We start from the raw sequence: 54,418 nt of genomic DNA, 5'->3' as shown, positions 1-54,418 counted from the left end.
CCACGAAGTACACGAAGGCGCACGAAATGTCTGAACTGTGATTGCCGAGCGGCGAGCCTCTTCGAGGGTTCGTCGGATTTTTGTGATTGCCTTGATTTTGTTGCTGGGTGGATGACCTTGGCACGCTGCTGCGAGGTCAGTGGTGGTAGTCGTTGGGATCGAAGTCCAGTTGGCGTCTTCGGGAGCCAGCTCTTCACGGAAACCTTGGAGACATGCCTCAGCGCACGCGATGGCGAGAAGATCCGTGAGGCGCTGGAGGAAGTGTATTCAAACGAGCCTTCGGATTTTGACGGCGCCTTAGTCCAGCTTCAGTCGGCTACGATGCCAAACAAAGATTGGTAATGCCCGGTCCCGCCACCTCGTACTTGATACAATTCCACCTACTGAACTTTGTACAAGCCATCTGAACTCGATATCTATCACTACTTTGAGGGCGTGACAAATGACTACCCTTAGCGAACGACGGCAACGAGATGTCGAGCGAATCACTAATCTTGCCAAGGCACCTGCGGATCGTCTGTTTGGAGGCGACCTTGCCAAAGGGTTCCTATTCTGGGCCGCAGATGTACACCTTGACCAGAGTGACAGCCCGCCGACAGAAGAAGAACTACTCGAGAGTATTACGGATGGGAAGGACGATCTGGAACTAGATGCATACTACATTGATGAGTCGTCTCAGACTGTGTACTTGTTCCAGTCGAAATATCGCTCGAGTCCTGCAAACGTGAGAATGAACGATTTGGCCAGCTTCCTTGATGTCCCCAAGAAGCTGACCACACCTCAGATTCTGGCCGGTATCTCAAATGAGGGTGTTCTCGAACTCGCTCCGAGATTTCGCCGTTGCATCCTTGATGGATACGAAGTCCACCTCGTCTATCTGACAACGCTCCGAGCAACTAAGCCGGTGCAAGACAGAGTGAATTCGTGGGCAGATGATTCGCTATCTCTTTCGGTTGCAGGTTCCCACCATGATGTTCAGCATTCTGCGACGATGCTTGACGTCAGCAACCTGTTGCAGATTATCGAGTCTGTCAGTGACCAACAGGAAATTGAGTTGACTTTGTCCGTGCGGGCTGACGAGTATCATCAAACTTTGTCTGGAGACTTCAAGTGTCTCATTGCGACGCTCTCGCTCCATGAGATTGCCGTCACGTTCGACAAGTTCAGATATGCCATGTTTAGACACAATCCACGTGGCCCTTTGGGATCCGTTGCGGTCAACAAGGAAATCAAGAATACGTTGGCTGACCCTGCCAAACGTGGCTGGTTCCAACTGATGAACAATGGGCTCTCAGCGGTGTGTGCCTCTTTTACTGACCCGGTTGTCGGATCTGGTGCCACGACAGTCAGAATCAGAGACTTCCAAATTGTCAATGGTTGTCAGACAACTTACACAGTATGGGACCACTGGCGGCGAGGCGGTGACCTTGGGGATGCCAGCGTGACCCTAAAACTTGTAGAAGACCCTTCGTCATCGTTGAGGCACATCATTAGTTCCGCAAGTAACAAGCAGTCGCAGATGAAGGATTGGGACTTCCTGTTCGACGAACCGGAACAGGAACGACTTCAGAAGGAGTTCGCCACTCTATCTCCTCCAATGTTCTACGAACTTCGGTGAGCCAACAGGTAGGGTCACAATTAAAGATATTGCACAAGCAAATTGGGCATTTCTTGGCAAGCCTGGAGAGGCTAAGGATAGATTGAGAGAAATTCCTCGGTCCAAGCAGCAGCTCTCAGGGGCTTATCGTGAAGTGTTTGCACCCAATATTGAGGCCGAGCGGCTTAGGTTGCCTTGGATTACCTACAAGAGGGTGCAGGATGAATGGAATGTACATGTGGATCAGACGGGTGAACGTGGAGATTTCAGAGAGCACGGCCGCCTCCACATTTTATGGCTGGTTGCCCGAGGGTTGGTGAAGTCGGAGCGCTTGTCGGACTATAGTTCAATGTCACTGAGCCGAGTGAAACAGCTAACGTACGACTTGGACAACTGGTTCCCGGACTTACACAGCATAGCGGTTGAGACGATTAGCTATGTTGTTGACGTTGAACGAGCACTGTCGGAGGAGAGCAATCGGCCTCTGTCACTGAGGCAGTTATTCAGATCAGCATCAAAGTATGAACGTTTCACTAAACGGCACGATGAACTTCTCCAAAGAGGCGGTGCGTTGAAGGGAGGGTCATCGACGGCAGCGTGAGCTGGAGGGAGTGCGGTGGATTGAATTCCCTTTTCCTGACCTAGGTCATGTGAAGGGCTGTAACGTAGGAGCCGCCCCCTCACCACCCCAAATGCAGCATGACTACCTGACCCTGCCATGGCAGACCCCTGACCCACCGCATCACCTGGTGGGCCTCAGTCGAAGATAGGCTCTTCGACTCTATGTACTCCATCGCGTGATTGGCCATCGTCGTGTACGTCAGCTCTATGAAGACCTGTCCCCCATCCGACACCTTCCAGCAGTCCCCCTCCAGGTCATCGTAGGCCATTAGCTCCCACGCGTACTGATAGGCTGCGCCAGATGGCCGAGCCTGCGAATAGTCGATCTGCACGACTCCAACATCCAGTGCCATGACATGCCTCCCTGTCTGAATTCGAGGACCGACATTCTATCGGACCAGAACGAGTTTGTGAGGACCTGCCCAGATCTCATCCCGAACACCGTCACTGGCCAAAGCCCGGCAAGTCACCTGACCGCCCATCGATGTACCTATCCAACGCCAACAGCCGCCACCAGACCATTACTGCTGTCTTCTAAATCAGAGAAATCCCCTAATCAGACGAATCAGAGTTCAGACATTTCCCGTCGCCCCACTGGACTCCCGCTCCCCGCTTCCACTGGGACAAGCTTCGCGGGAGTGACGGGTGAGGGGCGGTTCGCGAACCGCCCCTGCAGTGTTGCTGTATCGGGTAGGGGGTAGGCGTGGTTTTCACCCTCACCCCAGCCCTCTCCCCCGTATCAAGTACGGGACAGGCTCTGAGGGAGAGGGGGTGGGTAAACTGGCAATTCGTTCGTCACCGGATCAAGTCCGGCGCAGGCTATGAGCTTGTCGAAGGACACCCCCATCCCCTGGATTCCGGCCTTCGCCGGAATGACGAACTGCGGATACCTACCCTTGTTAGCCCGGAGGGAGAGGGGGTTATGCAAAGGTCTCCTTTCACGGGAGTGACGGGGTTACACGATGGGACCAGGGGTGGGATTGAGAATTTGCACACAGGGTTGAATCGGAGCACCGCTGCCGCTCGGCTCCTAACCACCCCCAACGCCTGCTACCATAGTCGAACCGCACCTAAGCCAAATCCAACCTTCCCGAAGGCCCCGAAATCCTAGCCAACCTAGCCAGAATCCTGTCGGCATGGCCGATGGTTGCCAGACGCAGTCTCGCCAACTGGCGACTGCTGTCGTCAGTCGTCATCGGAGTCGTGCTTGCATCGACCATCATGGCGGGCACCGTCATCTACTTCGACTCGCTGCGTGACCTCGCGCTCGAGTCCGCGCTTGAGCAGCACGACCCGATCGACCTGGACATAGTCGTCAAGACTTCCAAGGGCCCGACCAGCCCCAAGGAGTCCGCAGCGGTCCGCGGCTTCATGGAGAACGAGTACAACACCAGGCTCGGCTGGCTGCTCGAAGGCTCCGTACGCGGCGCCCGCACCGCGACCTTCTTCATGACTCCTCCCGGCGAGGAAGAAGTCGCCGGCGACGACAACGCTCGCAGCTACTTCCACTTCCTGCACGGCATAGAGGACCACATCGAGATCCTGCCGGGCGGTCGTATGCCCGCCGAGCTGCTCGACGTTTCTCCGGACGGCAGCCCGATCACCATTGAGGCAGCAGTCCCGTACGGTGTTGCGAACGAGATCGGTCTGACGGTTGGCTCCACGCTGTCGGTGGTGCCGCACTGGATGGACGCAACGCCGTACGCCTCTGTGGTGGTGTCGGGAATCTTCCGCAGGACCGATCCCGATCACCCGCTCTGGCGTCTCGACGATGAGGTATTCCACACCTTCTCGTCGGGCAGCTTCGTCGCCGTTCCGCTGCTCGTGTCCGAGGACACGCTCCTGCGCGGGGTGGGCGGCGCGTTCACGGACATGGACACCACCTACGGCTGGATGCTCCTGACCGACCACGAGCGGCTGCAGGCGACCAACGCCACGGACGCTCTGTTTGCGGTAATTTCAATGCGCCGGAACATGTCGCGGACGTTCCTATCCTACCGGCAGGTGACCGACCTGGACGACGCGCTTGCCGACTACGATGAGCGCCTGCTGTTCACCAAGCTCCAGATGTTCGTGGTGCTGATCCTCATCGCCGTCGTGGTGCTGTACTACGTCATCACCCTGTCGTCCCTGATTGCCGAGCAGCGCAAGAACGAGATCAGCCTGCTCCAGGGAAGAGGTGCGACAGAGCGACAGGTGCTCACCGTGTTCGTGCTGGAGGGGCTGACGATTGCCGGACTCGCCATCGTCATCGCGCCATTCCTGGCCGCTGCCTCGATCAGCGTCCTCGGACTCACGCCCGCGTTTTCCGACCTCTCCGGCGGCGCGCTGCTTCCCGTCACGCTGACGCGCGGCGCGTTCATAATGAGCGCACTCGGAGGCGTTCTGAGCTTTGGTGCGCTGATGATTCCGGCGTTCGAGGCGTCAAGGTCGTCGATGTCCAGGGACAGGCAGGAGATGGCACGACCGTCCCGTCTGTCGTTCGTGCAGCGCTACTACCTCGACGTGCTGCTGCTCGTCGTGAGCATCGTGCTGTTCCGGCAGCTCACCGAGCAGGGATCGCTCGCCGCCACCAACCTGCTCGGACAGGTTGCGGTCAACCAGCTTCTGCTGGCGGTGCCCGCAATCACCCTGGTCGCCTCCGCAATGGTGCTGATACGGCTCTTCCCGCTGGTGATGAGCCTGGCAAGCCGGCTCCTGGCCGCACGGCTTCCTCCGGGACTCGTGATGGGCCTGTGGCAGATGGCGCGCAACCCGACTCACTACGCGAGACTCGCGCTGCTGCTCATCCTGATGGCCGGACTCGGCATATTCGCGGCCAGCTTTGGCGGTACGCTGCAGCGCAGCTTCACCGAGCGGGTGCTCTACTCAGCGGGCTCCGACATCCGCCTCGTCAACGTGTCGATCAACATCCGGGGAGGCTCCAGGCCTATTGACAAGCCCTACGAGGACATGGACGAGGTCCTGAACGCGGCGCCGGTGCTGCGGGCGATCGGCTCGCACCTTGGAACGTTTGGAGGCGACTCCACTTTCGACGTTCTCGCCGTCGACACAGAAAAGTTCGAGGACGTCGCGTGGTTCAGGGACGACTTCTCCGACAACCCGCTTCCTGACGTCATGTCACAGCTCAACGGGCATGAGATCCCTCTCGGCATCCCGATGCCTGACAACGCCCGCGCGATACAGGTGCTCATGAAGGCCGACCGCCCGTCCCCAACTGTGAGCCTCGGTGCGAGACTCAGGGATTCCAATGGGCGCTACTTCACGTACAGGCTCGGCTTCCTGGAGTCCAGCAACTGGCGACTCTACAGTGCAGAGCTGTTCGAGGGTGGCAGTCCCAGGTCCAGGCTGTTCCCCTCCCGACCGTTCACCCTGGTGTCCATAGCAGTCGGCGAGACCGACCTCGAAAGAGGTCTCAGGCCAGGCTCGATACTGATCGACACCGTCCGGGTCCGAAAGTCCAACGGCGAGATAGAGGTCCTTGACGACTTCAGGAACCTTGCCCAGGACACCAACGCGGAGGTCGACGGCTGGAACGTGCTCCAGGATTCCAGCGTCGCCAACCAGGACAGGATTCGCGCCTCGGAGGTATCGGCCAGGGGCGATGGCTCCCTGATGTTCGCGTGGTCTGCAGGACGCGCCCTCGTGGCCAGGGGCATCTCGCCTGGTGGTGAGCCTCAGCCGGTGCCGGTGGTCGCCAGCGAGTCCTTCCTGAAGCACTTCGGGCACTCCATCGGTGACGAGGTGAAGGTCTCCGTTAGCGGACGGCGGCTGACCGCTGTGCTTGTCGACACGGTCGACTTCTTCCCGACGATGGACAGCTACAACGACAGGTTCCTGGTGGCCGATCTAGAAACCGTTCGCGCACACACGAACCTGGGCATGGCGCGCGCCGAGATCACCGCCAACGAGATGTGGCTGCGCACCGACGTCGAGGGCGAAGAGCGGGAGGAGTTCATCGAAGAGCTCAGGGAGGGACGGCCGTTCCAGATAGGCAGGGCGATAGACACCGTCGAAGATCTCGCTGTTGCCCAGATCGACCCGCTGGTGCTTGCAGGCTGGAGGGCGCTCCTGCTGATTGCGTTCGGCGCGATACTCGTACTCAGCAGCCTCGGCTTCCTCGTCCACGCCTACATATCGTTCCGCAACCGCGAGCTGCAGTTCGCCCTGATGCGAACGATGGGTTTCTCGACGCGCCAGCTGGTGTCGCTCATGTGGCTCGAGCAGGCTCTCGTCATACTGGTCGGCATGGCGCTCGGCACCTGGATGGGAGGCCGACTGGGCGCGACGATCATGCCGTTCCTCGGCCACGATGACCGTGGAGGCCAGGTGCTGCCGCCGTTCGTAATCGAGGTCGGCTGGCAGAACCTGCTGGTAACGTATGTCGCAATGGGCCTGATCTTCACCGCCATAATCATAGGCGTGATTCTGTTCATCCGACGAATGTCATTGTCCCAGGTCCTCCGCGTGGGGGACGGCTGACGACAAGCAAAAGGGGCGCCCCGAAACGGGAACGCCCCTTGCACAGAGTCGATAGTCTTCGAGGCTAGACCTCTCTGAACTCGCCTTCGACGGTGTTGTCGTCGTCTGGGCCGGAGCCGCCGTCTGGGCCTGGCCCGGCGTCTGCTCCTGGAGGAGGGGGATCGCCCGGTCCGGCCCCCGCTCCTGCGCCTGCCTGGCTGTACACTGCCTGGCCGACCTTCTGGAGCGTCTCCTGCAGCTCGTTGAGGGTCGTCTCGACGCGCGCTATGTCGTCGTTCTGCAGCGCCGACCGCACAGCGGCGACCTTGCCCTCGACCTCGCTCTTGAGTTCCTCAGGGATGCTCTCAGCGTTTTCCTGGAGCATCTTCTCGGCGGCGTAGGCCGCGTTCTCGGCGGTGTTTCGAGTCTGGACCTCCTGGCGCCTGCGCTCGTCTTCTTCGGCGAAGCGCTCGGCGTCAGAGACCATCGAGTCGATCTCTTCCTGTGCCAGACCTGAGCTAGCGGTGATCGTGATCCGCTGCTCCTTGCCGGTGCCCTTGTCCTTGGCCGAGACGTTCAGTATACCGTTGGCGTCGATGTCGAATGCGACCTCGATCTGGGGCATCCCGCGAGGAGCGGGCAGTATGCCGTCCAGCACGAACTTGCCGATCGACTTGTTCTCGGCAGCCATCGACCTCTCGCCCTGGACCACGTGGACCTCCACGCTGGTCTGGTTGTCGGCCGCGGTGGTGAACACCTCGCTCTTGGAGGTGGGGATCGTGGTGTTGCGCGTGATGAGCCCGGTCGACACGCCTCCGAGCGTCTCGATGCCCAGTGTCAGCGGCGTGACGTCGAGCAGCAGGATGTCCTGCACGTCGCCCTGGAGTACTCCGGCCTGGATGGCCGCGCCAATCGCGACGACCTCGTCCGGGTTAACTCCCTGGTGCGGCTCCTTGCCGAACAGGCTGACCACGGCTTCCCTGACTGCGGGCATACGGGTCATGCCGCCGACGAGCACCACCTCGTCGATCTGCGTCGCCGAGACGCCGGCGTCGGCCATGGCCTTGCGGCACGGGTCGATGGTGCCCTGTACGAGGTCGGCTACCAACTGCTCCAGCTTCGAGCGGGTCAGGGGCATGACAAGGTGCTTGGGGCCGGACGCGTCTGCAGTGATGAACGGCAGGTTGATCTCCGTCTGCAACTGGGTTGAGAGCTCGATCTTTGCGGCCTCAGCGGCCTCACGAAGCCTCTGGAGAGCCATCCGGTCCTGCTTGAGGTCTATACCCTGCTCCCTGCGGAACTCCTCTGCGATCCAGTCGATGATCTTCTGGTCGAAGTCGTCGCCGCCAAGGTGCGTGTCGCCATTGGTGGCCTTCACCTCGAAGACGCCTTCGCCGATCTGCAGGATGGTGATGTCGAACGTGCCGCCGCCGAGGTCGTAGACCGCGATCGTCTCCTCAGACTTGTTGTCGAGGCCGTAGGCGAGCGAGGCTGCCGTAGGCTCGTTGATGATGCGCAGCACCTCGAGCCCGGCGATCCGTCCGGCGTCCTTGGTAGCGTTGCGCTGGCTGTCGTCGAAGTACGCCGGCACCGTGATGACGGCCTGCGTAATCGGCTCACCCAAGTTCGCCTCGGCGTCCTGCTTCATCTTCTGGAGGACCATGGCCGCTATCTCGGGCGGAGCGTGAGTCTGACCCGCCATCTCCACGTGTGCGTCGTTGTTGGAGTGCCGCACTATCTTGTACGGCATGAGCTCTACGTCTCTCTGCACGCTCGCGTCGTCGATCCTGCGGCCCATGAAGCGTTTGATCGAGAAGACGGTGTTCTCCGGGTTGGTAACCGCCTGGCGCTTCGCGGTGGTGCCGACGTAACGTTCGTTGGATCGCGGGTTTATCGCGACCATCGACGGCGTGGTCCGGCCGCCTTCAGCGTTCTCCCTTCAATGACGGCCATGCAAGAGTTGGTCGTACCGAGGTCAATTCCGAGTATTTTGGCCATTTACTGATTCTCCTGTTAGCAGGGCTCGCCCTGCACCCGTAAGTGTTGACATTCGCAGGACTATTGGTCTTCGGTCATATTGTTCAGTCATCCGTCGGGGCCTGTGCGACACTTACCTGCGCCGCCCTGAGCACCCTGCTGTGGAGCCTGTATCCGTCTCTGACGATTCGGACCACGGCGCCCTCGCTTACTTCGTTAGTCGGCTCGAAGAATACGGCCTCGTGCTGAGACACGTCGAACGGCTGGCCGATGGTCGCCTCGATGCGGGACAGCCCCTCGGACTGGAGCATGTTCTCCAGGCTCCGCTGGACGAGCTGCACGCCCTCGTACCAGCTAACGTCGACTGCGTCTTCAGGCAGGAAGTTGACCGCCCGGTTGAAGTCGTCTGCCACTACGATCAGCTTCAGAAGGAGCTGCGCGTTGGCGCGCTCCCTGGTATCGGCAAGTTCCTGTGTAGCTCGCTTCTTGTAGTTCTCCAGGTCGGCCCTGTATCTCAGCGCCATGGACCTGAACTGGTCTTTCTCGCGCTCGGCCTCGTCGAGGCGAGCCTGGAGTTCCGAAACCTCGTCCAGTTCGGCGTCCATCTGCTCTTCTAGAGTCTGACTCTCGTCGGACTGCCCATCTTCTGTCATAACTGTCGATCCTTTAACGTCATTCCCGTTTTCACGGGACGCACTTGCATCAGCCGGCGAGAATCTTGAACATCTCGTCCAGGCTTTCGTTGAGAGCTTCCCTGAGTTGCTGTCCTTCCAACTGGGCCATTTGCGACCGCATCCGTATCATCCTGTTGAACAGCTGCATCGCCAACTTCACTCCGGCCAGATTGAGGCCCAGGTTTTCGACGAGATGCTTGATGAGCTGCAGACGCGCGATATCTTCGTCAGAGTAGAGCCTGGACATGCCCCCGGTGCGCGAGGGCAGCACAAGACCCACTCTTTCATATTTTCGTAAAGTTTGGGGATGCATGTCCAGAATGCGCGCGGCGACGCTTATGACGTATACACCTTCCTGCATGGGACCTGTTCCCTCCATGTTTCGAGAATTGCGGCCCTCAGCCCAAAACCAGGGCTAACCCGCGAGCCTTTCCGGCGTTACAGTCTCTGAACGGCTCGTAATCAATGGTAATTATTGATACGGGGTGTGTCAAGTGATATAATGCCCATGAAGCAAATTAATTCATGTGAATTTCAAGGAACACCAGCGGAGGGAAATGATGCTTGAACTCAGAGCCTGCCCTCGGTGTGAGGGCGATCTGCACACCAACAGAGACATGTATGGGTCGTACAAGCAGTGCATTCAGTGCGGCTATATGCACGACATACCTAACAAGGACCTGATTCTCAGGTCACTGAACCTGGCCGACTTCAACAAGAAGAAGACGACGAAGAAAGTGGCCTGATCGGGCGCTGTCAGCGCCTTAAGATAGCTCCTCCTCAAGTAGGACGCCCCCTCAGATGAGGGGGCGTCCTTTACTTTCTGGTTTCGCCTCCGCCTGTTCGGCGTCGTCAGCGACGAGATAGCGAACTATCACGTTGGTGTCGATGGCAATCACTCTTCACAGGCACCTTCGGCTATGGCGCGTTCCATGTCCTCCAGAGTCGCTGCCGGACCGTCATGCCGAAGTATGCCGAAGAGCCGCCTCACGGAACGTATAGGCAGTATACGGACTTCTCCTTCCTGGATGACGTAGCGCACGTGGTCTCCTGCCTTCACCGACAGAGCTTCCCGTATGGCTTTGGGCAAAGTGGGTTGTCCTTTCGGGGTGATGCCGGACTCGATCATGAGGAGTGTCCATATGCCTTACTTGCAGAGCGTAGTGCTGGGGATGGCTATGCTGCAAGGCTTCAGCCGATCTTGAGCCTGAGTTAGCTTGGTAGGTGCTGCCTTTTACAACCGGTCATCTGGATTCCGGCACAGGCCGGAATGACTAAAGCCGCTAGCGAGCCTCACACCTACTAGATTGACACAGCTTCTCGGCCTGCTGGCTCCTAGTCAGGTTCGAGAGCCGACGTAATGCTCACTACCCAGGCGGGCAGCTCTTCGATCTTTCTCATGTCTTGGGGACGTTTTGTCAGCTTGTGGGTTACGCTCTGGCCTTCGGCCATGCGTACGAGCCTCCCGGCGACGCCTTCTGACACCTCGCCCTTTCGCCACCCGTTGAAGAGTATCTCCTCAGGGCGAATGCCGAGGCAGAGCAAATAGTCGTAATTCCGGTCTAGCCGGATGTGGTTGAACTGGAACGAGCCACCACGATCTTCTGATGCCGTCTTGACCTCGAACTTGAGACTGCCGATTTCAAGGTCCCACTCCTCGATACGTGAGGCTCCCTTGCCGACGGCAATACCTGAATGGACCAGGTATCGAAAGATGAAGCCTTCGCCGATGTCTCCACGGTTTGTGTTGGCTACCTGGCGAAATGGTGCAAGTGTCGACCCGGACCACTTGGACGTGGGCGTATGCTCATGGATCACTTCGAGCATGAGCTCAAGCGGATTCAAGCGGGCGGCTCCCAAGTGGGGCCTGTTGCGCCGCGCTTCCAGAAGACCAGGAAGTAGGAGTGGTTCTTTCGCGCGTGTACCTGTTTGGACATCCTGCTTACGCCGGGCCTGTTATTTCGCATGACCACAAACAGGTCTTCAGTGACGTACCCCAGAGCTTCGTATTCATGCATGATTTCAACATGCGTGAACCGTTGCCTGTTAGAGCAGACCTCGTCCTGACACTTAACGATCAGGGTTCCGCGGTCTCGGAGTACCCGGTATGCTTCCCGTCCGCCATCAACGTACAGGTCCAGGACGGCTTCGTGATACTTGCTCCTGGTCCTGTTGCCCGTGCTGTTGTTCTTGTAGTAGCTCTCGTATGGCTGGTGGCCGGTATGTGCAGTCCCGCCCGGAGAGTGCATGTATGGAGGGTCCAGGACGACGCAGTCTATTGAGCCATCTTCATATGGAAGATCGCGACAGTCGGTCCCCATAGCAATATCAGTCGGCAGGAGGTTGTATGTTTCGGGTCCTACCTTGTTCCAAAACACGCCCTTTCCGTATGTCACGTCAGCCACAGTGCTTCCCGGCGCGACGTACAGATCCAGGATCTTCGGAAAGACGTCTTCGTTCGCCGCCGCGTATGCACTAAGAACCAGATTGTTGCTTGGTGAACCGTTGCGAACGACGCGCTTTCCACCCCGAGAGACGTTATCGTCTTCGAGCGTTAGTTGTGTTCCCGTTTTGCTGTCGTAGGCCATGCGACGAATCCGGCAGGTGTTACTCCAGGCCTAGCTGGTAGTGTTTGCCCTCGGTCTTGATTGACGGGGCTACTACGACCTCAGCGACCTGGTGCATCTCGCGGATGTTCTCTGCGCCGACCATGCCGAGGCAGATGTTCAGTGCGCCGACGAGGTTCTGAGTGCCGTCGACGACCGAGCTGGGGCCGAACAGTATCTGCTCGAGGGTGCCCTTGACGCCGACCTTCACTCGGGTGCCGCGCGGCAGGTTGGGGTCAGGGTTGGCCATTCCCCAGTTGTAGCCCCTGCCGGGCGCCTCTTCGGACTGTGCAAGCGGAGTGCCAATCATGACAGCGTCGGCCCCTGAGGCCATCGCCTTGCACAGGTCGCCGCCGGTGCGGATGCCGCCGTCGGTGATGATGGGGACGTATCTTCCGGTGCGCTCGAAGTAGTCGTCGCGTGCCGCGGCGGTATCCATCGTGGCCGTGACCTGTGGGATACCCACCCCGGTCACCTCGCGAGTCGTGCATGCCGCGCCCGGTCCGACACCTACCAGCACGCCGTGAATGCCCGTCTCCATCAGCTCGAGCGCGACATCGTAGCTCACGCAGTTGCCGACGATCACGGGGACGTTCACCAACTCAAGCAGCTCCGGGAACCGCAGTCCGCGCTCGCTATTCGAGATGTGCCTGGCGGTGGTGACGGTGGACTGTACGACGATCATGTCCGCTCCCGCCTCGGCGGCGAGCGGTGCGAGATTCTTTGTCCTCGCGGGTGTAAACGAAACGGCACACTTTGCACCGCTTGCCTTGATCTCTTCGACTCGCTCGCCGACCAGATCTTCGCGGATCGGGGCGGAGTACACCTTCTGGAGCAGGGACGTCACCTTCGCCTGGGGTGTCTCGACGATCTCCTCGACGACGCTCAGCGGGTCGTCGTAGCGGCTGTGAACCCCTTCCATGTTGGTTACGGCCATTCCGCCGAGCCTGTCCATCTCCCCTGCAAAGCTGGGGGACGATACGGCGTCCATGGCCCCGCCGAGGACCGGCGTAGACAGGGTAATCCCGTCCACCGAGAACTCGGTGCTGGTCAGCTCGGGATTGATCGTTACGGAACCCGGCGCAATCGCCACCTCATCGAATCCATATACACGTCGTAGCTCTCTGAGGTGTGGGACCCCCATAGTGCGAAAACCTCCTGGAAAATATCGTTCCGGCGTGGGCCGGAGTCTTTGATCGTCGATTACCCCGGCTCTACGAAACTGTCATCACACTTCGGGTCGTGAGAGGAATTGGGAGCGCCGTGCTCTCTGGAGCTCAGATTCGTGTCAGAATCGCGGCCATCATATCCTGCAGGTCAGGGAACAGATGCGCGTCCGGCAAGTGCTGGTGAGATGCCACAAGCTCGTCGTCGACATAGATGTGGAACATACCATGAGTGCTTGGGTCGAGTCACCGTTGCGGCTGAGGGCTTCTCCCGCCATCCAGGCGGCGCGCAGCGCGTGGCCTCAGTGCTGGCAGTACTCTAACCGTATCCTGAGACCATCGTCCGCCATGTGCGCCCACCTCCTGCGACGGTATTACAACATGGTATGACTTGAGGCCGTGCCGGGTCAATGGCGTGGGGGCGCCATTACAGCGGTGTTCAAACCTGATTCCTCGCCGGTCGGCGGGGCACCCTGCGTACTGGGCCCGATATGCGGGTATCGCCTTCCGGACTCGCGAGCCTGCGTTCAAACACGGTGAACGCGTCGACCAGCTCATGCGCCTCGAAGGCCCGATTACGTCGCCCGATACTGACCTGTACAAGTACGCCGGCTTCCACCAGGCGGTCTATCGCAAGTCCTGCGGCCTGGAATGATCGCCCGACAAGCTCCGCTGCCGTTGACGTGGAAAGCACGGGAGCAGCGGGGAGAGCCTCGATGAGAAGGCTGACCGCCGAGTTGCGGCGGATGCGGCCGACACGACCCCGCCAGACAGACTGAAGGTCGCGCACCTGGTCCTCGAAGTGTCTGGCGTCCTCCACCGACCGGTTGCACGCCTCCGCTAAGAGTGAGATCCACCCGCTGATACCCTCATGCGCTTCGGGGGAGTTGGACGGACCCACGTAGCGTGTCCCGCTCAGTCCATCAATGTAGTCCTGGGCCCAGGTTGACAGGATGAGGGAGACCGGTGGCAATATCCGTAGTCCCAGCCCACGATGTCGCAGCACCATATGAATCAGCGCACGTCCGGCGCGTCCGTTGCCGTCGACGAAAGGATGAATGGTCTCGAACTGCGCATGTGCAACTGCAGCTTGTGCCAGAGCTGGGAGCGAGTCGTCGTTGCAGAAGCTTATGAGGTCGTCGAGCAGGTAGGGCACATCCTCCGGCGGTGGTGGCACGAACGATGCCGAGCAGGGATTGTAGTCGCTGCCCCCGATCCAGTTCTGCACCGTTCGGACGCTGCCGCCGTGGTCTTCGAGTCGTGTTCCGGCCAGAAGCCGCCGGTGTGTCTCCAGGAGGGCCTCCATGGTGATGTCCCCACCCGGGATCACTGAGTCCACAGCCCACGCCATTGCATCGATGTTGCCCAAGACCTCCCGTGCGGTCACGTCGCGTGGTTCCATACCTAGCCTTTGCGCCGCATCCGCGCGGAGCAGCCTCCTGCCCCCGACCTCGAGACCTTCAATCCTGGATGAGGCGACTGACTCGGCACGCAGAAGTAGCCTGGCAAGCGCCTCCGAGTTAGCGAGCGCGTTCCCGGTTGCATCGAGCCGGGCGAGCGCCGTCTCAGCCTCGGTGACTTCTGCGGCGATGTCACCATCGAGCGAGAACTGGCGGCCGTGCAGCCGATCAGGCATATATACGCTGTATGTGCAGGGTCGCCGGTCACGCCGGCTCAGACCGACGATATCGCCGCTCCAACGCCTCTCTTGCAGACTTGCCATTCCGACCTCACATATTCAAGAATAGTATATAACATTGAATATACGAGACTGTTATTCAAGTTTACAGGTATGAGCAGGTGATCGGGGTATCAGCTTGGCGAGCGTTGAAGACAGGGTAAAATCCCTTGCGCTTGAGATTGGGTTCGACCGCGTTGGCATAACGGGCGCGGAGCCGTTTGTGCGGGATGAGGCGGCTGCCGTCGAGCGGGTGCGCTCGGGGCTGATGGATGGACTTCCGTGGTACACGGAGGAGCGGGTGCGACGGATGAACCGGCCCACGGCGCTGCTCGAAGGCGCGCGGTCGGTCGTGTCGCTGGCGCTCAGCTACAACACTGGTGAGCCCTCGGACGAGGCGCCAAGCCCACGAGGCAAGGTCGCGAGGTACGCGTGGGGACGTGACTACCACAGCCTGATAAAGAGCAGGACAAGGCGATTCGTGCGTGAGCTGCCCGACGTCGTCGGAGGCCCTGTACGAGCCCGCTACTATGTCGACGACGGTCCGATGAACGACCGCGCCGCAGCGGAGCGATCCGGCGTGGGATGGTTCGGCAAGAATACAAACATCCTCACTCCGACACACGGCTCGTGGGTGTTCCTCGCTGAGGTGGTGACCGACCTCGACCTCAAGCCCGATCAGCCTCTGAAGAAGACCTGCGGGGAGTGCGTCCGCTGCATTCCGGCCTGTCCGACCGACGCGATCGTGGCTCCGTTCGTCATCGACAACCGCAGGTGCATCTCGTTCCTGACGATCGAGCTTCGCGGCGCGGTCCCGCGTGATCTGCGTCCGCTGATGGGCGACTGGGTGTTCGGCTGCGACATCTGCCAGGAGGTGTGCCCGGTCAACCGCAAGGCCGCTCCGAGCAGGGAGGTGGAGTTCAGGAAGCGGCACGACTTCGACGCGCCGGAGCTCATTCCGCTGCTCGATCTCGATGAAGACGGTTTCAGACTGTGTTTCAACGGCAGTCCGATCCGGCGCGCCAAGTTGGCGGGGCTTCAGAGGAACGTGTGCGTCGCGCTCGGCAACATCGGCGACCCTGTGGCGGTACCCGCGCTTGCGCAGGCCCTGAAATCGAGTGAGCCGCTGGTGCGGTCACATGCAGCCTGGGCTCTGGGTCAGATCGGCGGCGAGACTGCGCGTGACGCGCTCAGAGGGGCGATTTCCGGGGAGAATGACCCCGAGGTGGTGGTGGAGGTGCGCGACGCCCTTGGAATTTGGAATAGTGAATGAAGAATAGTAAACCCTGCCTATGCTCTTTCGCCATTCCTAATTCACTATTCACCATTTTCGTGAACTGCGTCTACTTCTCGAAGAAATCTAGGTCGATGGCGAACGCCGCTGTCAGCAGCAGGAGCCTGAACTCCTCCGACATATCCGGGTCGTCGAAGAGCACCTGGAACGTGTCGGCATCGGTGAAGACTTCTCTGCCGAACCCGGACCACTGCTTGGTCACGCGGCCGATCTCTTCGCCTTGCAGGTTGTTCACGAAGAACGTGTACGGCCTGAACAGGCTGCCGGTTATCTCTCCAAGGGGCTGATCGTCTCGGTCCGTCAGCGTAAGCCTGCGCTTGAATCCAAACTGCCTGTTCAGTGCACCCACATGGCGACCTGATTCATCACTCATGTTCAGATGGGAGAGGAACCAGAAGAACTCCCTGCTGGCAGTCAGGATTGGACTGCCGTTCGTGTCGACTACGTGGAGGTCGAGCGGCCGGTGCGACTTCAGAAAGAACCTGGAGAAGCCGCCGGACTCTTCGTAGGCGTACATTACCTGCTCGCCTTCCGGGGTCAGCACCTCGTAGCGGTTCTGGGTCTCGAATCCAGTTATCGCTTCGAGTCCCTCGACTATCTGGCGCACGATCAGTTCGTTGTGGCGTGTGATATCAATCAATTCAGATCATGCTCCAGGGTTGCTGAAAAGGCTTCCGAAAAGAGAGTATGGGAGTATTCCCGACTATCTCGGGGACACTCGGATCAGGGCGGCGATGTCGTAGCTGAACACCATGTCACCGTCGCCGCCGTCGAGAGTTATGACGCCCCGAGTCTTTGCGGTCTCCCTGACGTCCACCTCTCTGCCGGGTACCAGGTTCTGTTCTACGAAGTACGTGAGCAGCGCGTGGTCGTCCTCGGGCACCGAATCTATGACGAGCTCCTCGCCCTGTTTGGCCTGGTCAAGTGTCTTGGTGTCCTTGTTCGGCTTGTAGCCGCTTCCGGGGATAGGGTGTCCGAACGGGCATGTTGAGGGGTCGTTGAGCGCCTTTACGATCTTCTCCTCAAGGTATTCTGAGATCGCGTGCTCGAGGCGGTGGGCCTCTATGTGTGCAAGGTGGAGGTCTATACCGAGCAGGTCCACGACGAGACACTCGGCCAGACGGTGGCGCCGGACTATGCTCTCAGCCGGTTTCCGGCCCTTGGAGGTGAGGACCACCTCCTTGTTGGCGGTGGTCTCGACCAGTCCCTCACGGGTCAGACGCCGTATCATGCCGCCTACTGAAGGGAGAGATGTGCCAAGACCCTCGTCGGTTGGAAGCGTCTTGAGGTGGTCTGCGAGCACCGTGAGGGTGACGCGCACGTTCTGCTCTTCGAGCCGGTAGATGGACAGCAGGTAGTTCTCCGCGGCCATCGAGAGGCGCACGGCGGAGGCCTTGGATTTTCGGCTACGCGAACTGGAACGGGATGTCATCGCAGGTCACACACACTACAACCAGATGAGTGAAGTCCTGCTGCGATTATATCAGAAGGGTAAGGGCGGTTTGTTTACGCTCGCCTAACTACCGCTTTGTCCACTGCTTGGCCTTGCGTGCGCGTGCGAGACCGTACTTCTTGCGCTCTTTCTCGCGGGCGTCTCGTGTGAGAAGTCCTGCCCGCTTGAGTGGTGATCGCAGAGAGGGGTCGGCTATCTGAATCGCCCTTGCGATACCGTGACGCAGCGCACCAGCCTGGCTCACGACTCCGCCGCCGCGTATCTTGGCGACGATTCGGAACTGGCCGTGCGTGTTCGTTGCATCGAACGGCTGGTTGATGAGCTGCTGCCAGGAGTCCCAGGGAAAGACCTCTTCGAGGGGCCTCCCGTTCACCTGGTGGACGCCGGAGTCGGAGTACAGCCTGACCTGGGCTACCGATGTCTTCCGCTTGCCCATGGCGTAGTAGTAGTGTTGCTGCTCCTGGGCTACCATTTATGCCTCCGTTTGGCCTGATACCTGTGCGGCGTGCGGATGGTCCGGGCCGACGTACACTTTCAATCGTTTCAGCATCTTCCTTCCGAGCGAGTTCTTGGGCAGCATACCCTTGACGGCCTGCCGGATCACGCGGTCGGGGTGCTTCTCCAGCACGTCGGCGAGGGTCTGCTCGGTCAGCCCGCCATGGTACCCGCTGTGCCGGTAGTACATCTTCTGCTCGACCTTCCTGCCGGTTACGTGGATCTTCTCTGCGTTGGTGACGATCACGAAGTCCCCGGTGAGCAGGTGCGGGACGTACATGCCGTTGAGGATGGTCGCGATCCTGGTTGCCAGACGCCCGAGCGTCTCGCCCTCGGCATCGACGACGTGCCACTTGGGATTCAGGTCGGAAGCCTTGGTCTCGTAGGACTTTGACGTTGCTACCATTTCTCTCTGTTCCTGTTCCGGCCCTGTAGTCAGAATGGGCCGTCTTCGTATTTCACTCTTATCAGGCACAGGCCCTGAGGGGGGAGCGCCCGCGCCGGCGGTGCATCGCCGGCCATTGAAATCTGTTTCTCTACGTCGCTTACTGTCAGCCTGCCCGTTCCGACGTCCACGAGTGCGCCGGCCATTCTGCGTACCTGGTGGGGGAGAAACGCGCTTCCCTCCACGTCGATTGTGACCTGCCGTGGAGGGCCATCGCTCTCCAGGTCGATCCTATCGACTCTCCTGACCGTGCTCGCCTCCGGGTCTTCCAGGGCGCCGCCGAAGTTGGCGAAGTCGTTGGTGCCCTCCATATGGGCTGCCGCGGCTCTCATCGAATCCAGGTCCGGCGTAAGGTGGATTCTGTGGGCGTAGCGCCTCATCAGGGGAGACCTGGTGCCGGACACCAGCAGCGTGTACCTGTACAGTCTGCTGGTCGCGTCGCGACGGGGGTCGAACCCGGGCTTCGCCCGGTGGGCCGACCTCACGGCTATGTCATGCGGGAGCCTTGCGTTCAGCGCCCTCATGACTGTTCCGGGGTCATAGGTGGCCTCCGTGTCGAACGCCACGACCTGTCCCATCGCGTGGACTCCGGCGTCGGTGCGACCCGCCGCCTTGATCCTTACCGCTTCACCGGTGAGCGACTCTATTGCTTTTTCTATCTCCTCCTGGACCGTGCGGGCGTTCTTCTGGTACTGAAACCCGCTGTACTCCGTGCCGTCGTACTCGACGATCAATGCCAGGCGCATAGCCTATGGTCTGTCTGTTAGCTGACGAGCTCCACCATGGCCATGTCGGCGGCATCGCCCTTGCGCTTGCCCAGCTTGTACGAGCGGGTGTATCCGCCCTCGCGGTCAGCGTACCGGTCCGCAAGGTCGTCGAACACCTTTCGCACCGCTTCCTTGTCGGTAAGCAGCGCGGCCGCCTGCCTTCGATGGTGCAGCGTACCCTTCTTGCCGAGGGTGATCACCTTCTCGGTCATCCGGCGTGCTTCGAAAGCCTTGGCCTCGGTGGTCCTGAGTGTCTCATTGAGCACCAGGTTGGTCACCATGCCCCTCAGCATCAGCAGTCGGTGCTGAGTGGGTCGGTTCAGCTTCTTCCCCGATAATCGATGTCTCATTTCAGGCCGGCTCCTGTACCACCTGCTCCTCGGCGGATTCCTCTTCGACCTCTTCTCCGGCGTTTGCCATGTTGGGGTCGAGTTCCGGTGGGAGGAGTTCGTTCTCTCGTAGTTTGTCAAACAGTTCAGTGTAGGACTTCTCGCCGAAGTTCCTGATCTTGAGCAGCTCTTCCCGGGACATCTGGAGTACCTCGCCGACGCGGTCGATGCCGGCGCGCTTCAGGCAGTTCAGCGTGCGCGAGCTGAGGTACAGCCGCTCCACGGGGATGCCGAAGTGCTCGGGCGGGATGATCAGCGTGATGGCCTGACGTCCGTTCACGCCGTCCTCACCGATCTGGTCGGTGCTGGCGAACATGAAGAACTGGTTGACCAGTACGTTCGATGCCTTCTTGATAGCCTCGGCAGGCGTTATCGAGCCGTCGGTCCAGACCTCCATGATCAGCCGCTCGAAGTCGGTCCGCTGGCCGACACGGGTTCGTTCGACCGTGTAGTTGACCTTTCTCGTAGGGGTGAAAATCGCGTCGACTGGAAGGACTCCAATTGCCTGTCCTTCACCCTCTGACGATTCGCGGTATCCCTTGCCGCGCTCGACGTTGAGCTCGACAGATATCCTGGCGTCCGTGGAGTCGAGGGTTGCGATGTGGTGCTCAGGATTGACGACTTCGAAGTCTGCCGACGCCATGATGTCAGCGGCGCTGACTTGTCCCTCGCCGGCGACCTCCAGCCGCAGCTTTCCGGGCCTGTCCACCTCGGAGCGAAGCCTGACCGCCTTGACGTTCAGAAGGATCTCCGTGACCTGTTCCCTGACGTTAGGGATGGTCTGGTACTCATGCTGGACGCCCTCGATCTTGACGGAAGTTATCGCCGTCCCTTCGAGGCCGTTGTAAAGCACCCGTCTCATCGGGTTGCCGAGCGTTACTCCATACCCGGGCTCCAGTGGTTCAATTATGAACTTGCCGTATTCAGGTTCGTCTACCTCCACCGTGACGGAGGGGTCGGGAACGACTATCTCTTCCTCTTCGGGTACGTCGTACAGCAGGTATGTTGGATCGGTTGTCATGCACCACTCTCCTTGCTGAATTCTGCGGGCGGTTCGCGAACCGCTCCTACTTCGAGTAGAACTCGACCACCAGTCTCGCGTCGATGCCGGTCTCGATTTCAGTAGCATCAGGCAGGGATGCGACCTCACCTGTCAGGTTAGGAATGTCGAGCCGCAGCCACGTGGGTACCGGGCGCTTGGGCAGGCCGACAGTCAGGTCCTGAATGAACTGAGGAGTTGAGCCGTTTCTGCCCCCGCGCTTCCATGCGATAACGTCGCCCGGCTGTACAAGGTAGGAGGGAATGTCCATGCGACGGCCATTTACGGTGAAGTGGCCGTGGTTGACGAGCTGTCTTCCCTGCTGCCTCGAGTCGGACATCGACAGCCTGTAGACCACGTTGTCCAGACGCGTCTCGAGTACCTGGAGCAGGTTGTCGCCGGTGACGCCCGGCCGCACGCGTGCTATGTCGAAGTATTTCCTGAACTGTCGTTCGAGCACTCCGTACGTCAGGCGTGCCTTCTGCTTCTCCCTGAGCTGCAGTGCCCATTCCGACGGTCGCCTTCGCCTGGGGACCGAATCTCCCGGAGGACGGCGCCTGCGCTCTACAGCGCACCTGGGCGTGAAGCACCGTTCGCCCTTGAGAAACAGCTTTTCACCTATGCGCCTGCACTTGCGGCACTTGGCATCCTTATATCTGGCCATTAACTTTCCCTTCTCCAGGTTCAGGGCAGGCCCTTCGTCGGGCTCTGGACAGGCCCTGTCCTCTTTCCTCTCGTCTTTTCATTCTTCAGGAAGTCGCGAAACCCATCTCCTCGGATAGACGCGACACGTTGAATCCCTCTTTGCGCACTCTGAGATCGTAGTACAGCAGCGTCGCCGGTATGTAGGTGACGGGCAGCACGATTATGCTTCCGATAGTTGCTCCCACCGTGACTGCTATCTCGCCCAGGGTGGAAAACTCCTCGCTGCCTGCAGCTGTAACCGACGCCACGATCAGGAACGGCAGCATGATGACTATCAGCAGTCCCAGCGCGAGAAGCGAGTAGACCAGCAGGTTCAGGAATATCCTGAACTCACTCCTGCGGGCCAGCGCGAAGCCGCGGCTCAGTGCAGACAGTGAGCGATAGCCTTCCACGATTACCGCCGGCGCCGCCGTGGTCATGTAAATGGCGAACATCAGCAACAGTGCCAGCAACACCAGCGCTGCCGGGATGATCAGAAGCTGCTCGGTCTCCAGCAGGACTTCTGAGAGCGTCAGGAACGTGGCTCCGAGAGCCGCCTGTATTCCTCCAAGCATCAGGACCGATTTGCCTCGCCACAATACCCTCGTGTAGGACACGCCCACGTTGACCTGGCTGGCCACGTAGTGCTGACCTACCGCGAATATCGCTGCTCCATACGCGAACGTCAGAGCGATGAAATTGATAAGGTTCAAGATTATGTCGAATATACGATTGTCGATGGGGATTGCCGCTATCAGGGCGACCGGCAGTTGGATTACCGCGACCAGCACGATGAATTTCTTGAAGTGACTGCCGTAGATTACGAAAGTCTCGTTGAGTATCTCTCCAATGCCGCGCTGACCGAATCGCCGCTGCGACGACTGCTCTTCCACACCCGGTCCCGTTGTGCTAGACCCTGCGCCGTTTCGGCGGTCTGCATCCGTTGTGCGGAATTGGCGTTACGTCCCTGATGGATGTGACGAGAATGCCTGCGCCCTGAAGCGCCCGAATGGCAGCCTCGCGACCAGAGCCTGGCCCTCGCACGAACACTTCGACCTGCCTGACACCGTGTTCCATGCCTTTTCGGGCGGCGTCCTCACCGGCGCGCTGTGCGGCGAACGCCGTGGACTTACGCGAGCCTCTGAAGCCGACTGTGCCGGAACTGCCCCATGTGATGGGGTTGCCCTGCGGGTCTGTGATCGTGATGATCGTGTTGTTGAAGGTGGACTGGATGTAGGCCCTGCCCACCGGAACCGACTTGCGCTCTCTGCGCCGTGATCGTGGTCTTCTTGCCATGCTCTACTCTCAGCTCTACTTCTTGGTGGTGGTGCGTCCCCGTCCGGCGACGGCGACCCTCTTGCCTCGCTTGGTCCTGGCGTTGGTCTTGGTGCGCTGGCCCCTGACCGGCAGGCCGCGCCTGTGTCGCAGGCCGCGGTACGAGCCGATGTCCATCAGCCGGCGTACGTTCATGTTGACTTCGCGCCTGAGATCGCCTTCGACCACTTTCTCGCGGTCGACGATCTCGCGAATCCGGTTGAGCTGCGTGTCCGTCAGGTCCCTGACCTTCGGGTTGTCGAGCACCCCGGCCCTCTCGCATACGTCCTTGGCCTGGTACGGGCCGATGCCGTAGATGCTGCGCAGCGAGACTTCGACACGCTTGTTGTCAGGGATGTTCACTCCAGAGATTATGGCCATTTTCTTACCCCTGCCGCTGCTTATGCTTTGGATTCTCGCAGATGATGAGCACCCTACCGTGCCGGCGTATGACCTTGCACTTGGCGCATCTGACTTTTACTGATGCGGACACCTTCATGTTGAACCTCAGATCTCTCGTCTATCGGATGGCCCCGGCGCAATCGTGCGGCACGGCTACGCCATGCCACCGAGGAAAGCTACCGTCGGAGGACGTGATATCGGCCGGTCTTCTCCTACCTGAAGCGGTAGGTGATGCGGCCTCGTGTCAGATCGTAGGGAGAGAGTTCGACCAGCACACGGTCGCCTGGCAGCACGCGAATGAAATTCAGCTTCAGCTTGCCGGACACGTATGCGAGCACCTTGTGCTCGTTGGCCAACTCCACCCTGAAACTGGCGTTGGGCAGGGACTCCGTTACGGTACCCTCTACCTCGATTGCCTCCTTCTGTTTCCTTGCCATCAGACTCCTTTCGAGTCGTTCCCGGTCCCGCTGAGACTCAGTCGGGTTGTTACAACCGGGCCATCTTCAGTGATTGCGATCGTATCTTCGAAATGCGCCGACAGGCTTCCGTCGGCAGTCGATACTGTCCAGCCGTCAGCCTCTAACTGTGTATCCGCTGTTCCTATGTTGAGCATCGGTTCGACAGCGAGGGCCATTCCCTGTCGGATCATCGGTCCGCGTCCGGCCCTTCCGTAGTTCGGGACCTGCGGTTCCTCGTGCATATTGAACCCGATACCGTGGCCCACGTACTTCCTGACTACCTTGTAGCCGAGGCCCTCCGCGTAGCTCTGGACCGCGTTCGAAATGTCTCCGATCCTTCCTCCGACCCTTATCCTGGCGATACCCTGGTCCAGCGACTCCCTTGTCGCATCGATCAGGCGCCGGGCCTCTTCGCTCGTCTCGCCGACTCCTATGCTGAAGGCGCTATCCCCGTGAAGTCCGCCGTAGATGGCCCCTACGTCCACCTTGAGGATGTCGCCCTCTTTCAATTGTCGCTTACCCGGTATCCCGTGAACGATCTGCTCGTTCAGCGAAGCGCATATCGTCGCGGGAAACGCGTATGGCATCGACATTCCAGGATTGTAGTTCTTGAACGAGGGCACCCCTCCCAGACTTCTGATTGTCTGTTCGGCAATTTCGTCGAGCTCACGGGTCTCTATCCCAGGCTCAACTGCCTCAATGACCTTCTCCTGTGCGTGGGCTACTATCTGACCTGCCTCGAACATCAGTCGAAGCTCCTGGTCGGACTTTATCGTTATTCCACTTGGCCTTCGGGCCATCTGTGAAGCGACCTCCCGTATGTGCGGTACGCTCTGAAGTTCTCCGATTCCGACTCTCTGCTGCCCGCTTTCGGTGAATCCGTCACCCGTGACGAATGTCCGATGTGCAGGTTTCACCCCAGAAGGGCTCTTACAGTGAACTAATCCTAAAACACGTAGTAGTCAGTTTACAAAAACCCCATCTACCCAACAAGGCGAGTTCCGACTGCCCCGGACAGAGCCACGGCGACCTGCTCGACAGGCTGTTCGCCGTCGACCTCAGAAAGGTTGCCAGCCTGGCGGTAGTAGTCCACGACAGGCTCTGTCTCTTCGTTGTAGACCTCGATTCGCCTGGCCACCACCTCGGCCTTGTCGTCGTCACGCTGGTAGAGCTCACCGCCGCACTCGTCACACTTGCCCTCCGTTGTGGGAGGAGAGGAGTTCAGGTTGAACGGCCGCTGGCACTGCGTGCAGATAATTCTGCCGCTGAGCCTGCGGACCAACTCGTCGTCAGAGACCCTGATGAAGACGACGTGGTCGATTCCGCCCCGGTCCGAGAGCGCATCGTCTAGCGCCTGCGCCTGCGCATGGGTCCTCGGGAAGCCGTCCAGCACGAATCCTGCGGCATGTTCGGGATCGTTGATCCACTCGGTTATCATGCCGATAGTCACATCGTCCGGCACGTAGACGCCGCGCTCCATGTAGGAGCGGGCAAGCTGTCCCAGCTCAGTGTTGCGTCGCTGGTGGTCTCTGAACAGGTCGCCCGAGGACACGGCGTGTATCGACAGGCTGTCAGCGAGGTTCGCTGCCTGTGTGCCCTTGCCCGATCCGGGCGGTCCCATGAGTATGATGTTCATAATTCTCTGTACAGCGGTCTATGGGTCCCCGCCTTCGCGGGGATGACGATTGATTAAATTACCTGATGAAGCCTTCGTAGTTGCGCATCAGTAGCTGCGCTTCGAGCTGTCTCATCGTGTCCAGGGCCACGCCGACCATGATCAGCAGGCTGGTGCTGGACAGCGTAAGCGCGCGCACGTCAGTCGCCTGGGTGACGAAGAACGGAATGATCGCAATGATCCCCAGGAACAGCGCGCCGCCCCACGTAATGCGGATGATCACCCGGTTCAGGTACTCCTGCGTCGGTCTCCCAGGTCTGATTCCCGGAATGAACCCGCCGTTTCGCTGCAGGTTCTCAGCAAGATTTTGCTGCTGGAATACGACAAGCGTATAGAAGAACGTAAATATGACCACAAGAATGAAGACGGCAATCCAGTACGGAAGATTCGCCGGGTCGAGCGTATCCGTAAAGAATCTCGCGAGTCTTGCGAAGAACGAGTCCGACAGCGGGTTCTGGAAGTAGCTGAAGATGGTCGCGGGCAGGATGATGATGCTGAACGCGAAGATCAGCGGGATCATTCCCGCGCTGTTGACTCGCAGAGGCAGGAAGGTAGATCCCGACTGCCGCTGCATCTGCCCACCGCGGTAGACGCTTCTGCCGTACTGTACCGGCACGCGCCGCTGGGCCTCGTTGAACAGCACGATGACGAATATGATTCCAAACCCAAAGACAGCCAGCAGTAGCAGGCCTGCCATGCGGTCGCTTTCGAGGAATCCCTGACCGATCACGGTCGGGAAATTCGCAACGATGCCTCCGAAGATTATCAGCGAGATGCCGTTGCCGAGTCCGCGCTCGGAGATGAGCTCGCCCAGCCATACCAGGAACATCGTTCCGGCGACCATCGAGAGCAGCATCGCCAGTGTGCCGATGTTGAACCCGAAGTCCACGCCAGGGAGCACACCGGACTGCCTGAGCAGTGTGAGCTGTCCCCAAGACTGCAGGAACGCGATCGGTACAGTCGCGTAGTGCGTAATCTGGTTGATCTTCTGGCGTCCGAGGTCGCCTTCCTGAGAGATCGCCTTCAGGCTCGGTATTGCGGGAACTAGTATCTGCATCACGATCGATGCCGTGATATACGGGTACACGCCGAGCGCGGCAACGCTCAGGTTCGAGAGCGCGCCTCCACTGAACAGGTCCAGGAATCCGAGCAGCGCCTGCTGCTGGAACGCCTGGGCCAGAGCCTGGGTGTCGACGCCCGGTACCGGCACCTGTGCGACGAACCTGAACACGACGAGCATTGCCAACGTGAACAGTATCTTCGCCCGCAGGTCCGGGACCCGCATTGCGTCGATCATCGACTGTATTAGCTGGGGTCGGGACGTCTGCTGCTGCGCCCTACCTGCCTGTGCCTGACGCATACTGGCTACTCGGTCACCATGACTGATCCGCCTGCAGCTTCGATCTTGGACCTTGCCGAGCGCTGATTGCCACGTCGATGTCGCCCCTGCCCAGCACCTTGACGGGGCTGTTCAGGCTCTTGACGAATCCGACCTGGGCCATCGCTTCAGGAGTCACCTCGCTCCCGTCGGGGAAGAGGGCCAGCTGGTCGACGTTGACCACGCTGTACTCCTGCTTGAAGATGTTGGTGAATCCGCGGATGCTGGGGAGCCGCTTGAGTAGGGACAGCTGTCCGCCCTGGAACTTGACCATCGAGCTGCTGCCGGCCCGGGACTTCTGTCCCTTGAGCCCGCGGCCCGAATAGGTGCCGTTTCCGCTCCCGTCACCGCGTCCAACGCGCTTCCGGTTCTTCTTTGCTCCCTTGGGGGAGCGCATCATGTGTTGCTGCATATCGAAACAGTCGCCCTCTTAAGTGTGGAGCCTTATCCGGTTACTCCGCGTCCCCGTCTTCGACCGGGGCCACCGTCACGAGGTGTCGCACCTTGTGGACTACACCCATGATCGACGGCGAGTCGTCATGGACCACCGTCTGGTTCAGACGCCTCAGGCCCAAGCCTTCGATCGCCCTCTTCTGGGAGGCTTCGTAGCCTATCGAGCTCTTCTTCCATGTAATTGCTATCTTGGCCATTGGTACTGTTCTCTACTGACCTATCATTCGTCGTTCCGGCGAAGGCCGGAACCCAGAGTGTGGGGGTTTCCACCCTCACCCCCGTACCAGGTACGGGGCAGGCTCCAGCTCTCTCCCTGGGGGAGAGGGGGAGCTTAACTAGGCTTCTTCAGTTGTTGCCGCTGCGGTGGCCGCTTCGGCTGCGGTTGCGGCGGCTGCAGCCGAAGCCTCGGCCTGGCGGGCCTCTGCGACTCGCTGCCGTTCCCTGACTTCCTCGGCGAACTGCCTGCGCTTGGCAATCTCGACCTCGGGCAGCCTCATCTTCTTCAGACCTTCGAACGTCGCTTTGACGACGTTCACAGGGTTGTTGCTGCGGCGCGACTTCGTGAGAATGTCGCGTACGCCAGCGAGCTCGACGACCGCTCTGACCGCGCCTCCGGCGATTACGCCGGTGCCTGGCGCGGCTGGCTTGAGCATGACCACCGAGCCGCCGAACTTCGAGACTATATCGTGCGGGATCGTCGAGCCCTTCAGCGGGACCTCGATCATGTTGCTTCGGGCCTTGACTGCGCCCTTGCGCACGGCGTCGGGCACGGCGTCCGCCTTGCCCATGCCGATGCCAACGCTTCCCTGTTCGTCTCCAACGACGACAACGGCGTTGAAACTCAGGTGGCGTCCGCCCTTTACGACTTTGGCGACGCGGGATATGCGAACGACCCTCTCTACGAGGTGCTGCTCATCCGGGTCATCGTTCTGGTTTCGGGACCTGTCCTGAAACCCAGGCCGGTTCTGCTGCTGAGATCGGTAATTAGTGGTCATCTAGAAAACCAGACCCCCTTCACGGGCTGCGTCTGCAAGCGCCTTCGTCCTGCCGTGATACTTGAATCCGCCGCGGTCGAAGACGACGCCCTTGACGCCCTGTTCAGTGGCGCGCTCGGCTATGAGCGTCCCGACCATTGCCGAGACAGCCGACTTTCGCGTGCCGTTGTTGACCTTCTCCCGCACCACAGGCTCCAGGCTGGACGCCGCCGCGACGGTATGCCCGCGCGAGTCGTCTATCACCTGGACGTAAATATGATTGAGACTGCGGAACACAGCCATTCGCGGGCGGTCCGTTGTGCCCGTGATCTTTCTCCGTACACGCTTGTGGCGCATCTGTCGGCGCGCATTGCGCATCTTTGTCTGTGGCAACTTGTTTTTCCCTTCAGTATGAGACAAGAGGTATAAGAGACAGGCGACCTTCTCTATCCTCTCTCCTACGCTCGCCGGGCGCTCTTGCCAGCCTTGAGATGTACTACTTCGCCCCGGTACCGGATACCCTTTCCGGTGTACACGTTGGGCGGCCGCACTTTTCTGATTTCGGCTGCCAGCTGACCCACGGCCTGCTTGTCGATTCCCCGCACCTGGATGCGGTTGTTTCCTTCGACCTCGAGAGTGACGCCTTCCGGCGGGTTAATGTCCACCTGGTGGCTCAGCATTACGCTGAGGGTGATCCCATCACCGTTCTGGGCGACGCGGTAACCTACGCCGACGAGGTCGAGCGTCTTCTGGTAGCCCTCGCTCACTCCGACCACCATGTTGTTGATGAGGCTGCGGGTGAGGCCGTGGAGCGCCTTGTGCTCTCCTGAGTCACTTGGCCTGTCCACGACGACGGAGCCGTTGTCTCTCACGATTGACATCTCAGGGTGAAAGTCCTGGCTCAGCTCGCCGCGCGGACCTTTGACCGACACGGACTGTCCACTGATCTGGACATCCACGCCCTGGGGCACCGGAATCGCCAGTTTACCTATTCTGGACATCTTCTTACCTTTTCCATTACTGCCTCTGGGGGGTATCACCCTCACCCAAAGGGGCCTGACAGGGGTGGGCAAGCGTGGTTTTCACTCTCACCCTAGCCCTCTCCCCCAGGGAGAGAGGACCTGTCGGGGTTTACCAAACGTAGCAGAGAAGCTCGCCGCCGATACCGCTGCGCCACGCCTGGCGTCCAGTCATTACGCCCTGGGACGTGGACATAACGGCCACGCCGAGTCCGCCGTAGTACCTGGGGATCTCCCCCTTGCCGACGTAGACACGGAGTCCCGGCTTGCTCACACGCTTCAGGCCGGTTATCGCGGGTTCGCTTCGGCTCCTGTAGTGGAGCTTGACCCTGATGTTGGCCTGCGGAGTGTTCGTCTTAACGAGGTCGTAGCCCTCGATGAAGCCCTCCTCGGCCAGGATCCTGGCCAGTTCGACCTTCAGCTTGGAGGCCGGTATGTTCACCGACTCGTGCCGCGCGTTCACCGCGTTACGAACGCGCGTGAGCATATCCGCTACCGGATCTGTCACTGCCATTTCTTTATTCCCTTACCAGCTGGCCTTGCGCACGCCGGGCAGAAGCCCCGTAAGCGCCATGTTCCTGAAGCAGATGCGGCAGAGTCCGAAGTGCCTGATATAGGCTTTCGGCCTTCCGCAGTTGTTGCACCTGTTGTGCTCACGGACCTTGAACTTCTGTGGCTTCTTCCAGCTCGCGATCTTTGACTTCTTCGCCATACTGTCAGACCTGTCGTTTCCTGATTAACCCTGACCGGGGGTTCCCGTCTTTGTCCGATTCATTTCAGTTACTAAGTATCTTCCTTACCCAACTCCCCCATCTGGATTCCGGCCTTAGCCGGAATGACGAGGCTGGCGTCTCCGCTACACGAGCATCGGTTCCATCGGGTCGCGCGTTCTCGCGAACGGCATACCGAGCAGCTCAAGCAGCCTCAGCCCTTCCTGGTCGTTGGGCGCGGTTGTGACTATGACGATCTGCAGACCACGGAGCCTGTCGATCGCGTTGTAGTCGATCTCCGGGAATATCACCTGGTCACGAAGGCCCAGCGAGTAGTTCCCTCTGCCGTCGAACGAGTTTCTGGACACGCCCTGGAAGTCTCGAATCCTGGGCAGCGCCGAGTTGACGAGCCGGTCGTAGAACTCCCACATCCGCGATCCCCTCAGGGTGACGGTCAGGCCGATTGGCATGCCGTCGCGGATCTTGAACTGTGCTATCGACCGCTTGGCCCTGGTCACCAGCGGCTTCTGGCCGCTGATTGCGGTCAGGTCCCCGGTGGCTGCTTCCATTGCGCGAGCGTTCGTAAGCGCCTCTCCCATGCCGATGTTCAGCACGATCTTGTCGAGTTTCGGCACCTGCATAGTGCTGGTGTAGCCGAAGTCCTGGATCATCTGTGGGCCCACATCGTTGCGGAGCATCTGCAGCAACCTGGGTAGCGGACGTGGGCTCTGTGCGCCGTTCTGTTCTGCCTGTTCCTGCGTCATTCGATCACTTCACCACACTTCTTACAGACTCTCACCTTGGTGCCGTCCGGCAGAGATCTCCGGCCGATCCGGGCGGGAGAGTCGCACTGCTCACAAAAGAACTTCAGGTTCGCGATGGCGACGGACAGTTCCTTTTCGATGATTCCACCGGAGCGGAACGCGCCTGTCGGTTGCTGGTGACGCTGCACCACGTTGACGCCTTCGACGACGGCCCTGCCCTTTTCAGGCAGCACCCTCGTGATGCGTCCACGCTTGCCTCTGTCCCGGCCCTTGGTCACAAGGACGTTGTCGTTGGCCTGGAGTCGCACTAGAGCACCTCCGGAGCCAGGGAGACTATACGCATGAAGTTCCTGTCTCTGAGCTCGCGGGCGACCGGGCCGAAGATGCGCGTGCCTCTGGGCATCTGGTCGTCGTTGATTATCACCGCGGCGTTGTCGTCGAACTTGATTCGAGAGCCGTCCACGCGTCGTGAAGGATGCTTGGTGCGCACGACGACGGCCCTGACGACCTCGCCCTTTCGCACGGCTGCGGCCGGGGCCGACTCCTTGACCGACGCGACGATCACGTCGCCGACATGCGCGTACTGCCTGCCGCTGCCACCGGGAACACCGATGCAGCTAATGACCTTCGCCCCTGAGTTGTCTGCGACCTTGAGCCTTGTGTAAATCTGGATCATGTCTGCTGTCTCGCTTCGATAGCCTGTCCGCCAGCTTGCGCTGTAGGGGCAGGTTTCAAACCTGCCTCTACTCGCTAACCGGTTCGGCCTCTGTGCTGCTCTCCATCTGCGCGGCGGACGTTGCGGCCGCCGACAGGACGTCCTCGTCCACTTCGATCTCTTCAGGCTGAACTTCGGCGATCTCTATGCTCGACAGGATCTCCGCGACCTTCCAGCGCTTGGACTTGGAGTATGGCCGCGACTCCACGATGCGTACCGTGTCGCCAAGGCTGCACTGGTTTTCGGGGTCATGCGCGTAGAACTTCGTCTGGCGCCTGACAGCCTTCTTGTAGATGGGGTGTGGCTGGCTCCACTGGTAAACGACGACGACGGTCTTGTCCATCTTGTCGCTCACGACTTTGCCCACCCGGACTTTTTTTCTTTCGAAACTCATGTTTGCGTCCTCTAATTGGGAATCAGGAATGGCGTTTTCCCCCAATCCAGGCCCCCAATTGTCTATGTGGCTATGCCCAGTTCGCGCTCTCGCATCACCGTGAGGATCTGTGCGACGCGCTTCTTGGCCTTGCCTATTTCGTTCACGTTGGCGAGCTGCATGGTCGCGGCCCTGAACCGTAGGTTCATGAGCTCTCGCCGCGTCTCGTACAACTCTGTTGCGAGATCTTCGGCGGACATTGCCCTTACATCGTCTATCGCCATTTTCTACCTTCACCGTCGTTCCGGCACAGGCCGGAACCCAGAAGAGGGGCCTGAAAGCGGGGCATTTTCACCCTCACGTCAGCCCTCACCCATCAAGGGAGAGGGGGCAAGATTCCTTCTCGCTCCTCACTCCTGTCGTCTCGTTCTCTTATTACACCGCCTGCCTGGTGACGATCTTCGTGGCCATCGGCAGCTTCGACGAAGCCAGCCGGAGGGCCTCTTTGGCGGTCTCTTCGGGCACGCCCGCGATCTCGAACATCACCCTGCCGGGCTTGACCACTGCTACCCAGTGATCGACGGCCCCCTTACCGCTGCCCATGCGGGTCTCAGCGGCGCGGGCGGTGACGCTCTTGTCCGGGAAGATGCGTATCCACAGCTTCCCGCCACGGCGGGCATAGCGAGTCATTGCTCGTCTGGCGGCCTCGATCTGACGGGAGGTGACCCAGGCAGACTCAGTCGCCTTCAGGCCGTACTCTCCGAAGTTGATCTGGCTTCCGGCGACCGACAGACCCTTGCGCCGTCCCCGGTGCATGTTGCGGAACTTAACTCTGTTGGGTTGGAGCATTGCCCTCGCCCTCCTGTGTTGTTTCTGGGGTCACGGACGGCTGTGTCCCTGGCGCCGGTGCTGCCGGCGGTGTCTCAGCGGCTGGCTGAGGGGGTGCCGGCTGCGCGGCCTGTGCAGGCTGACTCTCGGGAGCAGGAGCAGGAGCAGGCGCTGCGGGAGCGGCTGGTGCGACGGGGGCCACAGGCGCTGCGGGTGCAGCCGGCGCGGCCGCCACGGGTGGCACTGCCTGCACCACTGGCTCTGGCTCGGGGTTAGCGGACAGCGTGACCTCGATCGGGGAGATCTCCTCCTCGATCTCGGGCTCAGGAGCGGACTCAGGGAGGATGTCTCCCTTGTAGATCCACACCTTCACGCCGATGCGTCCGAAGTCCGTCGCCGCCTCTGCCAGTCCGTAGTCTATGTCCGCTCTCAGCGTGTGGAGCGGCACTCGCCCCTCCATCGCCTTCTCGGACCTCGCAATGTCGGCTCCGCCGAGTCTGCCTGCGCAGATGATCTTGATGCCCTCGGCTCCGGCCTGCATCGTGCGTCCGAGCGTCTGCCTGATGGCGCGCCGGAACGCGATTCTGCGCTCGAGCTGGTCTGCCACGTTCCTGGCAACCAGGAAGGCGTCCAGCTCAGGCTGGCGGATCTCCTGCACGTTGAGCCTGGCCCGGCGTCTGATGATGCCTTCGAGGTCCTTGCGGAGTTCCTCAACGCGCTGTCCGCCGCGTCCAATCACGATTCCAGGCCTTGCGGTGTGGATCGTCACGGTGACGTCGTTATTGCTTCGTTCTATCTCAACCCGAGAGATGCCGGCGTCCGGATAGCTGTCGGCTATCCTGCCGCGTATCTGGAGGTCTTCGAACACAAGATTGCGGTACGCCTCCTGTTTCCCGGCGAACCACCGTGCCTGCCAGTCCTTGACGATTCCCAGTCGGAATCCTATCGGGTGAGTTTTCTGGCCCAAACTAGAGCTCCTCGTTTTCGTCCACTACCACCGTTACGTGGCTGCTGCGCTTTATTATTCTCGTGGCGCGGCCCCTGGCCCTTGCTCGGAACCTTTTGAGTCTCGGGCCTTCGTTCGCGTAAATCCTTGTTATTGTCAGGTCGGCTGGCCGCGCGAATATCTCTTCCTCGGCGTTCGACGCGGCGGACTTCACCACACGCGCCACGAGGGCTGCGGCCGGCGAGGGAAGGAACTCCAGGGTGTCCATGGCATCCTGCACGTTCTTTCCTCGAACGAGGTCCAGAATTGGCATCAGCTTCTTTACTGAAACCCCTGTGTTCTTGGCTGTTGCGCTAATGGGCATGGTCGTACACCTATCTGATTGCAGATGCGCGCTCGGACTTCGAGGAGTGTCCCCTGAAGGTCCGGGTCGGGGCGAATTCGCCCAGCTTGTGGCCGACCATGTTCTCGGTGATGAACACCGGCACGTGCCGTCTGCCATCGTGTACAGCTATGGTCAGGCCGAGCATGTCGGGCATGATGGTCGAAGCCCTCGACCAGGTGCGTATCACCTGTCTCGCCTGGCTGTTTCTGGCCTGGTCGACCTTCTTCGCCAGCTTCTCGTGTACGTAGGGCCCCTTCTTTACTGACCGTGACATTTTCTTTTCCTAAAATCCTTTCTCCCCTGGTGGGAGAAGGCTAGGATGAGGGGGAAATCGTTCCGTGTACTTTCACCCTCACCTCAATCCTCTCCCGTCAAGGGAGAGGAGGCCGTTTCCGTTATCTCTGGTACCTGCGGCGAACTATGAACTTGTCCGTCCGCTTGTTTCTACGGGTCCTGTAACCCAGCGCGGGCTTGCCCCAGGGCGTCTTCGGCCCGGGCATGCCGATCGGCGAGCGTCCCTCGCCGCCTCCGTGGGGATGGTCTCTCGGAGACATCACCACGCCGCGCACCTCCGGACGGCGGCCAAGGTGCCGCTTGCGTCCGGCTTTTCCGAGCTTGGTGTTCTTGTGGTCGAGCGCGCTGAGCTGCCCGACCGTAGCCATGCAGTCGCTCAGCACGTTGCGCATCTCGCCGGACGGCAGCCTCAGAAGGGTGTATCTTCCCTCCTTGGCCAGCACCTGCGCGCTGGTCCCGGCTCCCCTGACTATCTGGCCGCCCTTGCCGACGTGCAGCTCCACGTTGTGGACCTGCGTACCGGATGGGATCGCCCTGAGGGGCAGTGCGTTGCCGATCCTGATCTCGGCCTGCTCACCGGCTTCGATCGGGTCGCCGACCTGCAGCCCGTTGGGGGCCAGGATGTACCGCCAGTCGCCGTCCACGTACTTGATGAGCGCGATTCGGGAAGAGCGGTTCGGATCGTACTCGATGGACTCAACCTTGCCGGGCACACCGGTCTTGTTGCGCTTGAAGTCGATGACCCTGTAGCGGCGCTTGTGTCCGCCGCCGCGGTGTCTGACCGTAATGCGGCCCTTGTTGTTCCTGCCTGCCCGCTTCTTCAGCGGCTTGAGCAGCGACTTCCTGGGCTGCGACGTTGTGATGTCTTCTGTGGTCTGACGCACCTGGCCTCGCTGGCCTGGGGTCATAGGCTTCTGGACTCTCAGAGGCATCTTTTCTTTCCTTGTCCGATTCCGTTTTCTTGCTGAAGACTATTTTGTATCTTCGTCATTCCGGCGAAGGCCGGGATCCAGAGGGGGCTTTGAATTTACACACCCTCGAAGATGGTTATCGTGTTGCCTGGAGCCAGCTGGACCACTGCCTTCTTCCAGCTCCTGGACGTGGAGAACCTGGGGCCCATGCGCCTGCGCCTGCCCCGGACGTTCATGGTGTTTACCTTTACCACGCTCACGTTGAACGCCTCTTCCACCGCCTCTTTGATCTGGTGCTTCGTGGCCGACTTCGCGACCTCGAACGTGTAGCGGTCATCGTCCTGGAGAAGAGTGCTTTTCTCAGTGACGACCGGCCGCCGGATTATCTCGAATGGGTGCAGGTCCATGGTCTACTCCTCCACCCCTGCCATCTCGGCTTCGGCCTCGACGCCGTTTGCGTCTGCGCCGCCGTTTGCAGAAGGCTTGCGTTCGAACCTGCCACCGAAGGTAGCCTCGGCGTTGCGCACCGCCTCGACGGTCATGACGACCGTGCGGTTGCTCAGCATGTCGATCGCGCTGATGGTGCGGCTCGGCTTCATGTTCAGTCGTTCTATGTTTCGTGCCGCCCGCAGGGCTTCCTGGCTGGCGCCGTCTGCGACGAGCAGCACTGAGGGGCTGACACCGAGATTGCTGAGCGCCTGTGAGACCACCTTGGTCTTCTCCTCGGAGAGGTTGAAGTCCTCGATCACCACCAGGGTGCCGTCCTGAGCCTTGCCTGAGAGCGTGCTCAGCAGCGCGCCCCTGCGCATCTGCCTTGGCGTGTTGTGCCTGTAGCTCCTGGGACGCGGGCCGAAGGTCACTCCACCGCCTCTCCAGATGGGAGAGCGGATGGAGCCCGCCCTGGCCCTGCCGGTGTGCTTCTGCGGCCTCGGCTTTGCGCCGCCCCCGGCGACCTCGGCGCGGGTCTTGGTCTTGACCGTGCCCTGCCTTCGGTTCGCGAGCTGACCGACCATCACCTGGTGGATCAGCGCGGGGTTGACCTTTGCACCGAATACATCGTCCCGGACAGTGATCGTGCCGGTCACTTCGCCCGCTAGGTTTTTGACTTCTAGTTCCACTTCAGTCTTTCCTCTTGTCCCTTCTCCCCTGGTGAGAGAAGGACTGGATGAGGGGATTTCTTCTATCTCTTCAGCTTGCGCTTGCGTGTGCCGGACTTCTTGATAAGCACCAGCGAGTTTCTCGCACCGGGTACTGCGCCCTTGACGAACAGCAGGTTGCGGTCCGGGTCGGAATCCACGACCTCAAGTTTGCGGACAGTGACACGGTTGTTACCCATGTGCCCGGCCATTCTGAGGCCCTTGAGCACCTTGCCCGGCGTGCTGCCGGCCCCGATCGAACCGGGAGCGCGGTGCCTGTCGGACTGGCCGTGGGTCTTCGGGCCGCCGCGGAAGTTGTATCGCTTCACGCCGCCCTGGAATCCCCGGCCCTTCGCACGGGCTGTGGCATCTATCAGCTCACCGGCCTCGAACATGCTGACGTCGATCTCCTGGCCGAGCTCGACCTCCGAGACGTCGTCAATGCCGAACTCGCGGAGAATGCGGAAGTTCTTGTCCACGCTACTGAGATGTCCGGCCCTGGGCCTGCTGAGCCTCTTCACCTCTTCGTAACCGAGCTGGACGCCGACGTAGCCGTCCGTCTCCTCGGTCTTGATTTGGGTGACTGTGCATGGGCCGACCTGAATGACGGTAACCGCGTCCGACCTGCCGCCGTCGCGGAACACCTGGGTCGTCCCTATCTTCTTGCCTATCATTCCATGAATGGACATTTTGTTCTTTTCCAATCGTCATTCCGGCGAAGGCCGGAATCCAGAGGGGTGTGGCCAGTGCCCGGAGTAGAATGGGCTATGCCCTTTTCACCCTCACCCCGAGGGAGAGGGGGTTTATAGCGATTTTCGCCGTCCCTGCAAATCGGTCAAAGTTGCCCCTAAAGCTTGATCTGAATGTCCACGCCGGCCGGGACGTTCAACCGCGTAAGCTGGTCGATCGTCTTCGAGGTCGGCTCCAGGATGTCTATCAGCCGGTTGTGTGTGCGTATCTCGAAGTGTTCCCGCGAGTCCTTGTCGATGTGCGGGGACCTGATTACGCAGAACCGCTTGATGGAGGTCGGCAGCGGCACCGGCCCGGACACGCGTGCGCCCGTTCTCTCTGCCGTCTCGACGATCTGCCCCGCGGACTGGTCAAGGATCCTGTGGTCGAACGCCTTCAGGATGATTCTGATCTTCTGCCTGCTGTCGGTTACCATCTTCTTTCCCTTTGAGGCCGGGGAGTAGGATGTCGATGGAGCTCCCTCTCCTCATATGTCGTCGCGTCCGCGTCCGCGGATTATGCGATCTCTACCAACTCTTTGGGGACCTCGACGTAGTTGTCGAACTCCATCGTGTAGCTTGCGCGGCCCTGTGTCAGAGACCTGATCGCGTTTGCGTAGCCGAAGCTCTCAGCGAGAGGTATCTCGGCCCGCACCGACTGGACGTCACCGACGCCCTCTATATTTCTGATCTGCCCCCTGCGCCGTCCCAGGTCTCCGAGCACGTCACCCAGGAACTCTCCCGGGGTGACCACTTCGAGATTCATAACGGGTTCCAGCAGTGTGGGCTTGCCCCTGGTTAGCAGTGACTTGGCCGCCATGGAGCCAGCGATCAGGAAGCTGATCTTCGACGAGTCCACTTCGTGGTAGCTCCCGTCGATAAGCGTCAGCTTCGCGTCCACGACGGGGAATCCGGACAGCGGCCCTGACGCGAGCGCCTCGCGAGCGCCCTCTTCGACTGCGGGTATGAACTCGGTCGGTATGCGGCCGCCGGTTATCTTGCTTTCGAACTGGATACCGCCACCGCGTTCCAGCGGCTCGATATCCATCCATACGTGGCCGAACTGGCCGTGGCCGCCGGTCTGCCGGACGAACCGGCCCTCCGCACGGGCGTTGCCCGTTACCGTCTCGCGGTAGGCGACCCGTGGGCGTCCGACGTTTGCTTCTACGTTGTACTCGCGCCTGATGCGGTCGACGATGATGTCGAGGTGGAGCTCACCCATTCCCGAGATGATCGTCTGTCCGGTCTCATCGTCGTACGCCACCCTGAAGGTGGGGTCTTCGTCCGACATGTAGACGAGCGAGTCAGAGAGCTTGTCCTGGTCGGCGCGCGACCTCGGCTCGATGGCCACTGATACCACCGGGTCCGGGAACGTGATCGTCTCCAGCACCGCAGCGTCGTTCCGGCTTCCGCAGATTGTGTCGCCTGTGGTCGTGGTCTTCAGCCCGACCGCAGCCACTATCTGCCCTGCCGTGACCTCCTCGATCTCCTCGCGCCTGTTTGCGTGCATCTGCACCAGGCGTCCGAGCCGCTCCCTGCGGCCCTTGGTGGCGTTGAACACCATCGACCCGCTGGCAGCGCTTCCGGAGTATGCCCGGAAGTACACGAGGCGACCGATGTATGGATCGGACACCGTCTTGAATGCCAGCGCAGCAAATGGAGTTTCGGGGTCCTGGGGGTAGCGTTTGACTGGCTCGCCGGTGGAGTAGTCTTTGCCTTCAGTGGGGGGAACGTCGAGGGGGGATGGGAGGTAGTCGCCGATTGCGTCGAGGAGGGGCTGAATACCGCGGTGTCGGAGCGCGGTGCCGCACATAACGGGCACCAGCTTGTATTCAAGCGTCGCTTGCCTGAGCGCGCGCTTGATCTCCTCCGTGCTTATCTCCTCGTCTTCGAGGTACTTAATGATGAGTTCTTCGTCGGTCTCGGCGACCTTCTCCACCAGCACGTTGCGGTAGTTCCTGAACTCCTCGATCATCTCCTCGGGCACCGGGCCCTCACGCGGGACTGTTGGGCCTTCCTCTTCGTAGAAGATGGCCCTCTCCTCCACCAGGTCGATCACGCCGCGGAAGTCGTCTTCCTCGCCGATCGGTATCTGGATGGCGACCGGGTTGGCGTTGCGGTCGCCCTGAAAAAGTTCGCCCCCACCCTGTCCATCTTGTTGATGAAGCAGATGCGGGGGACGTTGTAACGGTCTGCCTGCCGCCAAACGGTCTCTGACTGCGGCTGTACGCCAGCGACTGCGTCAAAAACGACGACGCCTCCGTCAAGTATGCGGAGGCTTCGTTCAACTTCGGCGGTGAAGTCCACGTGACCTGGGGTATCTATAATATTGATTGTGTACTGTTTCCACGTGCAGGTCGTGGCGGCCGAGGTTATGGTGATGCCTCGCTCCCGCTCCTGCGCCATCCAGTCCATCGCGGTCGTGCCTTCGTCAACGCCGCCGATCTTGTAGATTCGACCGGCGAAGTAGAGCACACGCTCGGTGACAGTCGTCTTGCCGGCGTCTATGTGTGCGATGAACCCGATGTTTCGGGTGTTTTCTAGAACTTTCTTGTCCATCTCTGCCTTGCTGATTCGCCCATGGGCGCGGGGATTTATTCCCTTTCACAACCATCGTAGGGGCGAGTCCGCAGACCCGCCCCTACTGAGGCATTTGGTCGCTAGGTCAATTCACCCCGTTTGGTGTGACGTTACATTTTGCCAAATAGATTTGTTCGGATGGAAGACCGATTAGACCTCCGGGCGCTTACCAGCGGTAGTGCGCGAAAGCGCGGTTGGCCTCGGCCATTCTGTACAGCTCTTCCCTGCGCCTTACGGCTGAGCCCTGTCCGCGAGCGGCCTCGGCCAGCTCGATTGACAGTCGCTCCGCCATCGGTCTGCCGCGCCTCGACCTTGCGGCCTGGATAATCCAGCGCATCGACAGCGCGAGCCTGCGCTCTGGGCGCACCTCGGTCGGCACCTGGTAGGTTGCGCCGCCCACCCTGCGAGACCGGACCTCGACCATCGGCATCGTGTTGCGAATGGCCTGCTCGAAGACCTCCTGTTGAGGTCGGCGCACCTCTTCGGAAGCCTTGTCCAGAGCGTTGTACACGATCTTCTGGGCAGTCGTCTTCTTGCCGTTGAGCATCACCTTATTGATGAACTGGGCGAGCTCCACGTTCTGGTACTTCGGGTCGGGTATGACCTGACGCCTCTCGGCTCTACGTCTTCGCGCCATCCAATGTCCTCAGTGACTTTTCTGGTTCAGTGCCTGTGTATTAAAGGACGCCCTGGTCCCTCTTGGCGCCGTACTTGCTGCGCCCGCGCTTCCGATCGATCACGCCCTCGGTATCCAGTGCGCCTCGAACGATGTGGTATCGAACGCCGGGGAGGTCCTTGACTCGTCCACCCCTGATCAGCACCACCGAGTGCTCCTGGAGGTTGTGTCCCTCACCGGGGATGTAGGCGGTGACCTCCATCTGGTTGGTCAGCCGCACCCTGGCGACCTTGCGGAGCGCCGAGTTCGGCTTCTTGGGGGTCTGAGTACGCACCTGGACGCAGACACCGCGCTTCTGCGGAGAGCCTGAGCCCCTGCGAGTGCGGTTCTTCAGCGAATTGAACGTGTATCGGAGGGCCGGAGCCTTCTCCTTCTTGTTCTTGGATCGGCGCGGTTTGCGCACCAGCTGATTAACTGTGGGCATTAAAAGACCCCTGCATTTATAACATCTTTGAAAACAGACAAAAGGCGAGCCGTCCACAAGTGGCGACAAACGGGAATTTTACCTAGAGTCTTAGAAAGTGTCAAATTAAATGAAGGCTAGAAACCGTCGATCTTATGGCAGGAATTGCCGACGTGAATAGCACGAGGTGTCGCAGATGCGCGACTATATCGGCTACTCGAGCGGCGAGTGGACTCCGGACAGCCAGTTCAGCATGGATCCCGATGACACGATGGGTGTGGTGTTGTCCGGGGCGTTCAGTCTTATCTCAGAACAATCGGCGGCAGATCGAGCTCGCTCACTATGCTGTTGAAGGCCTCCAGGTCTTCGTCGAGGATGCTTTGAAGCGCATCGAGTTGAGTGTCGATCTGGGAGCGCAGGTCTTCATAGACCCCGTACGACTGCTGAGTCGGCGCACTGTCGGCCATTCCGACGGTGTCTCCCAGCGACGCGAGCCTGGGTCGCAGCCCCCTCGCGTAGAACGCGCCACGCATGGGCGTGTCCGAGCTGACGCTTCCTATCAGCAGTTCGTCCTCGATCACTGACAACTTCTGTCGCAGGCCTTCGGCGGCTTCGGTCACCACCTCCCTGCCTGTCGTACCGGTGGAGCGGTCGGTCCACTGCTCCAACTGAGTGACGATGCTGCGGACTGTTCCCACCGCATCTGAGGACTCCGATACCTTGTTCCGTATTGCGATCAGCAGCTCGTGCTGCTGCTCCATCTCTTCCTGGGATACGCTCACTCTTGGGTCGACGAGTACCTCGAACCGCTCCTCCAACGCCTCCTCGCCGATCTGCAAGCGCACCCGGTAGCTGCCCGGCGGGATGATGGGGACGAACATGGGACGACCGGCCTCCGACTCGCCCTCGACACGACGCGCTCCCTCGTACTTCATGTCCCAGATGAACCTGTTGGTGCCCTGCTTCGTGGGCACTCTTGGTGTTCCATCCCGACTTGAGAGGTGCCGGATGACCTCGCCTACCTCGGTCATGAACGTGAGTGCGGCTTCGTCCTCCGGCTCCTCGCCGAGGAAGTACGTGACCACGACCCCGTCCGGTGGATTCTTGCCGGAGTCTATCGGTGCAAGCGACCTCGTCCCGTGCTCCGTCTCGTCGATCCGATAGGTCGCCGGGACTCCGAGGCTGAGCTGGTAGTGCCTGGTGCGTCCCGAGGTCTGGTGCCAGTACCCGTAAGGCTCTGTGAGGATGCGGTACGTGGGCCTGGGCCGGAAGAGGTGCGTGTCTGCGGCGTCCTCAACGTCTCCAAACTGGTGAAGGATGGACAGGTCGTCCAGTATCCACAGTCCCCGACCGTGGGTCGCGACAGCCATGTCGCCGTCCCTGATCACCATGTCGTGTATCGGCACAGCCGGCAGGGCCCCTGCTGAGTTTGTCGAAGTACCGAGCTGCAGCGAGTGCCATGATTCCCCATCGTTGAAGGAGACGTACACGCCACCCTCGGTGCCTGCGTACAGTAGGCCCTTACGCTCCGGGTCTTCCCTGATGACCCGCGTGTAGTCGCCCTCCGCTATGCCGTCGCTGATCGCCGTCCACGTCGCGCCGTAGTCATTGGTACGGAACAGGTAGGGCATGTAGTCGCCGTGCTGGTATCGAGCCGCGGCGACGTAGGCTGTCCCCGTGTCGTGTGGCGATGCCTCCAGTCCATATATGGGGGTCCACTCCGGTAGGCCGTCCGGCGTGACGTCGTTCCAGTTCGCTCCGCCGTCCTGCGATACGTGTATCATCCCGTCGCTGGAGCCTGTCCAGAGCACGCCCTGCTGCAGCGGCGACTCTGCGAACCGGGAGATGGCGCACCGCTCGAAGGGCGCGATGTTCGTATGTGGATCGTACTCCTCCCTGTCCGATGTGTCGTCCCTCGTCAGGTCAGGGCTGATCACTTCCCAACTCGCCCCTTCGTCCACCGACCTGAACACCACGTTGGCTGCCGAGTACAGCACGTTTGGGTCGTGTGGCGAGAACACGATCGGGTTGTCCCACTCGAACCGGTACCTCCTGCCGGGGACGGTTAGACCGGTGAGGTCCGGCCAAACGGTGACGACGCGCACCTGCTCGCTGGAGTGGTCGTACCTGAGCATGGTGGCCCCGGCTCCGGGCGAGCTTCCCAGTGCGCCGGAGAACGAGATGTTCGGGTTGTCCGGCTTGACTGCTATGTGCCCGCTCTCGGAGCTACCGACCGAGTAGCAGTCCGCCCACCGGATCGCTCCCCTGCTGGAACGGCTCGGCACACTGATCGAGGAGTTGTCTTGCTGCGTGGCGTACAGCCGGTACGGGAACTCCGTGTCCGCCGTGATGTGGTAGAACTCGCCGGTCGGCTGGTTGTAGATCGACGACCACGTCTCGCCGCCGTTGAAGGTCACGCATGCGCCACCGTCGTTGCCGTTGATCATGCGGTTGGAGTCGTTAGGGTCGATCCAGAGATCGTGGTTGTCGTAGTGGGGCAGCTCAACGGTGTTGAACGTCTGTCCCCCGTCTATCGATTTCCAGAACGGCTGGTTGAGGTTGTATACGACCTCGGGGTTCCCCGGATCTCCGAAGATGTGGTTGTAGTAGTGCGGACGCACCGTCATTTCGGGGTCGTCGTTTACGTGCTCCCACGTCTCCCCGTAGTCGTCAGACCTGTACAGCCCGCCCGTCCTGCCTCCGAGCTCTGCCAGCGCCGCCACTCCAGCCGCGCCGCCGACGTCGAAGATAGCCCACACCCTGCCGGGCCTTGCCGCGGTGCCGGTGACGCCGATCCGCCCCTTGGTCACGTCGGGAAGGCCGGGGTTGTCAGTCAGGTCCGTCCAGGTGTCGCCCCCATCGAGGCTCCTGAATATCCGGCTGTCCAGCCCGCCGCTGTACGAGTTCCAGTAGCTGCGGCGTGAGTCCCAGGTCGTCGCGTAGATGACCCTCGGGTTGGTTGGGTCCATCCATATATCGTTCGATCCGGCGTTCTCGCTTTGGAACAGCACTCGTTCCCACGACCGCCCGCCGTTGTCGGACCTGAACACCCCCTTCTCCTCGTCCGGCCCCTCCAGGTGTCCGAGCACCGAGGCGTATACGAGGTCGGGATTGTGCGGGTGGACTCGCAGCCGCGCAATGTATCGCGTCTTCTCCAGCCCGATGTTCACCCACGAGCGCCCCGCGTCGGTCGACCTGTACATCCCGTCAGCGCGTGAGGTCCAGTGCAGCCTGGGCACCGCGGTGCACGACTCGCCCATGCCGGCGTAGATCACGTTGGGGTCAGACTCCGACACCGCGATCGCGCCGACCGCTGAGGTCTTGAAGAAGCCGTCAGATACGTTCTCCCAGTAGGTGCCGCCGTCGTTGGTCTTCCACACCCCTCCGGCGCAGCCGAAGTAGAATACCATCGGGTTGGAGACGTCCCCGGCGACCGCGACCACTCTCCCGCCCCTGTGCGGCCCTATGCACCGCCACTCAAGTGAGTTCGGAATGAGCGATTCTGCCCGCGATGCGTTCACGCCACTCTGATTGCCTGACATCTGACTTCCCAAGAGAGACCTCCGCGACTTCCGGGCAGCTAGACTTCGGCCTGCCGGATTGTCCGCGCATTATAGAAGAAAGACCTCGCGGCCTCCCCAAGTTGACATATCCAGGCCGAATCATCAGAATCGCACGAGGTTTCGACCGAGATAGTAGTAAGTATGGGAGCGATAAGTTGAAGATACCCAGATTGACCATTCTCATAGTGCCGATCATGCTGATCGCGCTTCTGGCGGTCGCCTGTTCGGAAGAGCCTGCGCCAGCCCCTGCGTCTGCGCCGACTCCCGATATATCGGGGATAATGGAGCAGGCCATGCAGGTGCTCCAGTCCCAGCCGCAGGGCGCGTCCGCCGAGGAGGTCGCCCAGGCCGTTCAGCAAGCCCTGGCGGCACAGCCGGGCGTGACCGAGGACCAGATGGCCTCGGCCATCTCCAGGGCCATGTCAGAGCAGCCGGGCGTGACTGAAGCCCAGGTGGCCGACGCCATCGCCGGTGCGCTGCGTGAGCAGACTCCAGGCATTACCGAAGCGCAGGTGGGCGACGCCATCGCCAGGGCGCTGGCCGAGAGGCCGGGCGTGACCGAAGCCCAGGTGGCAGAGACCATTGCCGACGCGCTTGCGGCCCAGACTCCCGGCCTGACCGAGGCTGAGGTGTCAGAGGCTATCGCCAAGGCGCTCGCCGAACGCCCCAGCGTTACGCAGGAAGACATCCAGATGGCTGTGTCCGAAGCGGTCTCGATGGCCATGCCCGCGCCCGCGATGGAAGAGCCGTCGATGATGATGGACTACCCCGACCTGCTGGTCAGGGACGTGTTCTTCTTCGCCACTCTCACGCCGCCGCGAGGCTGCTCATTCTGGGGCTGCCGCGTCTCGTTCAACATGTTCGACGGGCTGGTTGCCATCGACAACACGTCGCCGAACAAGAACGTGGTCCCGAATCTTGCCGAGTCCTGGGAGATCTCGGAAGACGGCAAGACCTACACCTTCAACATTCGCCCGGACGTGAACTTCACCACCGGCAGGCCTGTTACAGCCAGCGCTGTACACCAGTCGTTCGAACGTGCGTTCAACATCTTCGAGCGTGAGGGAATCGCTGAGAACCAGGCGTGGTACACGCTCACCGAGAACATGGAAGCGGTTGACGACTCGACCTTCCAGTGGACGCTCTCCGACCCGTACGCGCCCTTGCTGCCGCTTCTGACTGCAAAGGATCTGCTGATCGTCGATGCTGAAGAGGCTATCGCCAACGAGGTGATGGACGAGAACGGCTCCGACTACGGCGTCGCCTGGGCCAACGAGACGTCCATCGGCACAGGCCCGTTCCAGGTCGAGAGCTTCACTGCCGAGCAGCGCCTCGTCATGTCCAGGAACATGGACTACTGGGGCGGCCACGACGGTGTGAGCCCATCGGTTGACCGCGTGATTGACCTGCACGTTCCCGAGGCTGCGGTCGGAGCGCTACAGCTTTCCGCCGGTGAGGTGGACGTCGCGCTCCAGCTCGACCCAATCGCGTTCCAATCTTTTGAGGGCGACGACAACGTTCAGGTCTACACCTACCCGTCGCTCATCACCTGCAACTTCCTCGTTGACCGGCGCATCGAGCCTCTCAACACTCCTGAGGGCTTCCAGGCAATTCGCCACGCCATCAACTACCAGGGACTGCGTGACGTAGTCGCGCTCGGACTGGCAGACGTGCACCAGAGCCTGATCCTGCCCGGCATGGCCGGACACGACCCGCTGATCGCCACGAAGTACTACCACAACCCCGATCTTGCCAGGCAGCTTCTCGCCGACGCCGGGTTCGCGGATGGCTTCGACGTGGACATCCAGCTTCGCACTGGCGCATGCGGCTCCGTCGGCTACCAGAAGGCCCTCGAGTTCTTCCAGAACAACCTGAAGGAAGTCGGCATCAACGCCGAGATCGTCCAGTCGACCAGCTCCAGGTTCTGGGGTGAGATCGTCGCTGAAGAGCTTCGCGACTTCGGTATCTCCGGCCTCGGGGTCACCTACTTCGACTCAGACCAGCCCGCCACGTGGAGGGCTGTCGGAGAGTGCAACATGCTTGGACTCGACGATGTGGTGCCGGACGTTGCCGCAAGGCTCGCCGAGCTGACCGAGATGGGTCGCGTCGAGACCAACTCGCAGGCACGTCACACGATCTACCGCGAAATGTCGGAACTCATGGTGGACAACTGCGGCGAGATGACCGTGCTCCAGGTCCGCGACACCGTCGCGCACCGCTCGAACATCGGCAACATCGTTCCCGCCGCCCACGCCTTCACCCCCGAGTTCCGCTACATCACCAAGAAGTAGCGGGTAGCCGCCTACTCCTTCTGCAAATCTACTGTAGGGGCAGGTTTGAAACCTGCCCCTACCAAGAATGTCCACCAATAGCCCCCTCTCCGCTGAGGGCCTGACAGGGGCGGGTTTCAGATCTGCCCCTACCAAGAATGTCTACCAACAGCCCTCTCCACTGAGGGCCTGACAGGGGCGGGTTTCAGGTCTGCCCCTACCGCGAATGTCCACCAATAACCCCCTCTCCCTCAGGGAGAGGGTTGGGGTGAGGGTGATTTGACCGACACTGACTACGACGCTCTCGTCCCACAAGTCCCCGCTCAAAAAACTTGTCTCTGACCAGGTACATATTCCGCCGGCTGCTTCTGCAGGTGTTCGTGCTCGTCGGCGTCTCCTCGCTGACCTTCTTCATGATGATCGTCATGCCAGGAGACCCCTCGACCATACTCCTGGAGACGACCGGAGGCATCAGCACCGAGGCCGTCGAGAAGTTCAGGGAGCGGTGGGGATTCGACAAGCCCGCCTACCTTCAGTACTTCACGTTCATGGGGAACCTGGTACGCGGCGACTTCGGCGAGTCGTTTGTGACCAGGAGGGAGATCAGCGCTGAGCTGGGGAGCTTCCTTCCCGCCACGGCGGAGCTCTCTATTGTAGCCTTCCTGATGGCTGTGATTATGGCCATCCCCGCCGGAATACTCGCCGCAGTCAAGAGGAACGCGCTGCCGGACCACATAGTCCGCATTGTGTCTCTCTTCGGCACGTCCATGCCGATCTTCTGGTTCGCCATCATCCTGCTGCTGGTGTTCTTCTTCTACCTGGGATGGGTGCCGTCGTCCCAGCGAATCGGCATGACCCTCGACGTCCCGCAGACGGTGACCGGGTTCTACACCATAGACACCCTGATCGCCGGCGACTTCGAGGGCTTCGTGTCCGCCCTGCACCACCTGGCTCTGCCGGCATTCGTGCTGGCGTTCTCAGTAGTCGGACTGCTTGCGCGCGTCACTCGCACCAGTATGCTCGAGGTGATGGGCGAGGACTACATCCGCATGGCACACGCGAAGGGGCTGCATAACAGGGTCGTGCTCTACCGACACGCGCTCAGAAACGCGCTGATCCCTACCGTGACGATCCTCGGCCTACTCGTGGGCGGCCTGCTATCGGGCGCCGTTCTCACCGAGACGATCTTCGCGTGGCCCGGACTAGGGCGTTTCGCCGTCCAATCGATCTTCTTCCTCGACCGCGCTGCAGTGACATCCGTCGCGCTGATCATCGGCGTCGCCTACTCCACGGCGACTCTAATCGTGGACATCATCGTAGCGGTTCTCGACCCGCGCATCACGTACACGTAGGCGCTTCTTGGTCTCCACTCCACAGCAGCAGAGCACCGGAGCCTCGATACGCGAGAGGGCGCGCTCCGGCGTGCGCATCCTGCGGAACAACCCGCCCGCTGCGGTCGGACTCGTTCTGGTGCTGTTCTATGTGTTCATAGCCGCCGCCGGGCCCAACATTGCGCCGCACGAGTACGACAAGTTCGCAGTGGGTCCGCCGCTCGAAGCACCGAGCCTGTCCCACCCGTTTGGCACCGACGAGTTCGGTCGCGACGTGTTCAGCAGGGTGCTGCACGGCGGCCGCATCAGCCTTCGAGTCGGCGCGCTGGTGGTGCTGGTGGCCGGGGGCATCGGCGTTACGGTGGGCATGATCAGCGGCTTCTACGGCGGGTGGCTCGACGAGGTCGCCATGAGGATCACCGACATCTTCCTGGCGTTCCCGGACCTTGTCATGGCGCTCGTTGTGGCGACGGCATTGGGCACCAGCATAGAGTCGGCGATCATCGGCATCGCGATCGTGCGATGGACGTCTTACGCACGCCTGATGAGAAGCAGTGTCCTCGCGCAGAAGGGCAAGGACTACATGCTCGCCGGAAGGGCGCTGGGCGCACATCCAAGCCGCCTGATACTGCGTCACATACTGCCGAACAGCTACGCGCCGGTGCTGGTGCAGGCGACGCTCGACTTCGGCCTGGCAATCCTGCTGGCGGCCGGACTCAGCTTCATCGGAGCGGGTGCACAGCCGCCGCTGCCCGAGTGGGGCGCGCTGGTGTCAGGGGGGCGCCAGTACGTGCAGGCCGCTTGGTGGATCCCGATCTTCCCGGGCTTCGCGATATTCGGCGCGGTGCTGGCGTTCAACCTGCTCGGAGACGCGTTGAGAGACGCACTGGACCCGCGTCTGCGGCACCTGCTGCAGGACGTGCGACGCTAGGGCTCGCATTCGTCATTCCGGCGGAGGCCGGAACCCACGAAGTGGCTCGCCGCTCGGCAATCCAGGGGATGGGAGTGGTGCCTGGTTGCGAGTGACCAATCCTTTTCGCCCTCACCCCAACCCTCTCCCCCAGGAGAGGGGGCTGTTGGTTGGAGTTCGTCCTTGACTGTGCAGTGCATACGACCTTGTCAGCCGTGAGGGAGAGGGGTATAGAAAGCTCTTGCCCGGGGTCTGCTACGACGCTGCTGCGATTTCCTGGTGGGGCAGCCTGGTGGCATCCGGGAAGAACTCGCCGAGGACTCTCTCGACGATGCCCTGGGCGTCAAGCTGGAGGCTGTGACGCTGGTCGGCGGCGGTGCCGTGCTCGATGAAGAAGTCGGGCATCCCGATGCGGTGTACGGTGACGTCGCTCATGCCTGCCTCGGCTAGCGCTTCCAGCACGGCGGTGCCGAACCCGCCTGCCATCACGTTCTCCTCTACGGTGACGATGCGCGGCACGCTGCGTGCGGTGTCCAGCAGCAGGTCGACGTCGAGCGGCTTGACGAAGATCGGGTTGACCACGCCGCAGTCGATGCCATACTCGGCGAGCATCTCCGCCGCCTCAAGAGCGGCGCTGTTCGACTTGCCCAGCCCGAAGATCGCGACGTCGCGGCCTTCTCGCACGACACGGCCCCTGCCGATTGGCAGCTCCGTGAGATCGCTGTCAAGAGGCACGCCGACGGCGGCTCCCCTCGCGATGCGAATGGCGAACGGCCCCTGGTACCTGTACGCCGTGTAGACGAGGTGCTGAAGCTCGTTCTCGTCCGCGGGCGCGGCCACGACAGCGTTGGGCAGGCAGCGCAGGTATGTGATGTCGAACGCGCCGTGGTGCGTCTTGCCGTCCTCGCCGACGATGCCGGCGCGATCGGCGATCAGCGTCACCGGCAGGTTCTGCAGGCAGACGTCGTGGACTATCTGGTCGAATGCCCTCTGCAGGAAGGTCGAGTAGATCGACACGAACGGGTTGAGTCCGGCGGAGGCCATTCCAGCCGCCATGCTGACAGCGTGCTGCTCGGCGATGCCGACGTCGAAGACCCTGTCCGGGTACTTGCCCTGGACGCTGACCAGTCCTGTGCCCTCGAGCATCGCTGCGCTGATGCCGACGACCGACTCGTCCTCATCCATGATGCGGGTGACCGTATTGGCGAACACGCTGGAGTACGTCGGCGCACCGGAGCTGTCTCCGAGCGGCGAGCTTGGCTGGTGGAACCTGACGGGGTCGTCCTCGGCGGGTTCGTAGCCGTGACCCTTGTGCGTCACGACGTGCACCAGCGGCACGAGGCCTCCGGGAGTTGTCGCGGCAGTCCGGGCCTGGTTGAGTGTCTGTTCGAGCTGCTTGAAGTCGTGTCCGTCGATGGGGCCCAGGTACTGGAAGCCCATCTCGGTCCAGAACATCGTGGGTACGATGAATCCGGCGAGCGCGGTGTTGAAGCGCTTGACCAGCCCGTACATCAGCTCGCCCGTCGGCATCCTCTTGGAGAGCGCCTTCATGCGCTCGATCATTGCCTGGTACTCGGGGTGAGTGATCAGACGCTTGCGCCAGTTGGTGAGAAAGCCGATGTTTTCGGAGATGGACATGCCATTGTCGTTGAGTACGACGATGAACCTGTCCGGGTCGAGGTGGACGATGTTGTTGAGCGCCTCGAAGCTGGAGCCGGAGGTCATTGCGCCGTCGCCGACCACGGCGATGGTCCAGGAGTCGCGTTTCATGTTCGCCGCGCCCTCGGCGACGCCGAGAGCTATGGAGAGGCCGGTGCCGGCGTGTCCGGCGGCAAGCGTATCGTGCGGACTCTCGCTCGGCTCGCCGAAGCCTGAGAGGCCTCCTTCGAGCCGGATGTCCTTGAACTCGTCGCGCCGTCCCGTCACCAGCTTGTGCGTGTAGAGCTGGTTGGTTGTGTCCCAGACGATGCTATCCCTGGGGCTGTCGAAGACCCTGTGGAGCGCGAGCGTAAGCTCGACGACTCCAAGGTTCGACGCCAGGTGTCCTCCGCGCTCGGTTATCACGGAGATGATGGTATCGCGCGCATCTTGCGCGACCTGGGCGAGTTCCTCGTGGGTCAGGTCCTTGAGGTCGCCAGGCTCATCTATGTTGTCCAGGAGGCGAGGGGACATGTGGAAGTTCCTCGTAGAACTCAGTTGCGACGCCACATTATATAGATAAAGGCTGAGGGCGCAATAGTGCTGTATGTGTAACGTAGGGTACGGGTCGGGGATTGTCAAGAAATGGAGAATAATTCGATGGATCGAATTAAAGAAAGATGGGGACAGAACTACGAGCGTACAGACAAGAGCCTCCACTAGTACAAGTCGGAAGAACTCGTAACTGTTGGGGTGGACTGTAGGGAACGAAGGTGTCGGGCGCGGGGATATTGGGTAACCTACAGTTGCACTTGGAGGTTGTTACTATGCTTCCTTCGAGAACATGTGAAATGCCTCTGTTACACGCGAAGTGATGTCCTCTTCGGTCCCAATTTTCTGTGAAAGGCAAATGAGAGCAAGTCCGTACCCGAGCCCGAGGTTTCCCAGCCATACGGCAAGCTGTGTATAGCTCAACTCGGTCTCGCTGCTACGGAAACCTCCGCGCCAAGCTGGGAGCAAGAGGCCCTGTGGCGTCGGATGATCATACGCTGCTAGTGTCCCGCTTCTCGTCTCGTCAATCCACTCTCGTTCATCAATTTCGTCCAGTCGGATCGTTGCGGGCAAGTGCTTCCAGACGGCATCTAATTGCTCGTACGCTGCCCGAAGCTCAGTGGCCATTACGTGTTCGATGCCGGCACCGATTTTCCAGCTGTTGATCGCCCTCACATGAAAGCATATCTTCCGTAAACGGCCGATCCAGTCCGGTTCATCCTCTTGCATTATGCGGGTTGGCACATCAATCGCCAGGTGAATGCGAGCGAGCTCCCCGAGTTGGTCTTGGCATCGTTCGCACAAAGCGCGCATCTCATTGATCCGGTTATCATCCGGTTCTTGGCTGTTCATTCCGGCTGTCCCACATCTGGTTCCCAACTGCCAACCTCGCGCGGTCTCGCAACTCTGTAGTCACCGCGCGCACCTCTTGCAGCTGAGCCAAGGCGGATTCTACCCTCCCTTGAGCCACTTCTCCGGACATAGGGCACAGCTCTGCGTACGCGTTCATGACTGCCACTTGGTTTATCAGGTAGTCCATCAAACCAGCAAACGTATACTCATCTTGAACCGTGTTCATTGAGTTGACGCCTCCCTGCCACGAATGTCCTCTCCATTCCCCCTTGCCGTGACAGAAGTACTCGCTCATGTAGTCGTACCAGATCTTGCCTCCCTCAAGCCGTGCTACCTTATCCGACTGCTTCAGACCACTGCCCTTTCCGATCTCGCCTTTCGACATTCCGCTCGCTTCCATCATCTGAGTGAGAGCCTGTTCGTGACTTACCTTGCCCTTCGACAGCCTGATGACTGTCCGGTAGTAGTCCGCGTTTATGTAGCTGTGAAATGCTCTCTCACCGTACTCTGGTTCAATCATCAGGTTGTGGAAGAAGTGTACAACCTGCCCGGCACACTCGAGAACTGGTCGCATCTGCACAGCAAGGGAATGGACGTTATTGCTTTCGTTGGCGCGGAGTATTGCAATCGTGTGTAGTCTTGCCTTGCGCAATAGAAGCGCGCACATGATTCTGAAGACTCCAGTGGGATGGTCCTCTAGAACCGCTCGTATCGAGACCTCGTCGCCTTCAACATCGACGTCCAGCCGTTGTTCGGTTTCGCCCAACGCATCGACTAGTTCTGCCAGCAGGTTAGCCATGCCAGTGCGAGGTTAGCCATGCCAGTGCGATAGTGGCCCACTTCCTTCACTTGCTGACGACGCCCGAAGTTGCGGTGGCTCGGAGCTGGAGTCCTAGGGCGCTAACTACCTTGAGCACGGTCGCGAACTCGGGGTTGCCGTCTGCGGATAATGACTTGTACAGGCTCTCCCGACCCAGTCCCGTCTCCTGTGCCACCACCGACATTCTTCGGGCACGGGCGATGTCGCCCAAGGTCGCCATTATCAGGCTCATATCGCCATCTTCCAGTGCGACGTTCAGGTAGGCGACCATGTCCTCCTCGGTCTCCAAGTGCTCGGCCGGATCCCACGGCATCGTGTGCGTCTTTTTCATGGCTGTTGCCTCCTACAGTCCCCTCGCCAACTCCAGAGCCCGTCGAATGTCCCGCTCCTGGCTGTCCTTGTCGCCACCGGCCAGAAGAACGATCAGTGCCTCTCCTTGCCGGACGAAGTACACTCGATAACCTGGCCCGTAGTCGATGCGGATCTCAGATACCCCTTCACCCACAGGTCTCACGTCCCCAGGGTTGCCCAAAGACAGCCTACGAATGCGATTGTCGATTCGCACCCTAGCCTGCCTGTCTCGGAGCCTCCTGAACCAGAGGACGTAGACTTCGGTCTGGCGGATTTCGAACATGCCTTAACTGTAGCCTATGGGATACATCGATTCAAGGGAGGCCGCTCTGGGCTGTCATGAAGTCGCTCCGCAGCACTGTCTATGGTTCTGGTCTATGCTCGGAGATTTGCGGTCGTGAGATTGATTCATCCTATATGCTTTGCTTCTAGTGATAACAGAAGAGATGGAGCGATGTTGCAGGAGACAGTTCCCCAACAGTCCACTCTCCCGATCGGCGGCCGTGTGCGTTGGATGCGGACGAGGGAGAGTTTACGGGAATGAAGACTGCATATTCTGCGAGATCGCCCAGGAGATGCGAGCAGCAAGTGTTGTGTGTGCAGACGAACTGACAATGGCGTTTGTGGATGTTCGACAATTCCACCCTGGGCACGTGCTGGTCATCCCCAGGGAACACGTTGCCGATATCCGTGAACTTGGCGAGGCAACTGGCGCCGCACTCATGACTACGCTCATACGCGTTACCCGGGCCGTTGACGCGGCCTTTCCGAACGAGGGTATGAGTCTGTGGCATTCAATTGGGCCTGCCGCTTTCCAGGAAGTGCCGCATCTTCACGTCCACATTCATCCACGCAGGACCGCAGATGACCTCTTGAGGGTTTACCCAAGTCGGCCGTCTAGCCCGGATCGTTCAACGAGGGATCTGTACGCAGAGAGGATTCGCACTTTTCTGTGAGAGGCGTGGGCGGGCTGCAGCCTCATACAGTCGCCGTGCCAACTCTCACAGGGTAGGTATCCGCACCTTTCGCCCTCACCGCATTACTCTATTCAAGGCGATGACTGACGATCACTCGGCATTTGAATGAGCTGAGACGAATGTCGGAAAGTCTTCAGGGAGTTCTCTGAACATGGGACGCATGATGGTTGGCTGATTATCAACACTGGTGGTTATCATCGGTACTCTGCCGAACCGCCTCAACGCGGCTGCCAGGGCATCCTTACGACTTTCGTACACGCCCACGCACTCATCATTCTGCATCACGATCCACTTGCGTGACCGCTCAGCGCCGTCCATTGTCGCGGCGGCATCGAAAGTACCGCTCTCTCTGTTTGAAGTGACCACAGCAATTTCCTTGTCTTTGGATAGGACTACAGCGGTCCGGGTGATGTGAGATGTCGTCTGATCCAACCGATTCTATCATTGGCTCGTTAGGCAGGCGATCTCTTCATGGCTGCTGTTTCCTGTAGCATCCGTCCCGCCTCTCACAGAAGTAGGTGTTCGTACTTTTCACCCTATCCCTGAGGGAACTGAGAGCGGCATGTAAGGGTACACGGACAGGCATCAGTACCAACCAACAGACCCCCTGTTCCGCGTCAACCATTCTTGCCGGTTGTGCGACATTCATTCTTGCCGGTCTGATTCCACTTCTGTCAGTCGGTTCT

General features: G+C 60.4%; 61 protein-coding genes and 3 pseudogenes. 8 read left to right on the top strand and 56 right to left on the bottom strand.

Annotated elements, in window-relative coordinates; genetic code table 11:
- The first annotated feature begins 442 nt into the window (after positions 1-442).
- Positions 443-1,618, top strand: a complete 1,176-nt coding sequence (locus J4G14_11020; GenBank protein MCE2458328.1) for an AIPR family protein — start codon at positions 443-445, stop codon at positions 1,616-1,618.
- A 659-nt stretch (positions 1,619-2,277) separates the two neighbouring features.
- Here the strand turns inward: J4G14_11020 and J4G14_11015 are convergent.
- The gene (locus J4G14_11015; protein ID MCE2458327.1) at positions 2,278-2,571 is read right to left on the bottom strand and encodes a hypothetical protein; all 294 of its coding nucleotides are present in this window, start codon (positions 2,569-2,571) and stop codon (positions 2,278-2,280) included.
- A 790-nt stretch (positions 2,572-3,361) separates the two neighbouring features.
- On the opposite strand from J4G14_11015, the gene J4G14_11010 reads away from it, so the two are divergent.
- Complete coding sequence (locus J4G14_11010; protein ID MCE2458326.1) at positions 3,362-6,700, top strand: hypothetical protein; 3,339 nt, start codon at positions 3,362-3,364, stop codon at positions 6,698-6,700.
- 64 nt (positions 6,701-6,764) lie between these two features.
- On the opposite strand, the pseudogene dnaK reads toward J4G14_11010, so the two are convergent.
- The 3 genes and pseudogenes from dnaK to J4G14_10995 form a co-directional block, all read right to left on the bottom strand.
- Positions 6,765-8,677: pseudogene (gene dnaK, locus J4G14_11005) on the bottom strand (molecular chaperone DnaK).
- An 83-nt stretch (positions 8,678-8,760) separates the two neighbouring features.
- Positions 8,761-9,309 (bottom strand): nucleotide exchange factor GrpE, encoded by a 549-nt coding sequence (locus tag J4G14_11000; protein MCE2458325.1) that lies wholly within the window; start codon positions 9,307-9,309, stop codon positions 8,761-8,763.
- Between the two features lie 49 nt (positions 9,310-9,358).
- Entirely contained in the window at positions 9,359-9,691 is a 333-nt protein-coding gene (locus tag J4G14_10995; protein MCE2458324.1) for a MerR family transcriptional regulator, read from the bottom strand.
- Positions 9,692-9,890: 199 nt separating this feature from the next.
- Between J4G14_10995 and J4G14_10990 the strand changes: the two genes are divergently transcribed.
- Positions 9,891-10,076 carry a hypothetical protein gene (locus J4G14_10990; GenBank protein MCE2458323.1) on the top strand — a complete coding sequence of 62 codons (186 nt, stop codon included), beginning with the start codon at positions 9,891-9,893 and terminating at the stop codon, positions 10,074-10,076.
- Positions 10,077-10,225: 149 nt separating this feature from the next.
- Here J4G14_10990 and J4G14_10985 read toward each other — a convergent pair whose 3' ends face one another.
- The 5 genes from J4G14_10985 to J4G14_10965 all read right to left on the bottom strand — a co-directional run bounded on the left by J4G14_10985 (position 10,226) and on the right by J4G14_10965 (position 14,825).
- Positions 10,226-10,459, bottom strand: coding sequence for an AbrB family transcriptional regulator (locus J4G14_10985; protein ID MCE2458322.1), 234 nt, complete (start codon positions 10,457-10,459; stop codon positions 10,226-10,228).
- Positions 10,460-10,665: 206 nt separating this feature from the next.
- Complete coding sequence (locus tag J4G14_10980; GenBank protein ID MCE2458321.1) at positions 10,666-11,175, bottom strand: hypothetical protein; 510 nt, start codon at positions 11,173-11,175, stop codon at positions 10,666-10,668.
- A complete protein-coding gene (locus J4G14_10975; GenBank protein MCE2458320.1) occupies positions 11,172-11,918 on the bottom strand; it encodes a site-specific DNA-methyltransferase in 747 nt (248 codons plus the stop codon). Before J4G14_10975 ends, J4G14_10980 begins: the two co-directional genes overlap by 4 nt.
- 19 nt (positions 11,919-11,937) lie before the next feature.
- Positions 11,938-13,080, bottom strand: a complete 1,143-nt coding sequence (locus tag J4G14_10970) for a GuaB3 family IMP dehydrogenase-related protein (protein MCE2458319.1) — start codon at positions 13,078-13,080, stop codon at positions 11,938-11,940.
- 461 nt (positions 13,081-13,541) lie between these two features.
- A complete protein-coding gene (locus tag J4G14_10965) occupies positions 13,542-14,825 on the bottom strand; it encodes a Fic family protein (GenBank protein ID MCE2458318.1) in 1,284 nt (427 codons plus the stop codon).
- Positions 14,826-14,919: 94 nt separating this feature from the next.
- Between J4G14_10965 and queG the strand changes: the two genes are divergently transcribed.
- Positions 14,920-16,053, top strand: coding sequence for a tRNA epoxyqueuosine(34) reductase QueG (gene queG, locus J4G14_10960; GenBank protein MCE2458317.1), 1,134 nt, complete (start codon positions 14,920-14,922; stop codon positions 16,051-16,053).
- Positions 16,054-16,123: 70 nt separating this feature from the next.
- On the opposite strand, the gene J4G14_10955 is transcribed toward queG, so the two are convergent.
- The 41 genes and pseudogenes from J4G14_10955 to J4G14_10755 form a co-directional block, all read right to left on the bottom strand.
- Positions 16,124-16,714, bottom strand: a complete 591-nt coding sequence (locus tag J4G14_10955; GenBank protein MCE2458316.1) for a scramblase — start codon at positions 16,712-16,714, stop codon at positions 16,124-16,126.
- Positions 16,715-16,777: 63 nt separating this feature from the next.
- On the bottom strand, positions 16,778-17,506 hold the full coding sequence (locus tag J4G14_10950; protein MCE2458315.1) for a metal-dependent transcriptional regulator: 729 nt from the start codon (positions 17,504-17,506) through the stop codon (positions 16,778-16,780).
- 88 nt (positions 17,507-17,594) lie between these two features.
- On the bottom strand, positions 17,595-17,999 hold the full coding sequence (rpsI, locus tag J4G14_10945) for a 30S ribosomal protein S9 (protein ID MCE2458314.1): 405 nt from the start codon (positions 17,997-17,999) through the stop codon (positions 17,595-17,597).
- Complete coding sequence (gene rplM, locus J4G14_10940; protein ID MCE2458313.1) at positions 18,000-18,428, bottom strand: 50S ribosomal protein L13; 429 nt, start codon at positions 18,426-18,428, stop codon at positions 18,000-18,002. It abuts the gene before it with no gap.
- Positions 18,429-18,457: 29 nt separating this feature from the next.
- The gene (truA, locus tag J4G14_10935; GenBank protein MCE2458312.1) at positions 18,458-19,213 is read right to left on the bottom strand and encodes a tRNA pseudouridine(38-40) synthase TruA; all 756 of its coding nucleotides are present in this window, start codon (positions 19,211-19,213) and stop codon (positions 18,458-18,460) included.
- A 17-nt stretch (positions 19,214-19,230) separates the two neighbouring features.
- Complete coding sequence (rplQ, locus tag J4G14_10930) at positions 19,231-19,584, bottom strand: 50S ribosomal protein L17 (GenBank protein MCE2458311.1); 354 nt, start codon at positions 19,582-19,584, stop codon at positions 19,231-19,233.
- A gap of 1 nt (position 19,585) precedes the next feature.
- A complete protein-coding gene (locus tag J4G14_10925) occupies positions 19,586-20,644 on the bottom strand; it encodes a DNA-directed RNA polymerase subunit alpha (protein ID MCE2458310.1) in 1,059 nt (352 codons plus the stop codon).
- Between the two features lie 46 nt (positions 20,645-20,690).
- Positions 20,691-21,326, bottom strand: a complete 636-nt coding sequence (gene rpsD, locus J4G14_10920; protein ID MCE2458309.1) for a 30S ribosomal protein S4 — start codon at positions 21,324-21,326, stop codon at positions 20,691-20,693.
- Between the two features lie 85 nt (positions 21,327-21,411).
- Positions 21,412-22,239 (bottom strand): hypothetical protein, encoded by an 828-nt coding sequence (locus J4G14_10915; GenBank protein MCE2458308.1) that lies wholly within the window; start codon positions 22,237-22,239, stop codon positions 21,412-21,414.
- 16 nt (positions 22,240-22,255) lie between these two features.
- A complete protein-coding gene (rpsK, locus tag J4G14_10910; GenBank protein MCE2458307.1) occupies positions 22,256-22,642 on the bottom strand; it encodes a 30S ribosomal protein S11 in 387 nt (128 codons plus the stop codon).
- A gap of 15 nt (positions 22,643-22,657) precedes the next feature.
- Positions 22,658-23,041, bottom strand: coding sequence for a 30S ribosomal protein S13 (rpsM, locus tag J4G14_10905; GenBank protein ID MCE2458306.1), 384 nt, complete (start codon positions 23,039-23,041; stop codon positions 22,658-22,660).
- 4 nt (positions 23,042-23,045) lie between these two features.
- Positions 23,046-23,159: a 50S ribosomal protein L36 gene (gene rpmJ, locus J4G14_10900; protein ID MCE2458305.1), complete on the bottom strand. Its 114-nt coding sequence runs from the start codon at positions 23,157-23,159 to the stop codon at positions 23,046-23,048.
- A gap of 115 nt (positions 23,160-23,274) precedes the next feature.
- Positions 23,275-23,499 (bottom strand): translation initiation factor IF-1, encoded by a 225-nt coding sequence (infA, locus tag J4G14_10895; GenBank protein MCE2458304.1) that lies wholly within the window; start codon positions 23,497-23,499, stop codon positions 23,275-23,277.
- Positions 23,499-24,320, bottom strand: coding sequence for a type I methionyl aminopeptidase (gene map, locus J4G14_10890; protein ID MCE2458303.1), 822 nt, complete (start codon positions 24,318-24,320; stop codon positions 23,499-23,501). Before map ends, infA begins: the two co-directional genes overlap by 1 nt.
- 182 nt (positions 24,321-24,502) lie before the next feature.
- Entirely contained in the window at positions 24,503-25,156 is a 654-nt protein-coding gene (locus tag J4G14_10885) for an adenylate kinase (GenBank protein ID MCE2458302.1), read from the bottom strand.
- 58 nt (positions 25,157-25,214) lie between these two features.
- Positions 25,215-26,555: a preprotein translocase subunit SecY gene (secY, locus tag J4G14_10880; GenBank protein MCE2458301.1), complete on the bottom strand. Its 1,341-nt coding sequence runs from the start codon at positions 26,553-26,555 to the stop codon at positions 25,215-25,217.
- 5 nt (positions 26,556-26,560) lie between these two features.
- A pseudogene (gene rplO / locus J4G14_10875) lies at positions 26,561-26,985 on the bottom strand (50S ribosomal protein L15).
- Between the two features lie 40 nt (positions 26,986-27,025).
- The gene (gene rpmD, locus J4G14_10870) at positions 27,026-27,223 is read right to left on the bottom strand and encodes a 50S ribosomal protein L30 (protein ID MCE2458300.1); all 198 of its coding nucleotides are present in this window, start codon (positions 27,221-27,223) and stop codon (positions 27,026-27,028) included.
- Positions 27,224-27,361: 138 nt separating this feature from the next.
- On the bottom strand, positions 27,362-28,021 hold the full coding sequence (rpsE, locus tag J4G14_10865) for a 30S ribosomal protein S5 (GenBank protein ID MCE2458299.1): 660 nt from the start codon (positions 28,019-28,021) through the stop codon (positions 27,362-27,364).
- On the bottom strand, positions 28,022-28,378 hold the full coding sequence (gene rplR, locus J4G14_10860; GenBank protein ID MCE2458298.1) for a 50S ribosomal protein L18: 357 nt from the start codon (positions 28,376-28,378) through the stop codon (positions 28,022-28,024). It lies immediately after the preceding gene.
- An 80-nt stretch (positions 28,379-28,458) separates the two neighbouring features.
- Positions 28,459-29,001: a 50S ribosomal protein L6 gene (gene rplF / locus J4G14_10855; GenBank protein ID MCE2458297.1), complete on the bottom strand. Its 543-nt coding sequence runs from the start codon at positions 28,999-29,001 to the stop codon at positions 28,459-28,461.
- Positions 29,002-29,131: 130 nt separating this feature from the next.
- Positions 29,132-29,533: a 30S ribosomal protein S8 gene (gene rpsH, locus J4G14_10850; GenBank protein ID MCE2458296.1), complete on the bottom strand. Its 402-nt coding sequence runs from the start codon at positions 29,531-29,533 to the stop codon at positions 29,132-29,134.
- Between the two features lie 12 nt (positions 29,534-29,545).
- Positions 29,546-29,731, bottom strand: coding sequence for a type Z 30S ribosomal protein S14 (locus J4G14_10845; GenBank protein ID MCE2458295.1), 186 nt, complete (start codon positions 29,729-29,731; stop codon positions 29,546-29,548).
- 144 nt (positions 29,732-29,875) lie between these two features.
- A complete protein-coding gene (gene rplE, locus J4G14_10840) occupies positions 29,876-30,493 on the bottom strand; it encodes a 50S ribosomal protein L5 (GenBank protein MCE2458294.1) in 618 nt (205 codons plus the stop codon).
- On the bottom strand, positions 30,490-30,801 hold the full coding sequence (gene rplX / locus J4G14_10835) for a 50S ribosomal protein L24 (GenBank protein ID MCE2458293.1): 312 nt from the start codon (positions 30,799-30,801) through the stop codon (positions 30,490-30,492). Before rplX ends, rplE begins: the two co-directional genes overlap by 4 nt.
- Positions 30,801-31,169, bottom strand: a complete 369-nt coding sequence (gene rplN, locus J4G14_10830; protein ID MCE2458292.1) for a 50S ribosomal protein L14 — start codon at positions 31,167-31,169, stop codon at positions 30,801-30,803. Before rplN ends, rplX begins: the two co-directional genes overlap by 1 nt.
- Before the next feature lie 67 nt (positions 31,170-31,236).
- On the bottom strand, positions 31,237-31,602 hold the full coding sequence (rpsQ, locus tag J4G14_10825) for a 30S ribosomal protein S17 (GenBank protein MCE2458291.1): 366 nt from the start codon (positions 31,600-31,602) through the stop codon (positions 31,237-31,239).
- Positions 31,603-31,664: 62 nt separating this feature from the next.
- Positions 31,665-31,865 (bottom strand): 50S ribosomal protein L29, encoded by a 201-nt coding sequence (gene rpmC / locus J4G14_10820; GenBank protein MCE2458290.1) that lies wholly within the window; start codon positions 31,863-31,865, stop codon positions 31,665-31,667.
- A 151-nt stretch (positions 31,866-32,016) separates the two neighbouring features.
- A complete protein-coding gene (gene rplP, locus J4G14_10815; GenBank protein ID MCE2458289.1) occupies positions 32,017-32,430 on the bottom strand; it encodes a 50S ribosomal protein L16 in 414 nt (137 codons plus the stop codon).
- The gene (rpsC, locus tag J4G14_10810; GenBank protein MCE2458288.1) at positions 32,408-33,376 is read right to left on the bottom strand and encodes a 30S ribosomal protein S3; all 969 of its coding nucleotides are present in this window, start codon (positions 33,374-33,376) and stop codon (positions 32,408-32,410) included. Before rpsC ends, rplP begins: the two co-directional genes overlap by 23 nt.
- A 1-nt stretch (position 33,377) precedes the next feature.
- Complete coding sequence (gene rplV, locus J4G14_10805; protein ID MCE2458287.1) at positions 33,378-33,719, bottom strand: 50S ribosomal protein L22; 342 nt, start codon at positions 33,717-33,719, stop codon at positions 33,378-33,380.
- Positions 33,720-33,729: 10 nt separating this feature from the next.
- Positions 33,730-34,014: a 30S ribosomal protein S19 gene (rpsS, locus tag J4G14_10800; protein MCE2458286.1), complete on the bottom strand. Its 285-nt coding sequence runs from the start codon at positions 34,012-34,014 to the stop codon at positions 33,730-33,732.
- 121 nt (positions 34,015-34,135) lie between these two features.
- Entirely contained in the window at positions 34,136-34,966 is an 831-nt protein-coding gene (gene rplB / locus J4G14_10795) for a 50S ribosomal protein L2 (protein ID MCE2458285.1), read from the bottom strand.
- Positions 34,967-35,061: 95 nt separating this feature from the next.
- Positions 35,062-35,352: a 50S ribosomal protein L23 gene (rplW, locus tag J4G14_10790; GenBank protein ID MCE2458284.1), complete on the bottom strand. Its 291-nt coding sequence runs from the start codon at positions 35,350-35,352 to the stop codon at positions 35,062-35,064.
- Between the two features lie 3 nt (positions 35,353-35,355).
- Positions 35,356-36,063: a 50S ribosomal protein L4 gene (gene rplD, locus J4G14_10785; GenBank protein ID MCE2458283.1), complete on the bottom strand. Its 708-nt coding sequence runs from the start codon at positions 36,061-36,063 to the stop codon at positions 35,356-35,358.
- A 62-nt stretch (positions 36,064-36,125) separates the two neighbouring features.
- Positions 36,126-36,770 (bottom strand): 50S ribosomal protein L3, encoded by a 645-nt coding sequence (gene rplC, locus J4G14_10780; protein ID MCE2458282.1) that lies wholly within the window; start codon positions 36,768-36,770, stop codon positions 36,126-36,128.
- A gap of 158 nt (positions 36,771-36,928) precedes the next feature.
- Positions 36,929-37,246: a 30S ribosomal protein S10 gene (gene rpsJ, locus J4G14_10775; GenBank protein MCE2458281.1), complete on the bottom strand. Its 318-nt coding sequence runs from the start codon at positions 37,244-37,246 to the stop codon at positions 36,929-36,931.
- Between the two features lie 80 nt (positions 37,247-37,326).
- Positions 37,327-39,368, bottom strand: a pseudogene (gene fusA, locus J4G14_10770) (elongation factor G).
- A 187-nt stretch (positions 39,369-39,555) separates the two neighbouring features.
- The gene (rpsG, locus tag J4G14_10765) at positions 39,556-40,026 is read right to left on the bottom strand and encodes a 30S ribosomal protein S7 (protein ID MCE2458280.1); all 471 of its coding nucleotides are present in this window, start codon (positions 40,024-40,026) and stop codon (positions 39,556-39,558) included.
- Positions 40,027-40,066: 40 nt separating this feature from the next.
- Positions 40,067-40,489 carry a 30S ribosomal protein S12 gene (rpsL, locus tag J4G14_10760; protein ID MCE2458279.1) on the bottom strand — a complete coding sequence of 141 codons (423 nt, stop codon included), beginning with the start codon at positions 40,487-40,489 and terminating at the stop codon, positions 40,067-40,069.
- 281 nt (positions 40,490-40,770) lie between these two features.
- Positions 40,771-44,010 (bottom strand): glycosyl hydrolase, encoded by a 3,240-nt coding sequence (locus J4G14_10755; protein ID MCE2458278.1) that lies wholly within the window; start codon positions 44,008-44,010, stop codon positions 40,771-40,773.
- Between the two features lie 176 nt (positions 44,011-44,186).
- On the opposite strand from J4G14_10755, the gene J4G14_10750 reads away from it, so the two are divergent.
- The 3 genes from J4G14_10750 to J4G14_10740 all read left to right on the top strand — a co-directional run bounded on the left by J4G14_10750 (position 44,187) and on the right by J4G14_10740 (position 48,563).
- Positions 44,187-46,322 (top strand): hypothetical protein, encoded by a 2,136-nt coding sequence (locus J4G14_10750; protein ID MCE2458277.1) that lies wholly within the window; start codon positions 44,187-44,189, stop codon positions 46,320-46,322.
- A 311-nt stretch (positions 46,323-46,633) separates the two neighbouring features.
- A complete protein-coding gene (locus J4G14_10745; GenBank protein MCE2458276.1) occupies positions 46,634-47,653 on the top strand; it encodes an ABC transporter permease in 1,020 nt (339 codons plus the stop codon).
- Positions 47,654-47,723: 70 nt separating this feature from the next.
- The gene (locus tag J4G14_10740) at positions 47,724-48,563 is read left to right on the top strand and encodes an ABC transporter permease (GenBank protein ID MCE2458275.1); all 840 of its coding nucleotides are present in this window, start codon (positions 47,724-47,726) and stop codon (positions 48,561-48,563) included.
- A gap of 234 nt (positions 48,564-48,797) precedes the next feature.
- Here the strand turns inward: J4G14_10740 and dxs are convergent, their stop codons facing one another.
- From dxs to J4G14_10715, 5 genes are all read right to left on the bottom strand, one after another.
- Positions 48,798-50,714 (bottom strand): 1-deoxy-D-xylulose-5-phosphate synthase, encoded by a 1,917-nt coding sequence (gene dxs / locus J4G14_10735; protein MCE2458274.1) that lies wholly within the window; start codon positions 50,712-50,714, stop codon positions 48,798-48,800.
- 291 nt (positions 50,715-51,005) lie between these two features.
- The gene (locus tag J4G14_10730) at positions 51,006-51,584 is read right to left on the bottom strand and encodes a hypothetical protein (GenBank protein MCE2458273.1); all 579 of its coding nucleotides are present in this window, start codon (positions 51,582-51,584) and stop codon (positions 51,006-51,008) included.
- Entirely contained in the window at positions 51,562-52,383 is an 822-nt protein-coding gene (locus J4G14_10725; GenBank protein MCE2458272.1) for a hypothetical protein, read from the bottom strand. The genes J4G14_10730 and J4G14_10725 overlap by 23 nt, the downstream gene beginning before the upstream one ends.
- 46 nt (positions 52,384-52,429) lie before the next feature.
- The gene (locus tag J4G14_10720) at positions 52,430-52,735 is read right to left on the bottom strand and encodes a putative addiction module antidote protein (GenBank protein MCE2458271.1); all 306 of its coding nucleotides are present in this window, start codon (positions 52,733-52,735) and stop codon (positions 52,430-52,432) included.
- Positions 52,736-52,747: 12 nt separating this feature from the next.
- A complete protein-coding gene (locus J4G14_10715) occupies positions 52,748-53,038 on the bottom strand; it encodes a type II toxin-antitoxin system RelE/ParE family toxin (GenBank protein MCE2458270.1) in 291 nt (96 codons plus the stop codon).
- A 292-nt stretch (positions 53,039-53,330) separates the two neighbouring features.
- Between J4G14_10715 and J4G14_10710 the strand changes: the two genes are divergently transcribed.
- Positions 53,331-53,711, top strand: coding sequence for an HIT family protein (locus J4G14_10710; protein MCE2458269.1), 381 nt, complete (start codon positions 53,331-53,333; stop codon positions 53,709-53,711).
- A 111-nt stretch (positions 53,712-53,822) separates the two neighbouring features.
- On the opposite strand, the gene J4G14_10705 is transcribed toward J4G14_10710, so the two are convergent.
- Positions 53,823-54,098: a hypothetical protein gene (locus tag J4G14_10705; protein MCE2458268.1), complete on the bottom strand. Its 276-nt coding sequence runs from the start codon at positions 54,096-54,098 to the stop codon at positions 53,823-53,825.
- Positions 54,099-54,418 lie beyond the last annotated feature (320 nt).

The organism is Dehalococcoidia bacterium (genome assembly GCA_021295915.1).
GTDB lineage: Bacteria > Chloroflexota > Dehalococcoidia > Lucifugimonadales > UBA1123 > VXRN01.
The sequence above is the reverse complement of the archived record's forward strand: the minus strand, read 5'-3'. Positions and strand labels throughout refer to the sequence as shown.

What these genes read in the sequence shown, in the direction of transcription:
- J4G14_11020 (MCE2458328.1), top strand. Translation starts at nt 443, where the DNA reads ATGACTACCCTTAGCGAACGACGGCAACGAGATGTCGAGCGAATCACT.
- J4G14_11015 (MCE2458327.1), bottom strand. Translation starts at nt 2,571, where the DNA reads ATGGCACTGGATGTTGGAGTCGTGCAGATCGACTATTCGCAGGCTCGG.
- J4G14_11010 (MCE2458326.1), top strand. Translation starts at nt 3,362, where the DNA reads ATGGTTGCCAGACGCAGTCTCGCCAACTGGCGACTGCTGTCGTCAGTC.
- J4G14_11000 (MCE2458325.1), bottom strand. Translation starts at nt 9,309, where the DNA reads ATGACAGAAGATGGGCAGTCCGACGAGAGTCAGACTCTAGAAGAGCAG.
- J4G14_10995 (MCE2458324.1), bottom strand. Translation starts at nt 9,691, where the DNA reads ATGCAGGAAGGTGTATACGTCATAAGCGTCGCCGCGCGCATTCTGGAC.
- J4G14_10990 (MCE2458323.1), top strand. Translation starts at nt 9,891, where the DNA reads ATGCTTGAACTCAGAGCCTGCCCTCGGTGTGAGGGCGATCTGCACACC.
- J4G14_10985 (MCE2458322.1), bottom strand. Translation starts at nt 10,459, where the DNA reads ATGATCGAGTCCGGCATCACCCCGAAAGGACAACCCACTTTGCCCAAA.
- J4G14_10975 (MCE2458320.1), bottom strand. Translation starts at nt 11,918, where the DNA reads ATGGCCTACGACAGCAAAACGGGAACACAACTAACGCTCGAAGACGAT.
- J4G14_10970 (MCE2458319.1), bottom strand. Translation starts at nt 13,080, where the DNA reads ATGGGGGTCCCACACCTCAGAGAGCTACGACGTGTATATGGATTCGAT.
- J4G14_10965 (MCE2458318.1), bottom strand. Translation starts at nt 14,825, where the DNA reads ATGGCAAGTCTGCAAGAGAGGCGTTGGAGCGGCGATATCGTCGGTCTG.
- J4G14_10950 (MCE2458315.1), bottom strand. Translation starts at nt 17,506, where the DNA reads ATGACATCCCGTTCCAGTTCGCGTAGCCGAAAATCCAAGGCCTCCGCC.
- rpsI (MCE2458314.1), bottom strand. Translation starts at nt 17,999, where the DNA reads ATGGTAGCCCAGGAGCAGCAACACTACTACTACGCCATGGGCAAGCGG.
- rplM (MCE2458313.1), bottom strand. Translation starts at nt 18,428, where the DNA reads ATGGTAGCAACGTCAAAGTCCTACGAGACCAAGGCTTCCGACCTGAAT.
- truA (MCE2458312.1), bottom strand. Translation starts at nt 19,213, where the DNA reads ATGCGCCTGGCATTGATCGTCGAGTACGACGGCACGGAGTACAGCGGG.
- rplQ (MCE2458311.1), bottom strand. Translation starts at nt 19,584, where the DNA reads ATGAGACATCGATTATCGGGGAAGAAGCTGAACCGACCCACTCAGCAC.
- J4G14_10925 (MCE2458310.1), bottom strand. Translation starts at nt 20,644, where the DNA reads ATGACAACCGATCCAACATACCTGCTGTACGACGTACCCGAAGAGGAA.
- rpsD (MCE2458309.1), bottom strand. Translation starts at nt 21,326, where the DNA reads ATGGCCAGATATAAGGATGCCAAGTGCCGCAAGTGCAGGCGCATAGGT.
- rpsK (MCE2458307.1), bottom strand. Translation starts at nt 22,642, where the DNA reads ATGGCAAGAAGACCACGATCACGGCGCAGAGAGCGCAAGTCGGTTCCG.
- rpsM (MCE2458306.1), bottom strand. Translation starts at nt 23,041, where the DNA reads ATGGCCATAATCTCTGGAGTGAACATCCCTGACAACAAGCGTGTCGAA.
- rpmJ (MCE2458305.1), bottom strand. Translation starts at nt 23,159, where the DNA reads ATGAAGGTGTCCGCATCAGTAAAAGTCAGATGCGCCAAGTGCAAGGTC.
- infA (MCE2458304.1), bottom strand. Translation starts at nt 23,499, where the DNA reads ATGGCAAGGAAACAGAAGGAGGCAATCGAGGTAGAGGGTACCGTAACG.
- map (MCE2458303.1), bottom strand. Translation starts at nt 24,320, where the DNA reads ATGGCCCGAAGGCCAAGTGGAATAACGATAAAGTCCGACCAGGAGCTT.
- J4G14_10885 (MCE2458302.1), bottom strand. Translation starts at nt 25,156, where the DNA reads ATGAACATCATACTCATGGGACCGCCCGGATCGGGCAAGGGCACACAG.
- secY (MCE2458301.1), bottom strand. Translation starts at nt 26,555, where the DNA reads ATGCGTCAGGCACAGGCAGGTAGGGCGCAGCAGCAGACGTCCCGACCC.
- rpmD (MCE2458300.1), bottom strand. Translation starts at nt 27,223, where the DNA reads ATGGCCAAGATAGCAATTACATGGAAGAAGAGCTCGATAGGCTACGAA.
- rpsE (MCE2458299.1), bottom strand. Translation starts at nt 28,021, where the DNA reads ATGACCACTAATTACCGATCTCAGCAGCAGAACCGGCCTGGGTTTCAG.
- rplR (MCE2458298.1), bottom strand. Translation starts at nt 28,378, where the DNA reads ATGCGCAATGCGCGCCGACAGATGCGCCACAAGCGTGTACGGAGAAAG.
- rplF (MCE2458297.1), bottom strand. Translation starts at nt 29,001, where the DNA reads ATGTCCAGAATAGGTAAACTGGCGATTCCGGTGCCCCAGGGCGTGGAT.
- rpsH (MCE2458296.1), bottom strand. Translation starts at nt 29,533, where the DNA reads ATGGCAGTGACAGATCCGGTAGCGGATATGCTCACGCGCGTTCGTAAC.
- J4G14_10845 (MCE2458295.1), bottom strand. Translation starts at nt 29,731, where the DNA reads ATGGCGAAGAAGTCAAAGATCGCGAGCTGGAAGAAGCCACAGAAGTTC.
- rplE (MCE2458294.1), bottom strand. Translation starts at nt 30,493, where the DNA reads ATGACGCAGGAACAGGCAGAACAGAACGGCGCACAGAGCCCACGTCCG.
- rplN (MCE2458292.1), bottom strand. Translation starts at nt 31,169, where the DNA reads ATGATCCAGATTTACACAAGGCTCAAGGTCGCAGACAACTCAGGGGCG.
- rpsQ (MCE2458291.1), bottom strand. Translation starts at nt 31,602, where the DNA reads ATGAGTTTCGAAAGAAAAAAAGTCCGGGTGGGCAAAGTCGTGAGCGAC.
- rpmC (MCE2458290.1), bottom strand. Translation starts at nt 31,865, where the DNA reads ATGGCGATAGACGATGTAAGGGCAATGTCCGCCGAAGATCTCGCAACA.
- rplP (MCE2458289.1), bottom strand. Translation starts at nt 32,430, where the DNA reads ATGCTCCAACCCAACAGAGTTAAGTTCCGCAACATGCACCGGGGACGG.
- rplV (MCE2458287.1), bottom strand. Translation starts at nt 33,719, where the DNA reads ATGCCCATTAGCGCAACAGCCAAGAACACAGGGGTTTCAGTAAAGAAG.
- rpsS (MCE2458286.1), bottom strand. Translation starts at nt 34,014, where the DNA reads ATGTCACGGTCAGTAAAGAAGGGGCCCTACGTACACGAGAAGCTGGCG.
- rplB (MCE2458285.1), bottom strand. Translation starts at nt 34,966, where the DNA reads ATGCCTCTGAGAGTCCAGAAGCCTATGACCCCAGGCCAGCGAGGCCAG.
- rplW (MCE2458284.1), bottom strand. Translation starts at nt 35,352, where the DNA reads ATGGACCTGCACCCATTCGAGATAATCCGGCGGCCGGTCGTCACTGAG.
- rplC (MCE2458282.1), bottom strand. Translation starts at nt 36,770, where the DNA reads ATGTCCATTCATGGAATGATAGGCAAGAAGATAGGGACGACCCAGGTG.
- rpsJ (MCE2458281.1), bottom strand. Translation starts at nt 37,246, where the DNA reads ATGGTAACCGACAGCAGGCAGAAGATCAGAATCATCCTGAAGGCGTTC.
- rpsG (MCE2458280.1), bottom strand. Translation starts at nt 40,026, where the DNA reads ATGGCGCGAAGACGTAGAGCCGAGAGGCGTCAGGTCATACCCGACCCG.
- rpsL (MCE2458279.1), bottom strand. Translation starts at nt 40,489, where the DNA reads ATGCCCACAGTTAATCAGCTGGTGCGCAAACCGCGCCGATCCAAGAAC.
- J4G14_10755 (MCE2458278.1), bottom strand. Translation starts at nt 44,010, where the DNA reads ATGTCAGGCAATCAGAGTGGCGTGAACGCATCGCGGGCAGAATCGCTC.
- dxs (MCE2458274.1), bottom strand. Translation starts at nt 50,714, where the DNA reads ATGTCCCCTCGCCTCCTGGACAACATAGATGAGCCTGGCGACCTCAAG.
- J4G14_10730 (MCE2458273.1), bottom strand. Translation starts at nt 51,584, where the DNA reads ATGAACAGCCAAGAACCGGATGATAACCGGATCAATGAGATGCGCGCT.
- J4G14_10725 (MCE2458272.1), bottom strand. Translation starts at nt 52,383, where the DNA reads ATGGCTAACCTGCTGGCAGAACTAGTCGATGCGTTGGGCGAAACCGAA.
- J4G14_10720 (MCE2458271.1), bottom strand. Translation starts at nt 52,735, where the DNA reads ATGAAAAAGACGCACACGATGCCGTGGGATCCGGCCGAGCACTTGGAG.
- J4G14_10715 (MCE2458270.1), bottom strand. Translation starts at nt 53,038, where the DNA reads ATGTTCGAAATCCGCCAGACCGAAGTCTACGTCCTCTGGTTCAGGAGG.
- J4G14_10710 (MCE2458269.1), top strand. Translation starts at nt 53,331, where the DNA reads ATGCGAGCAGCAAGTGTTGTGTGTGCAGACGAACTGACAATGGCGTTT.